This window comes from Streptomyces sp. Q2, from assembly GCF_056820935.1.
In genome coordinates this window covers 57,139-114,809 of the sequence record NZ_JBXEJE010000022.1, presented here as the reverse complement: position 1 = coordinate 114,809, position 57,671 = coordinate 57,139, and the positions used below count along the sequence as shown (strand labels likewise).

Here is a 57,671-nt window from a genome sequence, read left to right as displayed (position 1 = left end):
ACCCCGCTGCGGGGCGGGCGCCGGACGGAAGCATGACGTGAGCGACTCCAGGCAAGTCCAGGCACACCCCCGAGGCCGCGCGGCAGGCAGCTCTCCCCGAGAGCAGGCGCCGAGCGCGGCCCAGGCCGCCACCGCGGCGGGCGAGGAAACGTACCTGCACTTTCCGGCGCCGCTCAACCGTTGCCAAGAGGCATCGGCCGCGCGCATGTTCATCTTGTAAACCAGTGCCTCGTGCACAACACTCCGCGCCTTTCGACAAGCGCGGCATCCCCGCCGGTCAGGCGGCGAAGGAGATGGTTCACGTGTCCGCTACGCCCGTGCTGGCGTTGCGCGGAGTCTCCAAGCGATTCGGTGCGGTGCAGGCCCTCACCGACGTCGAGCTGGAGGTTCACGCCGGAGAAGTGGTCGCCCTGGTGGGCGACAACGGCGCAGGAAAGTCCACGCTGGTCAAGACGATCGCCGGCGTGCACCCCATCGATGAGGGCGTCATCGAGTGGGACGGCAAGCCGGTCAGCATCAACAAGCCGCACGACGCCCAGGGACTCGGCGTCGCGACCGTCTACCAGGACCTCGCGCTGTGCGACAACCTCGACGTCGTCGGCAACCTCTACCTCGGCCGTGAGCTGCTGCACCGCGGTGTCATCGACGAGGTCACGATGGAGAAGAACGCCCGCGAGCTGCTGAGCACCCTCTCCATCCGCATCCCGAGCGTGCGCATCCCGATCGCCAGCCTCTCCGGCGGCCAGCGTCAGGTCGTCGCCATCGCCCGTGCGCTGATCGGCGACCCCAAGATCGTCATTCTCGACGAGCCCACCGCCGCCCTCGGCGTCGAGCAGACCGCGCAGGTCCTCGACCTGGTCGAGCGGCTGCGCGAGCGCAACCTCGGCGTCATTCTCATCAGCCACAACATGGCCGACGTCAAGGCGGTCGCGGACACCGTCGCCGTGCTGCGCCTGGGCAAGAACAACGGTGCCTTCCCGGTGAAGGACACCACCCACGAAGAGATCATCGCCGCGATCACCGGTGCCACGGACAACGCCGTGACCCGTCGTGCCGGGCGACGCACCACGGAGGCGGCAAAGTGAGCGACACGTCCAAGACCGTGAAGAAGGATCCGGAGCCGATCCAGGACACCGTCGCTCCGGCCGACGACCCGACGGCCGCGGCGGTCACCGTCGTCGACCCGCGTCTGCTGATCCGTGAAGAGGGCCTCAAGGGCTACCTGACCGAGTTCAAGCGGAAGATGAAGGGCGGCGAGCTCGGCTCCCTGCCGGTCGTCATCGGTCTGATCGTCATCTGGACGATCTTCCAGCTGCAGAACGACCGGTTCCTCAGCGCCGACAACCTGTCCAACATCAGCTACTACCTCTCGGCCACCGGCATGCTCGCCATCGGTCTGGTGTTCGTGCTGCTGCTGGGTGAGATCGACCTGTCCGTCGGCTCCGTCAGCGGCCTCGCGTCCACGCTGTTCGCCGTCTTCGTGGTCGACCACGGGGTGAGCTCGTGGCTGGCCCTGGTGCTGACCGTGATCACCGGCGTCGGTATCGGCGCCCTGCACGGCTGGTTCTTCGCCAGAATCGGCGTGCCGGCCTTCGTGGTGACCCTGGCCGGCTTCCTCGGCTGGAACGGTCTGATGCTGTGGCTGCTCGGCGAGAGCGGCACCATCAACATCCCGGACGAGGGTCCGGTCCACCTCTTCGGCCAGAGCTCGTTCTTCATGGACCAGGCCGTCATCGGCGCCTACCTGCTGGCCGGCCTCGGTGTCGCCTCCATGCTCTACGGCTCGCTCATCGACCAGCGCCGCCGTCGTGCCGCCGGTGTGCCCTTCCGGCCCACCAGCGAGATCGCGCTGCGGGTCGGTGCCCTCGCGGTGGCCGCGTTCGTCTCCGCCTACGTCCTGAACCAGGCCGCCGGTGTGTCCAACGCGCTGGTGATCTTCCTCGTGTCGCTCGTGATCGTGGACTTCGTGCTGCGCCGTACGCCGTACGGCCGCAAGATCTTCGCGGTCGGCGGTGGCATCGAGGCCGCCCGCCGTGCCGGTATCAACGTGTCCATGATCCGGATCACCGTGTTCTCCATCGCCGGTGGCTTCGCGGCGATCGGCGGCATGTTCTTCGCCGGTCAGACGCAGAGCGCGACGCTGAACGCCGGTGGCGGCAACACGCTGATGCTGGCGATCGCGGCGGCGGTCATCGGTGGTACCAGCCTCTTCGGCGGTCGGGGCACCGTGTGGTCCGCGCTGCTGGGCATGCTGGTCATCCAGTCGATCCAGACCGGTCTGGACCTGCTGAACATGAACACCTCGATCCAGTACATGATCACCGGCGCGGTGCTGCTGGGTGCGGTGGTCATCGACTCCGTCTCGCGCAGGAGTCAGAAGGCCGCGGGTCGCGCGTAGCGCGGTCTCGCCGTGGGGGTGCGGCTCGGATTGCGGGTGCCGGTCCGTCGTGGCTGGTCGCGCAGTTCCCCGCGCCCCTTGGGGGCGTTGCAGTTCCGTGCCTTGGAAAGAAGCCTGTGCCCGGCACCGATGGCGGTGTCGGGCACAGTCCTGTCGTAGGAACGGCACAACCTGGGTACAGCCGATCGCGTGACGTATCACGCACCGCCCGGGCGCGGGCCCCAAAGGCGGAACATTAGACTCGACAAGCCCGGCAACAGCTCTACTGCAAGGAGGCACGGGTGCCGCTGCTGACCCGCATCAGGGGACCGCGCGATCTGGACCGGCTCAGCCTGGAGCAGCTGGACCAGCTGGCCGAGGAGATCCGGACCTTCCTCGTCGACGCCGTCTCCAAGACCGGCGGCCACCTCGGGCCCAACCTCGGTGTGGTCGAGCTCACCATCGCCATGCACCGGGTGTTCGACTCGCCCAGGGACAAGGTGCTCTGGGACACCGGCCACCAGTCCTACGTGCACAAGCTGCTCACCGGCCGTCAGGACTTCTCGAAGCTGAAGATGAAGGGCGGCCTGTCCGGCTACCCCTCGCAGGCCGAGTCCGAGCACGACGTCATCGAGAACAGCCACGCCTCCACGGTCCTCGGCTGGGCCGACGGCATCGCCAAGGCCAACCAGATCCTCAAACGCGACGACCACGTGGTCGCCGTGATCGGTGACGGCGCCCTGACCGGCGGTATGGCCTGGGAGGCGCTCAACAACATCGCCGACGCCAAGGACCGTCCGCTGGTCATCGTCGTCAACGACAACGAGCGGTCGTACGCCCCGACCATCGGGGGCCTCGCCAACCACCTCGCGACCCTGCGGACCACCGACGGCTACGAGCGGTTCCTCGCCCGCACCAAGGAGGTGCTGGAGCGGACGCCCGTCGTCGGCAGGCCGCTGTACGAGACCCTCCACGGGGCCAAGAAGGGCCTCAAGGACTTCATCGCGCCGCAGGGCATGTTCGAGGACCTCGGCCTGAAGTACGTCGGTCCGATCGACGGCCACGACATCGAGGCCCTGGAGTCCGCGCTGGCGCGCGCCAAGCGCTTCGGCGGGCCCGTCATCGTGCACTGCCTCACCGAGAAGGGCCGTGGCTACCAGCCCGCCCTCCAGGACGAGGCGGACCGCTTCCACGGCATCGGCCCCATCCACCCCGACACCGGCCTGCCGATCAAGGCGTCGGGTGCCGACTGGACCTCCGTCTTCGGCGACGAGATGGTGCAGCTCGGCAAGGAGCGCGAGGACATCGTGGCGATCACGGCCGCGATGCTCCAGCCGGTCGGCCTGAAGAAGTTCGCGGACGCCTTCCCCGACCGGATCTACGACGTCGGCATCGCCGAGCAGCACGGCGCCGTGTCCGCGGCCGGCCTCGCCACGGGCGGGGTGCACCCGGTCTTCGCGGTGTACGCCACCTTCCTCAACCGCGCCTTCGACCAGGTCCTCATGGACGTGGCCCTGCACAAGTGCGGGGTGACGTTCGTCCTGGACCGGGCCGGCGTCACCGGCACCGACGGCGCCTCCCACAACGGAATGTGGGACATGTCGATCCTCCAGGTCGTCCCCGGCCTCAGGCTCGCCGCCCCGCGCGACGCCGACCAGGTCCGCGCCCAGCTGCGCGAGGCCGTCACCGTCGACGACGCGCCGACCGTGGTCCGCTTCTCCAAGGGGGCCGTCGGCCCCGCCGTAGCCGCCGTGGGACGGGTCGGCGGCATGGACGTGCTGCGCGAACCCGGCACCGACACGCCGGACGTGCTCCTCGTCTCCGTGGGCGCCCTCGCGCCCATGTGCCTGGAGATCGCGAACCTTCTCGACAAGCAGGGCATCTCCACCACCGTCGTCGACCCGCGCTGGGTCAAGCCCGTCGACGAGGCCATGGCCCCGCTCGCCGAGCGGCACCGCGTGGTCGTCACCGTCGAGGACAACTCCCGCGTCGGCGGCGTCGGTTCCACGATCGCGCAGGCCCTGCGGGACGCGGGCGTCGACGTCCCGCTGCGCGACTTCGGCATCCCGCCGCGCTTCCTCGACCACGCCTCCCGCGCCGAGGTGATGGCGGAGATCGGACTCACCGCCCCCGACATCGCCCGCCAGGTCACCGGCCTGGTGTCCAAGCTGGACGGCCGGTACGGCAGCACGGCGGCCGACGTCGACGCGGTGGAACCCGCACGCGACTAGCCGCCGCAGGTAGGCCGGATGGGCCGGTTCCGCCACCGTGAAGGGTGCTGGAACCGGCCCATTGGCGTGAATCCGCCCGCGCCGGGGCATACGCAGTACGCCCCCTCTCGATCATGTCGAGGACGACAAGCGTGGGAGGTACCCCGTGAGCAGTACCCTCTTCCGGACGAAGAAGGTCGAGCAGTCCATCCTCGATACCGAGGAGCCAGAGCACGCGCTCAAGAAGTCCTTGTCCGCGCTGGACCTGACCGTGTTCGGTGTCGGTGTCATCATCGGCACCGGCATCTTCGTCCTGACCGGCACCGTCGCCAAGAACAACGCCGGTCCCGCCGTCGCCCTGGCCTTCGCGGTGGCCGGGGTCGTCTGCGCGCTCGCCGCGCTCTGCTACGCCGAGTTCGCCTCGACGGTCCCGGTGGCCGGCTCGGCGTACACCTTCTCCTACGCCTCACTCGGCGAACTGCCCGCCTGGATCATCGGCTGGGACCTGGTCCTGGAGTTCGCGCTCGGCACCGCGGTGGTCGCCGTCGGCTGGTCCGGCTACATCGCCTCGCTGCTGGACAACGCCGGCTGGCACCTGCCGGAGGCGCTCGGCGTCCGAGACGGCGCCGACGGCTTCGGCTTCGACATCCTCGCCGCCGCGCTCGTCCTGGTGCTCACCGCGATCCTCGTGCTCGGCACCAAGCTGTCCGCGCGCGTCACCTCGGTGGTCGTCGCCATCAAGGTGACGGTCGTCCTGACGGTGATCATCGCCGGTGCCTTCTTCATCAAGGGTGGCAACTACGACCCGTTCATCCCGAAGGCGCAGGAGGTGCCGGCGGGCGACAGTCTCCAGTCCCCGCTCATCCAGCTGATCTTCGGCTGGGCGCCGTCCAACTTCGGCGTGATGGGAATCTTCACCGCCGCCTCGGTCGTCTTCTTCGCCTTCATCGGCTTCGACGTCGTGGCCACGGCCGCCGAGGAGACCAGGAACCCGCAGCGGGACATGCCCCGCGGCATCATCGGCTCACTCGTCATCTGCACCACGCTGTACGTCCTGGTGTCGATCGTGGTGACCGGCATGCAGCACTACACCAGGCTGTCCGTGACCGCCCCGCTCGCCGACGCCTTCAAGGCCACCGGACACCCCTGGTTCGCGGGCTTCATCAGCTTCGGCGCCGCCGTCGGCCTCACGACCGTCTGCATGATCCTGCTGCTGGGCCAGACTCGCGTCTTCTTCGCCATGAGCCGCGACGGACTGCTGCCCCGCTTCTTCTCCCAGGTCCACCCGCGGTTCAAGACCCCGCACCGCCCGACCATCCTGCTGGGCGTGCTCATCGCGGTCCTCGCCGGCTTCACCCCCCTCAGCGAACTCGCCGAGCTGGTGAACATCGGCACCCTGTTCGCCTTCGTGGTCGTCGCCATCGGCGTGATCATCCTGCGCAAGTCCCGCCCCGACCTGCACCGGGCCTTCCGCACCCCGTGGGTGCCGTTCATCCCGATCCTGTCGGTGTGCGCCTCGCTGTGGCTGATGCTCAACCTGCCCGCCGAGACCTGGCTGCGGTTCGCCATCTGGATGGTGATCGGCTTCGCCGTGTACTTCCTCTACGGCCGCTCCCACAGCCGTCTCGGACAGCGCGAGGCGACCACCGCGGGCGGGGCCGTCAAGCCCCCGAACGGCACCGAGGGGTAGACCTTCCGGCCGGACCGTTTCCTACCGTGTCGGACCGTCGGGCACCTCGGCCGTCAGGCCGGCCTGACGGTCCGCGGTCCGGTCACCTCGGCCCCCAACTCGCCGACCCGGCGGCGCAGTTCACGATCCGCCGTGACGACCAGGACCGGACGCTGACCCGCCCGGTCCACCAGGTCCACGATGAGGTCGTCCCCGCTCCCCGGGGCGGCCTCGACCCGTACACCCGGCACCGGCTCCACGCCACGGGCGGCGCCCTCGACGACGAGGGCGATCTCCACCGGGCCGGAGCGCCCCGGCACCCCGTCGGCCGCCAGCCGGTCCCGCAGCCGCTCCGCCGCCCCCCGCCGGTCCCGCCACCAACCGTCGGGCACCGACCCGACGACGTTCGCGGCGTCCACGATCACGAGCAGCGGGGCGTTCTCGTCCATACCGGCCAGGGTCCCACGGCGAGGGGGGAGCAGGGCGCCGGTTCAGTCCTCCCGCTTCTCGTCGAAGCTCGCGAAGTACGCCGCCACCATGTCCTCGTCGGCGTGCCCCTGCGCGGCGGCCCGCTCCAGCCGCTCCGCGCTCGCGACCGCCACGTCCAGCCGTACGCCGCCCCGGTCGCCCGCCTCGACGATGAGACGGGCGTCCTTGGCGGCGGTGGCCACCGCGAACTGGGGCGGGGTCAGCCGGTCGTCGAGCACGAGCGCGGCCTTGGCGTGCAGGTAGCCCATGTCGAGCGGGCCGCCCGCGATGAGGTCGAAGAAGCTGTGCGGGTCGACGCCGAGGGCCTGGGAGAGGGCCAGAACCTCCCCGGTCGCCGCGGTGGCGGCGATGACCCAGCTGTTGGCGACCAGCTTCAGCCGCGTGGCGGACCCGGCCGCGCCGTCCTCGCCGGTCCACACCGTCCGCGCGCCGACCGCGTCGAAGACCGGCGCCACCGCTGCCCGGCCCTCGGCCGGTCCGGCGGCCAGCACGGTCAGTTGTCCGGCCTCCGCCGGCTGACGCGTGCCCAGCACCGGCGCGTCGAAGAAGAGGAGCCCGTGCTCGAGGGCGAAGCCGGCCAGCTCGCCGACCGCCTCGATGCCCGCGGTGGTCGACTGCACCCAGGCGACGCCGGAACGCAGCCCGGGCGTCGCCTCGCGCATCACGTCCAGGGCGGCGGGACCGTCGTACAGCATCGTCAGGACCACGTCGGCGCCCCGTACGGCCTCGGCGGGCGTGTGGGCCACGAACGCGCCGTCGGCGGCGAGGGGTTCGGCCTTGTCGCGGGTGCGGTTCCAGACCCGGACGGTGTGCCCGGCCCTGGCGAGGTTGCGGGCCATCGCGGCCCCCATGATCCCGGTGCCAAGGACGCATACGGTGCGGGTGTCGGTCATGACGTCAACTTCCTGTCCTCGTGCGTGCCTGCTGCTCTGGTCCAGCCTGCCTGATAGGTGAGGGACGACGAGACCTGCTCCAGGACGAGGACCGGCCCTCCCTGACGCGCTGCCGTCCCTCGCCGACGACCGGTCCTGCCTGACGTGCTGCCGTCCCTCGCCGACGGCCGCGGCCTCGCCGTCCACCGCACGGTCCCCTCGGGGGCGGCAGGGGTCCCCGCGCCCGCCGCACGGGTCCCCTCGGTGGCAGTAGGGGCCCGCCTCCGCCGCACGGGTCCAGCGTCCGCCGTACGCGTCCTGCGGCGAGGCAGCGGTCCTCGTTGTCCACCGCACCGCTTCCGGGCGGCTGACGGGGCCTGAGAGCCGCTGTGCGGCACGTCCCGCCCACTGCCCCTGCCGCCCGCGCGGCCGCGTGTCGGCGTCGGGCACGGCAGCGGACGCCGAGTATGTCCTGGTCGCTGCCTCGGCCTGGGTCCGTGCCACGGCAGGCGGCCTCTTCGTGGCCTTACGGCCCCCGGCGCAGCACCTGCCGCCGGACGGCTGCTCTTGCTGCGCTTTCCCGGCCGAGCCCTGCCCCGTCACCGACTTCCTCGTCCAGCCGCGCCCGCGACATGCTCCGGGCTCGGGCCCGGGCTTCGGCCTTGGCGGCCGCGTCGGCTGCGTCCCCAGCCGGGGGATCGCGCTGCGTCCTCGGGATCCGGCCTCGGCCTCGCGCTCCGGCCTCCGGACGGCTGCTCTTGCTGCGCTTTCCCGGCCGAGCCCTGCCCCGTCACCGACTTCCTCGTCCAGCCGCGCCCGCGACATGCTCCGGGCTCGGGCCCGGGCTTCGGCCTTGGCTTCCGCTTCGGCTTCGTCCCCAGCCTGGGGATCGCGCTTCGTCCTCGGGATCCGGCCTTGGCCTCGGGCTCCGGCCTCCGGACGGCTGCTCTTGTTGCGCTTTCCCGGCCGAGCCCTGCCCCGTCACCGACTTCCTCGTCCAGCCGCGCCCGCGACATGCTCCGGGCTCGGGCCCGGGCTTCGGCCTTGGCTTCCGCTTCGGCTTCGTCCCCAGCCTGGGGATCGCGCTTCGTCCTCGGGATCCGGCCTTGGCCTCGGGCTCCGGCCTCCGGACGGCTGCTCTTGTTGCGCTTTCCCGGCCGAGCCCTGCCCCGTCACCGACTTCCTCGTCCAGCCGCGCCCGCGACATGCTCCGGGCTTCGGCCCGGCCTCGGCCCCGGCTCCGGCTCAGGCCTCCGGACCGCTGCTACTGCTACTGCTGCGCTTTCCCGGCCGAGCCCCGCCCGTCACCGACTTTCTCCTCCAGCCGCGCCCGTGACATGTTGCGGTCTTCGGGCCCGGGCTTCGGCTTCGGCCTGAGGGATCGCGCTCCGGCCTCGGCCTCGAGGTCGGGCCCGGCTCCGGACCGCTGCTCCTGCTGCGTTCTCCCGGCCGAGCCCCGCCCGTTAGCGGCTTCCTCGTCCAGCCGCGCCCGCGACATGCTCCCGGCTTCGGGCCCGGCCTGCGGATCGGGCCCGTCCCCTGTCTTGGGCGCGGCCCCGGCGGGCTCGGGCTTGGCCTTGGCCCCGGTCGGGCTCCGGGCTCCCGCTGGGGGCCCCTACCTCGGCCCCCGGCCCCCAAGGCCGAGGCCGAGCCCCGGACGCGCCCCGTGATGCCCTCCGCTTAGAGTGAACCGGTGAACGGCGACTGGCTCATACGCGGCCGTGACGGCCGGCTCAGTGTGTATCTGTCCGTGGGTGACGTCGTCCGGTGTCGGGCGGAGCGCGGGTCCGGCGGGCCGTGGGAACCCGCCCGCAGGGTGGGCGGCGATCAGAAGCTGCACCCCGTGCTCGCGATCGGCCAGGGCGCCGACGGGTACGCCCATCTGGCCTCCTGGCGGCCCACCGCTTCCGGTGAGTCCGGCCTGGTGCACTCCACGCACTTCCGGCCCCGGCTCGCCGCCCTCGACTGGATGCCGATCGGGCACCCCGACAAGAAGGGTGAGCGCACCGGCACGCCCGCCGTCGCGGTCGACGCCGAGGGCCGCGCCCATGTCTTCGTACGGAACGAGGGCGGCGGCGTGAGTATGGCCGTCCAGAAGGAGAAGGGCGGCTGGGAACCCTGGCGCAACCTCAAGGGGAGTGACGTACAAGAGGAGTTGGCGGCCGTGACGGGGGAGTCCGGACGCGTCGAGCTGTACGCGGCGACCCCCGGCGGCATCCTGCACTGGCGTCAGGCGGAGCCCGGCGCCGAGCCGGTCCTGGGGGAGGCGATCGAGGTCCCGGTCCGGCCGGGCACCCTGAGGGCCCTCGCCACCTCCTCTGAGAGCACCACCCTCTTCTTCGCCGACACCTCCGGCGACCTGTGCGCCTGGCGTCCCGGCTCCAAACCGGCCACGCTCCTCGCCTCCGCCGGCCCCGGTCCGGTGTCCGCCGTCCGGTGTGAACTCGACGGCCACGACTGCACGTTGCTCGCCCAGCGCTCCGCGAGCGGCCGGGTGGCCTTCGCCGCGTACCCCACCGAACAGGAGTCGGCGGGCGCCTGGTGGACCGAGTCGGGACCCCAACTCCCCGCGGACGCCGAGGTGTCGCTGGCCGTCGACGAGGACGACCGGGTCGTCGCGGCGACGCTTTCCCCGGCGAACGGGCAACTGCTTCTGACCCGCCGCAAGGACGAGCCGGGGCTCGCGCTGGAGGCCTGGCGACAGGTCTGACCAGGTCTGACGGCCCTTGGTCCCGTGACGCTTGACGCGATCAGGGACCAGAGACACATGAAACGCACAGAGGGTTGTATGGATGCGCGCGTGATGAGGGGCACGTTAAGAAGCTGTGGTTAAGAAGTGAAAATGCTTGCTAGCCTCCCTGCGTTTGTTCGAATTTATCGGGAGACCGACGTAGCACCGGCACCCGGCCCGAGCGGCCGGTAAAACGGGGTTGGGAATGTTGTCGTGAGCAGATCCTCCACGGTGGATCTTGTCGTTGTCGGACTCGGTTACGTGGGGCTGCCGCTGGCCCGTTCCGCCGCCGGCGCGGGCTTGAAGGTGGTGGGTCTCGATCGCAGCCGACGGGTCGTCGACGGACTGAACGCCGGTCGTTCCCACGTGGACGACATCACCGACGAAGAGGTCGGCGCCATGCTCGGCCAGGGCTTCGAGGCGGTCGACCGGGCCGAGATCATCGCCGACGCCGCCGCGGTCGTCGTCTGTGTCCCGACCCCGCTCACCGACCACGGCGCCCCCGACCTCGGCGCGGTGCACGCCGCCGTGGACGACATCGCCGCGCACCTGCGCCCCGGCACGCTCGTGGTGCTGGAGTCGACGACGTACCCCGGCACCACCGACGAGGTCGTCCGCCCGCGCCTGGAGGCCGGCGGACTGCGCGTCGGCACGGACTTCCACCTCGCCTTCTCCCCGGAGCGCATCGACCCGGGCAACCCCGACTTCGGCCTGGAGAACACGCCCAAGGTCGTCGGCGGCATCACCGCGGACTGCACCAAGGCCGCCCGTGCCCTCTACGAGCGTTTCGTGAACCGCGTCGTCGAGGCCAAGGGCACCCGCGAGGCCGAGATGGCCAAGCTCCTGGAGAACACCTACCGGCACGTCAACATCGCCCTCGTCAACGAGATGTCGATGTTCTGCCGTGAGATCGGCGTCGACCTCTGGGACGCGATCCGCTGCGCCTCCACCAAGCCGTTCGGCTTCGCGCCGTTCTACCCGGGCCCGGGCGTCGGCGGTCACTGCATCCCGATCGACCCCAACTACCTGTCGTACAAGGTGCGTTCGCTCGGCATCCCGTTCCGTTTCGTGGAACTCGCGCAGGAGATCAACCAGCGCATGCCCGTGCACGTCGTCAACCGCGCGGCCGACATGCTCAACGACCAGGGCAAGGCGGTCCGCGGCTCGCGCGTCCTGCTGCTCGGCGTGACGTACAAGCCGGACATCTCCGACCAGCGCGAGAGCCCGGCGCTGGCCGTCGCGGAGAACCTCCTCACGCGCGGTGCCGAACTCGTCTACTTCGACCCGCGCGTCGACGACTGGAAGGTCGGCGGCGCGAGCGTGGAGCGGACGGACGACTACCTCGCCGCGGCCGAGACCGCCGACCTCACCATCCTGCTCCAGCCGCACCGCGAGATCGACCTCGGTGAACTCGCCGACCGCGCCCGCGCGCTCTTCGACACCCGGGGCAAGTCCGCCGACCACCCGCGGGTGGTCAAGCTGTGACTTCCGAAGATACGTACATACCCGGAGCCGTCGACTCCGATGGCCATCGCGGCCACCGCAAACGCCGGCACCTGAAGGTCTCGTACTTCGTCTTCCTGGCCCTCGCCGCGCTGATCGCGACGCGGCTCGACGCCGGCTCCCTGCACCTGTACTCCATGGGTGCCATGGGCCTGCTGGCCCTGAAGATGTTCGGCGCCCTCTTCTACCGTCCGGCCAAGGCCGGGCGGGAGGAGCTGGAGTACCTGGAGAACGCCTGGGTCACCGCGGTCATCCCGATCTACAACGAGGACCCGGTGATGTTCGAGCAGGGCATGCGCAGCCTCCTCGCGCAGAGCCGCCTGCCCAACGAGATCCACATCATCGACGACGCCAGTGCCAACGACTCCGGCATCAGGACGGCGAAGAAGATCCGCCGCGAGTTCGAGGCCCGGGGCGTCAAGTACACGGTCAGCGTGCAGCCCGAGAACAAGGGCAAGCGCGAGGCCCTCGCGCTCGGCTTCGAGGCCGCCCCGTACTCCGACATCTTCCTGTGCGTCGACTCGGACACCGTCCTGTCCCGGGACACCGTCCGCGAACTGCTGCTGCCGCTGGCCGACGAGAAGATCATGGCCTCCACCGGCATGGTCCTGGCGCTCAACCACGACAGCAACATCTTCACACGCCTGCAGGACCTGCGCTACGGCAACTCGTTCCTCTTCGAGCGGGCCGCCTACTCCCGTCTGAAGTCGGTCCTGTGCTGCTGCGGCGCGCTCTCCGCGTACCGCGGCACGCTGGTGCGCAAGTACCTGCCGGACTTCCTCAACCAGCAGTTCCTGGGCAAGCCGGCCGTCTTCGGCGACGACCGCCGCATGACCAACTACTGCCTGATGGAAGGCCAGGTGGTCTTCCAGGAGACCGCCGTCGGTTACACGGCCGTCCCCGAGAAGCTGCCGCACTTCCTGCGCCAGCAGGTCCGCTGGAACAAGTCGTTCTTCCGCGAGTCCCTGTGGGCCTTCCGGCACCAGAAGAAGTACCGGCCCGCCTTCTGGCTGACCTGTATGGAACTGGCGCTGTGGCTGGTCTTCGGCTCGGCGATGTTCTACTCGATGGTCATCCTGCCGATCATCCACCCGGACCGGTTCGTCAACCACATCGGCGACTACCTGACCTTCATGGTGCTGATGGGGTACCTCCGCAACGTGCGGTACCTCGACTTCCCGCGCCGCGGCATGGGCTTCATCAAGCGGTTCGGCATGTTCCTGCTCGCGCCGATCTACGGCGTGATCCAGCTGACCCTGCTGACCCCGCTCAGGTTCTACGCCCTGTTCACCCTGCACAAGGGCAGTTGGGGCACCCGCCAGGGCGGCGTCGAGGTGTCCGTGGCAGGCGACCACGAGGCCGACGTGACGGAGATCTTCGAGGAAGAGGATCCGTACTCCGACAAGAAGGTCACCGAGACGCTCCAGCTGATGCGTCTGGAGGGCGTGGCCCTGCGCACCCGGCCCCGCCCGTCCGGCCCCATCCCCACCCAGCCGCAGCCGCTGCCGGGCTACGACGAGCAGCACGCGCACGTGCCCCAGCAGGCCGTCACCTGGGGAACGCCGGCACCGGCCGGACAGCAGCAGTGGCAGGGCGGGCACCAGGACCCGTACCAGCAGCAGGGCTACGACCCCCACCAGCACCAGGGCGGCTATGTGGACCCCTCCTGGCAGCAGGGCAACGGCCAGGGGAACGGGCAGGGCTGGTAGGCCCCACGTACGCGAGCGGAAGGAGGGGCGGCCACGGGCCGCCCCTCCTTCTCGTTCACTCGTCGGCGTGCCTCACGTGTAGGAGGCCATCGCCTCCTCGACCGTGAGCACCGGTATGCCCCGGTCGTCGATCGCCTGCATCAGCGCGGTGAGGCCGGCCTTGCCGATCTCCGTGCTGGTCGCCGGAGCGCCCTCGACGACCTTGTGCAGGCACAGGATGAGCCAGTCACTGCTGTTGGCGCAGCGGTCGAGCCGGCCGCCCGCGCCGGTCACCTTGGTGAGCGCCGTACCGCCGATGCCCGTGCCGTCGTTGATGCCGGTCAGCGCCTTGAGGCGGTACGGCATCGCCGGGGCGAAGGACTCGATCGTCTCCGAGATGATCGACCGGGCCGTGGTGAAGTGCCGGCTGGCGATCTGGTCCACCGGGACGCCGTCCGTCGTCTTCTGGAACGCCCCGTGCGGGTAGGCGAAATGCTCGCTGGTGAAGCCGTTGCCCACCATCCACTCGCGCAGCTTGCGGAAGTCGTCGTCCGCCTGTTCCGCGGTCAGCTTGGGATAGCTGGCGGTGTGGGTGGCGTTGGCGTAGGAGTGCCCTGCCATCTCCCAGCCCGAGAAGTTCTGCATCGAGCGCATCTGGTCGATCGTCAGGAAGCTGCCCGTGCCGATGGCGTCGGCGATGTTGTAGACCGTGCCCGAGTAGCCGAACTGGTCCATCACCGGCCGGGCCAGGTCGTGGATCGACTTGTGGGAGTCGTCGAAGGTGATCGACACGACGCCCTTCGGGAAGACCGAGACGGTGTCCGGTATCAGCTCGACGGCCTGCAGCCGGTAGGTCACCGGCCCGCCCGCGTTGTCGTACACGGCGAACGACATGTCGGTGAAGCCGGTCTTGGTGGACGGCGTGCCGGAGGCGGAGATCGAGTACGTTCCGGCCGCGCTGGTGACGTCGGCCCACTGCAGGTGGACCGTCACCCACTCCCCGGACTGGACGTAGTTGGCCGCCGTCGTCGAATGGGCGTGCAGGGTCCAGGAGAAGTGGTTCGCCAGGGAGCCGCTGCCCAGGTAGAAGACCACCTTGGACAGGTTGGTCACGTCCTCGACCCGCAGGACGAGCCTGATCATCTTGCCGGTCAGGTTCTGCGCGGTCATCCCGGTCTTGCGGACGTAGGACTGCTTGCCGGTGCCGTTGGTGGTGACCCGCACCGACTGTGTCCCACGCACGAAGGCGGTGGTGTCGTTCGCCTCGGCCGACGCGGTGCCCGTGCCTCCCGGAGTCCAGCCGTGTGCGGCCTGGAACTGCTGGGACCAGGTGGCCCGGCGGTACTTGGGCCGGCGCCCCGACGGGGCGTAGGACGGGGGCGTGGTGAGGCCGCCGATGGCTGCCTCGACAGGGGCGGCCGCGGGCTGGGCCGCCACCCTGCCCACCCACGCACCGGTGCCTGCCATCGCGACGCCTCCCGTGCCGCCCATGAGCAGCGCGGAGCGCCGGCTCAGCGGACGGGACCAGACACGGGGTTGCTCTTTCCTCAACGAGTCTCCTGGACGGTGTCGAAGTAGTTCATGCCGTTGTCGCTGTATTCCTTGACGGCGGCATCGACGTCCTTGACGGACAGGACGTCCTTGGCGTTGTAGTACAGCCAGTCCACCTGCATGTCCCAGGCGCGGTCACCCTTGAACGGCAGGTCGACGAACCAGTGGTTGAAGTTGATGGACATGCCCGCGCGCGGCGCGTACTTGCCGCTGCTGCCGAAGAGCTTCTTGCCGTCCATGCGGTAGGTCACCACGTCGTCCTTGACCGTGATCATCATGGTGTGCCAGCCGGCCAGGCTCTTGTTCGTGGTGGTGTAGACGCGGTCGTTCTTCTCGTGGTCGTACCAGCTCACGGTGTCGAGCTTGGGGCCGAGCCGGCCCCAACCGCCGTTCGGCAGGTACTCGTTGTCGAGTTCGCTGTACGTCTTCCCGCTGCCGCCGATGGTGTAGAAGGTCTGGTTGACGTGGTCGCCGCCCTCGCCGTCGGTGGGATCGTCGGAGAAGTGGATCCGGGCGGCGTAGGTGCCCTCACGGAACTCGCGGCTCGCGGTGCCGAGGCTCGCCTGCTCGGTGCCGGACTTGGTGCCGTCGGTGGCGGCGCGCAGGTTGAGCACCTGGCCGTCGCCGAGGGCGTCCTTCTCGGCGGGGAAGGTGACCCCGTCGGCCGTCCAGGTGTCGTCGATGCCCGGGCCGCCCTTGCTGGAGCGCACCAGCCAGCCGTGCTTGAACAGCGCGGGGTCCTTGGCGCCGACGTAGTGGAAGTTGTCGAACAGCACGCCCGCGGGGGCCGCCGGCACCGGGTCGGGCGCGGCGGCCGCCTTCGCCGAGGCCTGCTTGTCGTCGCCGTCGTCCGGCTCGTCGCCCCAGGCGAGGACGCCCCGCTTGTAGGCGGTGACCGTCTTCGACTCCTTGTAGGTCCTCTTCTCGGCGTCGAAGGAGCGGTCGTTGGACTGCGTCAGTTTCTCGTGGTCGCTGCGGTACAGCTGGACGTCGATGCCCTTGCTGTTGGCGCCCGGCTCCAGCGTGCCCGCGTCCTCGGTGAACCGCAGTTCCAGGTAGTGGTCGGCCTTGTCGGCGGACTTGTCGAGCTTCGTCACCGTCCCGGCGATGTTCGAGCAGCCGACGGCGGCCTGGACGCAGTTGTAGGCGTACGAGGAGGTCGTGTCCGCGGTGAAGTAGTACCGGAGCGTCACGTCGCTCAACGGCAGTGGCTTCTTCGACTCGTTGAGGATCTCGAGGGACGGCTCGGCCGCCGCCGCGGTGGCCGGGGTCGCGGTCCGGTAGCGGACGACGAGTTCCGGCGGCTCGGGGTTGGCGGCCTTCCAGACGGGATACAGCGCCGTGGCACCGGCGCCGACCACACATACCAGGAGGAGCAATCTGATCTTGGGCCAAACCCGACGTCGGGGTGTACGGCGGCGGGTTGACGCCACGGGAGGCTCCTTCGCGCTACACCGATCGGCTCGTGGGTCAGAATCGTCGGTGCAATGTAAACAAGTGGTCGGATTGTGTGAGGATCCTATCCGCAGCCGCATGCGAAAAGGGGTGGAGCGCACGGATCGTTACCGTGCACCCCACCCCCCTCAGGGGTAACGCGTTACGCCGGGACGCTCGCCACGCCCGGAGCCAGGAACGGCTTGCCGTTCACTCGCTCGGAGACGCCCTCGCGGTCCAGGTACGGCGTGATGCCGCCCAGGTGGAAGGGCCAGCCGGCACCGGTGATCAGGCAGAGGTCGATGTCCTGGGCCTCGGCCACGACACCCTCGTCGAGCATGAGCCCGATCTCCTGCGCCACCGCGTCCAGGACGCGGTCACGGACCTGCTCCTCGGTCAGGACGGTGTCGCCCTGCTTGAGCAGCGCGGCGACCTCGGGGTCCAGCTCCGGCTTGAACCCGTTCTCTGCCGAGTAGACGTAGAAGCCGCGCTTGCCCGCCTTGACGACGGCCGCGAGGTTCGGGGAGACCGTGAAACGGTCCGGGAAGGCCCGGTTGAGGGTCTCGGACACGTGCAGACCGATCGCGGGACCGACCAGCTCCAGGAGCACCAGCGGGGACATCGGCAGACCGAGCGGCTCGACGGCCTTCTCGGCGACCTCGACCGAGGTGCCCTCGTCGATGACGTTCTGGATCTCGCCCATGAAGCGGGTGAGGATGCGGTTCACGACGAACGCCGGGGCGTCCTTCACCAGGACCGCAGTCTTCTTCAGCTTCTTGGCGACGCCGAACGCCGTGGCGAGGGAGGCGTCGTCGGTCTGCTCGCCGCGGACGATCTCCAGGAGCGGCAGGATCGCGACCGGGTTGAAGAAGTGGAAGCCGACGACCCGCTCGGGGTTCTTCAGCTTCGACGCCATCTCGGTGACCGACAGCGAGGAGGTGTTGGTGGCGAGGATCGCGTGCGCCGGGGCGACCGCCTCGACCTCCGCGAACACCTGCTGCTTGACACCGATCTCCTCGAACACGGCCTCGATGATGAAGTCCGCGTCGGAGAAGCCCTCAGCCTTGTCCAGTACCCCGGAGACCAGCGCCTTGAGGCGGTTGGCCTTGTCCTGGTTGATACGGCCCTTGCCGAGCAGCTTGTCGATCTCGGCATGGACGTAGCCCACACCCTTGTCGACGCGCTCCTGGTCGATGTCGGTCAGCACGACCGGCACCTCCAGGCGGCGCAGGAACAGCAGGGCGAGCTGCGAGGCCATCAGACCGGCGCCGACGACACCGACCTTGGTGACCGGGCGGGCCAGCGACTTGTCCGGCGCGCCGGCCGGGCGCTTGGCGCGCTTCTGCACCAGGTTGAAGGCGTAGATGCCGGAGCGCAGTTCGCCACCCATGATCAGGTCGGCGAGGGCCTCGTCCTCGGCGTCGTAGCCCTGCTGGAGGTCGCCGTTCTTGGCGGCGGCGATGATGTCGAGGGCGCGGTAGGCGGCCGGAGCGGCACCGTGCACCTTGCTGTCCGCGATGAAGCGGCCCTTGGCGACGGCCTGGTCCCAGGCCTCGCCGCGGTCGATCACCGGGCGGTCGATGACGATCTCGCCCTTGAGGACGGCGGCCGTCCACAGCAGCGACTGCTCCAGGAAGTCGGCGCCCTCGAAGATGGCGTCGGCGATCCCGAGCTCGTAGACCTGCTGCCCCTTGAGCTGCTTGTTCTGGTTGAGCGAGTTCTCGACGATCACCGAGACGGCCTTGTCGGCACCGATCAGGTTCGGCAGGATCGTGCAGCCGCCCCAGCCGGGTACCAGACCGAGGAAGACCTCGGGGAGCGAGAAGGCGGCGATCGCCTTCGACACCGTGCGGTACCTGCAGTGCAGGCCGACCTCGACGCCGCCGCCCATGGCCGCGCCGTTGTAGTACGCGAAGGTCGGGACCGCGACACCGGACAGCCGCTTGAAGACCTCGTGGCCGCCCTTGCCGATGGCGAGCGCGTCCTTGTGCTCCTTGAGGAGCTCGACGCCCTTGAGGTCGGCGCCGACCGCGAAGATGAACGGCTTGCCGGTGATGCCGACACCGACGATCTCGCCGGCCGCGGCCTCCTTCTCGACCTGGTCGATCGCGGTGTTCAGGTTCGCGAGGGACTGCGGGCCGAAGGTGGTCGGCTTGGTGTGGTCGAAGCCGTTGTCGAGGGTGATCAGGGCGAATCGGCCCGCACCGAACGGCAGGTCGAGGTGGCGTACGTGCGCGGACGTCACGACCTCGTCGGGGAACAGCTCGGCCGCTTCCTTGAGGAGTTCAGTGGTGCTCACTTGTCGCCTCCGGCGTCCTTGTGGTGCGGGTTCTCCCAGATCACCGTGGCGCCCATGCCGAAGCCGACGCACATGGTGGTGAGGCCGTAACGGACCTCCGGCTGCTCCTCGAACTGGCGGGCCAGCTGCGTCATCAGACGGACGCCGGAGGAGGCCAGCGGGTGACCGTAGGCGATCGCGCCGCCGTACTGGTTGACGCGCGCGTCGTCGTCGGCGATGCCGTAGTGCTCCAGGAAGGCGAGCACCTGGACCGCGAAGGCCTCGTTGATCTCGAAGAGGTTGATGTCCTCGATCGACAGGCCCGCCTTGGCGAGGGCCTTCTCGGTCGCCGGGATCGGGCCGTAGCCCATGACCTCCGGCTCGACGCCCGCGAAGGCGTACGAGACCAGGCGCATCTTGACCGGCAGGTCGTGCTCGCGGGCGAAGTCCTCGCTCGCGATGATCGACGCGGTGGCGCCGTCGTTCAGACCGGCCGCGTTGCCGGCGGTGACCCGGCCGTGCACACGGAAGGGGGTCTTGAGACCGGAGAGGTTCTCCAGGGTGGTGCCCGGGCGCATCGGCTCGTCGGCGGTGACCAGGCCCCAGCCCGTCTCACCGGCCTCGGCGTTGGTGCGGCGCACCGAGATCGGCACCAGGTCCTGCTGGATCTTGCCGTTGGCGTACGCCTTGGCGGCCTTCTCCTGCGAGCGCACCGCGTACTCGTCGGCGCGCTGCTTGGTGATGGTGGGGTAGCGGTCGTGCAGGTTCTCGGCGGTCATGCCCATGAACAGGGCGGACTCGTCGACCAGCTTCTCGCTGACGAACCGCGGGTTCGGGTCCACGCCCTCGCCCATGGGGTGGCGGCCCATGTGCTCGACGCCACCGGCGATGACGGCGTCGTACGCACCGAAGGCGATGGAGCCCGCGGTGGCCGTGACGGCCGTGAGGGCACCGGCGCACATGCGGTCGATCGAGTAGCCCGGGACGGACTGCGGCAGCCCGGCCAGGATTCCGGCCGTGCGGCCCAGCGTCAGACCCTGGTCGCCGATCTGCGTGGTCGCCGCGATGGCGACCTCGTCGATCTTCTTCGGGTCGAGACCGGGGTTGCGGCGCAGCAGCTCCCGGATCGCCTTCACGACGAGGTCGTCGGCACGGGTCTCGTGGTAGATGCCCTTCGGGCCCGCCTTGCCGAACGGGGTACGGACGCCGTCTACGAAGACGACGTCCCTGACGGTACGAGGCACGATGGCTCTCCTCCAGGGTGCGGGACGGCTCTACTGCTGCGATGCGCTGAGCGCGCGCTCAGAACCCATGCTACTTGTGGGTAACCAGGCTGCCCAGTCCCCCCGCCCCAAGCGGTGAAGGTCACACCTTCGGCGGAGCCGTCGAGCCCCGCGGAGTCAGCACCGGAGTCGGCACCGGATGCGACCCCGGACCCTCACCCGTGATCACCCCGAACAGCGTCCGCGCCGCCTCCGCCCCGAAACCGTGCACGTCATGGCTCATGGCCGACAGGGGCGGATGCGTGATCCGGCACAGCTGGGAGTCGTCCCAGGCGAGCAGGGAGACGTCGTCCGGCACGCTCAGGCCCATCTCCGCCGCCACCGACAACCCCGCCACCGCCATGATGTCGTTGTCGTACACGATCGCCGTCGGCCGGTCCGGCGCCGCCGCCGTCAGCAGCGAGCGCGTCGCCCGGGCCCCCGCCTCCCCGGAGTAGTCCGTGGCCACCTGCCAGGCCCCGGCCAGCTCCAGGGCCCGGGCCGCCTCGTCGAAGGCGGCGGTCCGCATGGAGGTGTGTCCGAGGGCCGCCGCGCCCCCCACCCGGGCGATCCGCCGGTGCCCGAGCGCGGCGAGGTACCGCACCGCCTCCGTCACGGCGGTAGCGTCCTCGGTCCACACCGAGGTGAGACTGCCGGTCAGCGACGGATGCCCGACCGCGACCACCGGCATCCCCAGCCGCTCGACCGCCGCCACCCGGGGGTCGTCCGCGCGGAAGTCCACGAGGATCGACCCGCCGATCTGCCGCCCCCGCCACCACGACTCCTGCAGCCCGACCTCCTCCTCCAGACTCCGTACGAGGCGCAGCAGCAGCGAGCAGGAATGCTCGGTCAGGACGCTCTCCACCCCCGACACGAACTCCATGTAGAAGGGTTCGATCCCGAGCAGCCGGGCCGGCCGGCAGATCGCCAGCCCCACCACGTCCACCCGTGAGCCGGCCAGCGTCCGCGCGGTCGGACTCGGCGCCCACCCCAGCTCCCGCGCGGCCCGGAAGATCCGGTCCCGCGTCGCCTCCGCCAGCCCCGGCTTGTGGTTGAAGGCCAGGGACACGGCACCCTTGGACACGCCGGCGCGCGCGGCGACGTCCTTGATGGTGACGCGGGGGGTCGGTGTTGCCGTCATCGGCCGGGCTCCATGCAGTACAGGGCTGAACGCGCCTTCTCGGCATCCGGAGTCTGCCAGCCGCGCACCCCGATGGTGACCCGTTCGCCGGGCAGCAGCGTGACCAGCCCCCGGTCGGCCCGCGCCGCCGGGTCCAGCCGGTCGGCCTGGAGCAGCAGATCCCGTACGAGGGTGTGGGCCGTCACCTCGATCCCGTCCGGCACGAGCGCGACCTCGAACCCGGGCTGCGGGTACGGCACTTCGCGATCCGGCACCGGGAAGTACACGGCGCGCAGCCCGTCCGCGTCCGCGACCAGGAACTCCTTGGGCCCGACGGGTTGCAGCTCACGCGGAACCCCGATGTCGGCCACGGACCGCCTGCCGGCGACGAACTCCACCCGGGCCGAACCGATCACGCCACCCTCGACGGACATCCGGCGCAGCACCAGCGTGGCCGTCCACTCCTCGGCCGACTGGTTCACAGCGGCCGACGCCAGCTCCTGATCGCGGGCCTGAAGGGTGAGCAGCCGGTCCGCGTACACCCGCCGCAGCTCGTGGTACAGCGGCTTCTCGCGCCCGTCCCCGTCGATCACCGCCCACGAGGTGACCGGCCAGCAGTCGTTGAGCTGCCAGAGAACCGTGCCCGCGCACACCGGCCAGTGCGACCGCCAGTGCTCGATCCCGGCGGTGACCGCACGCGCCTGGTTGACCTGCGTGAGGTAGTGCCAGCGGTCGAAGTCCCCCTCCGGCACGGCGAAATGACGTGCCAGGCCCCGTTCCAGCTTGCCGTTGCCGTCGTCCGCCTTCTGGTGGTGCAGCATGCCGGGGGAGTCGGACGCGAGTTCCTCACCCGGCAGCGCCCGCCGCAGCGTGGCGTGGGCGGGCGGCGCCTGCCAGCCGAACTCCGCGACGAAGCGCGGCACCTGGAGCCGGTAGTCGGCGTAGTCCTCCCGGTTCCACACCTCCCACGAGTGGTGGGTGCCGTGCGCCGGGTCGTTCGGATGGTGCTCCCACGACCCGGACCACGGACTGCCCGCCGTGTACGGCCGCGTTGGGTCCAACTCGGCCACCACCCGCGGCAGTACGCCCAGGTAGTAGCCCTCGCCCCAGGAGTCCCCGGCCAGCCGTTCCTCCCAGCCCCAGTCCCGGAACCCCCACAGGTTCTCGTTGTTGCCGTTCCACAGCACCAGCGAGGGATGCGGCATCAGCCGTACGACGTTCTCTCGCGCCTCCGCCTCGACCTCGCCCCGCAGCGGCTGCTCCTCCGGGTAGGCCGCGCACGCGAACGGGAAGTCCTGCCAGACCAGCAGCCCGAACTCGTCGCAGGCGTCGTAGAAGTCCTCGCTCTCATAGATCCCGCCGCCCCACACCCGCACGAGGTCCACCCCGGCGTCGGCCGCCTGCCGCAGCCGCTCCCGGTACCGGTCCCGGCCGATCCGGGACGGGAACACGTCGTCCGGGATCCAGTTCACGCCCCGCGCGAAGAGCCGCTCGCCGTTGACGACGAAGGTGAACCCGGTGCCGTGCGCGTCGGGCCGACGGTCCAGCTCGACGGTCCGGAAACCGATCCGCCGCCGCCACACGTCCAGCGTGCGGTCCTCGTGCACGAGCGTCAACTCGACGTCGTACAAGGGCTGTTCGCCGTATCCGTGCGGCCACCACAACCGCACGTCGGGCACCTGAAGCCGTACGACTCCCGTCGTCCCGTCGATCCGGGCGCGCGCCTGGACCCCGCCGACCGTCGCCTCCACCCAGAGCTCGGCCTCGACCCGGGACCGCTCGACGTCCACCCGCAACTCGACCCGTCCCAGGCCGTCCTCGACGGTCACCAGGGGCCGCACCCGCGCGACTCTGGCCGTCGACCACCGCTCCAGCCGGACCGGCCGCCAGATCCCGGCCGTCACCAGCGTCGGACCCCAGTCCCAGCCGAAGGAGCAGGCCATCTTGCGGAGGTACTGGTAGGGCTCGGCGTAGGCGGCGGGCCGCTCGCCCAGCTTCCCGCGCACGGCCTCCGCCTCGGCGTACGCGGAGACGAACCGCACCGACAGCCGCCCGCCGAGCCCGGTCACGTCGAAGCGGTACGAGCGGTGCATGTTCCTCGTCCGGCCGAGGAGCCTGCCGTCGAGCAGGATCTCGGCCGCGGTGTCCAGTCCGTCGAAGACGAGGTCGGTCTGCTCGTGCCCGTTCGCCGCCGCGAGTTCCCTCTCGTACGTCCACTCCCGCCGCCCCACCCACGCGACCTCGGTCTCGCCCAGCCCGACCAGGGGATCCGGGATCACCCCGGCGGCCAGCAGATCGGTGTGCACGCAGCCCGGCACCGAGGCCGGGAGGGCGTCCCCCTCGTGCTTCAGGGTCCAGCCCTCGGTGAGCGGTGTGGCCTCCAGCATCCGCACTCCCTAAACCGTTTCAGTTCCGTAGGCGGTCACATCTTTGCAGCCTTGGCGAAATAGAGACTTTACCGGTTCAGAAAGCGCTGACAGAGTGCCGAATCAGCCAACCCACCAACCTGCACGTGCTCTTCCGTCCCTGGAACGTCCCTAGAACGGAGCTGATGCACATGAACCGCCGTCACATCCTCGCCATGGTCGTGGGAGCCGCCCTGCTGGTCCCCGGCTGCACGGGTACCGGAGGCACCTCGAAGGGCGCCGACGCCAAGGCGCCCGACGACCCGTCGAAGGTCACCGGAACCATCAAGGTCCTCACCCAGCGCACCGATCTGGTCACCGACGGCACGATGAAGAAGTACGCCGCCGAGTTCAACAAGACATATCCGAAGGTCAAGGTCGAGTTCGAGGCCCTCACGAACTACGAGACCGAAGTCAAGATCCGTATGAACACGGAGAACTACGGCGATGTGCTGATGATCCCCGCGGTCATCAAGAAGGACGACTACCCGAGGTTCTTCGCCTCCCTCGGCACCGAGGCGGAGCGCGGCAAGAAGTACCTGTTCACCGACTACACCACCGTCGACGGCAAGGTCTACGGCCAGAGCCCGATCGGCGTGATCCCCGGCTTCCTCTACAACAAGAAGGTCTGGCGGGAGGCCGGCGTCACCGAATGGCCCGCCACCCCGGCCGAGTTCCTCACCGACCTCAAGGCGATCAAGTCCAAGACGGACGCGGTGCCCTACTACACCAACTTCGCCGCCCAGTGGCCGCTGTCGCAGTGGACGTCCGTCAACGGCTCGGTCAGCTGCGACCCCCAGGCGTCGACGAAGCTCGCCGAGGGCGACCCGTGGGCCGAGGGCGCCGACCTGCGCGTCGGCGACAAGCTCCTGTACGACACCGTGCACCAGGGCCTGATCGAGAAGGACCCGACGACCACCAACTGGGAGGAGTCCAAGCCCCGGCTGGCGAAGGGCGAGCTCGCCACGCAGTGGCTCGGCACCTGGGCGATCATCCAGTTCCAGGACGCCGCCCGGCAGGCCGGAGCCAGCCCCGACGACATCGGGTTCATGCCCTTCCCGTCCCAGGTGGACGGCAAGTTCTGCGCGGTGATCGCGCCCGACTACAACCAGGCCGTCAACGTCCACTCCAAGAACAAGCCCGCCGCCCGCGCCTGGATCGACTGGTTCACCGACAAGTCCGGCTACGACAAGGACAACCTGGCCATCTCGCCCCTCAAGAACGCACCGCTGCCCGAGGTGCTCAAGCCGTACGAGGACGAGGGCGTGAAGCTCATCGAGCTGGACGACAGCGTGGGCGCCAAGGTCAAGCAGATCGACAACCAGTCCGAAGTCGGCATCTACGCCCCCGAGTACCGCCAGAACCTCGTGGACCTCGCCCGCGGCGCCAAGAAGGGCAGCCTGGACGGCTTCTTCGCCGATCTGAGCAAGCGCTGGACCGAGACGCAGCAGACGCTGGGGTCCTGATGACGGACACCACCCAGAAGGCGATCGTGAAGGCCGCCACGGGGGCGGCACCCCCCACCCCCACCCCGGCCCCCGCACCACGCGGGACGCGCGTGTGGCGCGGGGTGACGCCCTGGCTCTTCCTGATCGCCCCGATCGCCTTGCTGGTCACCTTCACCTACGCGCCGATCGCCAACATGGTCGCGTACAGCTTCACCGACTGGGACGGCGTGAGCCCCGAACTGCACTACACGGACGTCGAGAACTACAAGGAGATCTTCACCAGGGAGGACCTCTTCAGGGTCTTCTTCGTCAGCGGCTACTACCTCGCCGCCTCCGCCGTCCAGATCGTCGCCGCGCTCTACTTCGCGACGGTCCTCAGTTTCAACGTCCGCTTCCGGAACTTCTTCAAGGGCGTGCTCTTCTTCCCGTACCTGATCAACGGAGTCGCGATCGGCTTCGTCTTCCTCTACTTCTTCCAGGACGGCGGCACCCTCGACTCGGTCCTGTCCCTCTTCGGGTACCACACGGACCACGCCTGGCTCGGCACGCCGGTCTCCGCCAACACCTCCTTGGCCGGCGTCTCCATCTGGCGCTACCTGGGCCTGAACTTCGTGCTGTTCCTGGGCGCGATCCAGTCCATCCCCGGGGAGCTCTACGAGGCGGCCGAACTGGACGGCGCGAACCGCTGGCACCAGTTCCGCTACATCATCGCGCCCGGCATCAAGCCGGTCCTCACCCTGATGGTGATCCTGTCCATCTCCGGCTCGCTGTCGGCCTTCGAGATCCCGTACATCATGACCGGCGGGGCGACCGGCACCGAGACCTTCGTGATCCAGACGCTGAACCTGGCCTTCCGCTTCAACAAGACGGGGCTCGCCTCGGCCGCCGCGGTCGTGCTGCTGCTGATCATCCTGCTGGTGACCTGGGTGCAGCGCCGCCTCGTCCCCGACGACAAGGTGGACCTCGCATGACGCGCCGCAGTGTGGCCCGCACACTCGTGTACCTCTCGCTGATCGCCGCGACGGTCCTCGTCCTGCTCCCGCTCGGCGTGGTCCTGCTGACCTCCCTCAAGTCCTCGAAGGAGATGGCGAACGGCAGCGGCGCGCTCTCGCTGCCCGACAGCCTGTTCAACTTCCACAACTACGTGACCGCCTTCCAGGACGGTCACATGCTCACGGCGTTCACCAACACGGCGATCATCCTGGTCGTCGCCATCGGGGGAACGGTCCTCATCGGCTCGATGACCGCCTACGCCATCGACCGCTTCACCTTCCGCTTCAAGAAGCTGGTGGTCGCGCTCTTCCTGATCGCCGCGCTGGTCCCCGGGGTGACCACCCAGGTGGCGACCTTCCAGATCGTCAACAGCTTCGGCATGTTCGACTCCCTGTGGGCGCCGATCGCGCTCTACATGGGCACGGACATCGTCTCGATCTACATCTTCCTGCAGTTCGTACGGTCCATCCCGATCTCCCTGGACGAATCGGCCCGCCTGGAGGGCGCCAACGCCTTCACGATCTACCGGAAGATCATCTTTCCGCTGCTCAGGCCCGCGATCGCGACGGTCGTCATCGTGAAGGGGATCACCGTCTACAACGACTTCTACATCCCCTTCCTCTACCTGCCCTCCGAAGATCTTGGCGTGATCTCGACGTCGCTGTTCCGCTTCCGCGGCCCCTACGGCGCCCACTGGGAGGTGATATCGGCGGGAGCGGTGCTGGTCATCCTGCCGACCCTGATCGTCTTCCTGAGCCTGCAGAGGTTCATCTACAACGGCTTCATGAGAGGCGCGACGAGGTGAGACGTCTTTAGGGGCGCGGGGAACTGCGCGAGCAACCACAGAGGGCCGCCCGCCGCCGTACGAGAGAAGCCCTACGGCGGCCAGGCGGACCAGGCTAGGCGGACAACGCGGCCACAAGAACCGGCGTGACCTGCTCGACCTGCCAGGCCCGCGCCCCGAACCCGGCGAGGGCAGCCGCCACGGACTCGACGCTGACCACCGCCGGCGGCTCCCAGCAGACCCGCCGGACCGTGTCCGGCGTGATCAGGTTCTCCTGCGGCATGTTGAGCGCCTCGGCCAGCGCGGACACCGCGGCGCGCGCCGCCGACAGCCGCGCGGCGGCCTCCGGATCCTTGTCGGCCCAGGCCCGCGGCGGCGGCGGCCCGGTCACGGCCTGCCCCGGCTGCGGCAGCTGCGCGTCCGGAAGGGCCTTGGCCCGGTCCACCGCGGCCTGCCACTGCTCCAGCTGCCGCCGTCCCATGCGATGCCCGAACCCGTTCAGGGCGGAGAGCGCCTGCGCGTCGGCCGGAAGGGAGAGCGCGGCCTCCACGATGGCCGCGTCGCCGAGCACCTTGCCCGGCGACACGTCCCGCCGCTGGGCGATCCGGTCCCGGGCCTGCCACAGCTCCCGCACGACGGCCAGCTGCCGCCGCCGGCGCACCTTGTGCATGCCGGACGTGCGCCGCCACGGGTCCTTGCGGGGCTCCGGCGGCGGGGCCGAGGCGATCGCGTCGAACTCCTGGCGGGCCCACTCCAGCTTGCCCTGCCGGTCGAGGTCCTTCTCCAGCGCGTCCCGCAGGTCGACGAGCAGCTCCACGTCCAGGGCGGCGTACCGCAGCCACGGCTCGGGCAGCGGGCGGGTGGACCAGTCGACGGCCGAGTGACCCTTTTCCAGGACGAAGCCCAGGACGCCCTCGACCATCGCGCCGAGGCCCACGCGGGGGAACCCGGCGATGCGGCCGGCCAGCTCGGTGTCGAACAGCTGCGTGGGGACCATGCCTATTTCGCGGAGACACGGCAGGTCCTGGGTGGCCGCGTGCAGGACCCACTCGACGCCGGACAGGGCCTCGCCGAGGCCGGAGAGGTCGGGACAGGCCACGGGGTCGATCAGGGCCGTCCCCGCGCCCTCGCGGCGCAGCTGCACGAGGTAGGCGCGCTGGCCGTAGCGGTAGCCGGACGCCCGCTCGGCGTCCACGGCGACGGGGCCGGAGCCGGCCGCGAAGGCGGCGATCACCTCGGCGAGCGCGGCGGCGTCGGCGACGACGGGCGGGATGCCTTCGCGCGGCTCGAGCAAGGGGATCGGCTCGGGGCCCGGGTCAGGGCCCGGGTCGGGGTTCGGCGCCTCCGTAGCAGAAGATCCGCCGTCGTCCGGAGGGGCGCCTCCGGTGGTTCGCAGTGTGCTGTCTGCTGCGGTGTCTTGGGCGTCGGTCACATGTCAAGGGTATCTGTGTATGGACAGCGCCCGCCGACGGAACGTTCCGTCGGCGGGCGCCTGAGGGTCGTAAACCAGTCAGCTCGGTGAAAGATCCGGTTCAGGGCGGGTGGGGGGCGGATCAGCGGTCGATCCGGTTCACGTCCGTGAAGGGGTGGGGGTCAGTGGATGATGCCGGTCCGCAGGGCGACGGCGACCATGCCGGCGCGGTCTCCGGTGCCGAGCTTGCGGGCGATGCGGGCGAGGTGGCTCTTGACGGTCAGGGCGGACAGGCCCATCGAGACGCCGATCGCCTTGTTGGACTGGCCCTCCGCGACCAGTCTCAGCACCTCGACCTCACGGCCGGACAGTTCGCGGTAGCCACCCGGGTGACTCGGGGCACCCGGGGGGCGGCGGTGCATACGGGCGGCGGCGGATCCGATGGGAGCGACACCCGGCCGGGTGGGGAGCCCGACATTGGTGCGGGTGCCGGTGACGACGTAGCCCTTGACGCCGCCGGCCAGGGCGTTGCGTACGGCGCCGATGTCGTCGGCGGCGGAGAGGGCGAGGCCGTTGGGCCAGCCCGCGGCGCGGGTCTCCGACAGGAGGGTGAGGCCGGAGCCGTCGGGCAGGTGGACGTCGGCGACGCAGATGTCGCGGGGGTTGCCGATGCGGGGACGAGCCTCCGCGATGGACGAGGCCTCGATGACGTCGCGCACACCGAGCGCCCACAGGTGGCGGGTGACGGTGGAGCGGACGCGCGGGTCGGCCACGACCACCATGGCGGTCGGCTTGTTCGGGCGGTAGGCGACCAGGCTTGCGGGCTGCTCGAGGAGAACGGACACCAGGCCTCCTGGGTGGGGGACGGGGCAGGTCACAGTCGTCTTCGGCACTAAACCCGTTTGCCTTTAGAGAATGATCACGATCTAGTGAGTAACAATCCGTGCAATTCGGACACGCGATCGATCATTCGAAGATCGAACGGCTTCGGTCTATGTCGATACGCGGCCGAAAGTGGCCGTATCGACAAAGTGATTGCCAAAAATGCGCCAGTGAGCCCACAACTAATACGGGCACAGGTACGGGCACGGCCCGGTACGGGTCGGGTACGAGTACGGGTCGGGCGGGAGAGGTCAGCGCGACTGCGGGCCGCGTCGCTGCGGCAGTGTGACCACCGACGCGTCGCCCGGGCCGGCCGGCGGCAGGCCCGCGATCTGGGCGAGCAGGTCGCACCAGGAGGCCAGGTGTCCCCCCGTGTCCGGAACGCCGCCCAGGCCCTCGCGGGGCGTCCAGGAGGCGCGGATCTCGATCTGGGAGGCGGGCGGCCGTTCGGACAGGCCGCCGAAGTAGTGGGAGCTCGCGCGGGTGACGGTGCCGCTCGGCTCGCCGAACGCCAGTCCGCGCGCCGTGAGCGCCCCGGTGAGCCACGACCAGCACACGTCGGGCAGCAGCGGATCGGACGCCATCTCCGGCTCCAGCTCCGCGCGCACCAGCGTCACCAGCCGGAAGGTGCCCCGCCAGGCGTCGTGCCCGGCCGGGTCGTGCAGCAGCACCAGCCGGCCGTCGGCCAGGTCCTCCTCGCCGTCGACGACCGCGGCCTCCAGCGCGTACGCGTAGGGCGCGAGCCGCTGCGGCGCGCGCGTCGGCTCGACCTCGACCTGTGGCCGCAGCCGCGCGGCCCTGAGCGCGTCGACGGCCGCTCGGAAGGGCAGCGGATCCGTCCCGCTCGTATGCAGGTCCTCCTCCTTCGCGTCGTCCATTCCGTCAGCGCCGTCCGACAGTCGTCCCTGAGCCGCAGCCATGCCGGGAAGGTTAAGGGGAACGGGGGCTTCGTGCAGGGAGGACACCCTGTTGTCCGGTGTCGGGGTTGCCGTCCGGGCGCCCCGCGGTGCCGTGCGAGACTTGCCCCGTGAGTGCCAACGAGAGCCCCGTGACGCCGCAGCAGCCGACCGCCACGTACGAGTCCGCCTTCCTCAAGGCCTGCCGGCGCGAGCCCGTGCCGCACACCCCCGTGTGGTTCATGCGGCAGGCCGGGCGCTCACTGCCGGAGTACCGCAAGGTGCGCGAGGGCGTCGGGATGCTCGAGTCCTGCATGCGGCCCGAGCTGGTCACCGAGATCACCCTCCAGCCGGTGCGGCGGCACAACGTGGACGCGGCGATCTACTTCAGCGACATCGTCGTCCCGCTCAAGGCCATCGGCATCGACCTCGACATCAAGCCCGGCGTCGGCCCGGTCGTCGAGCGGCCGATCCGCACCCGCGAGGACCTCGCCCAGCTGCGTGACCTGACTCCCGAGGACGTCTCGTACGTCACCGAGGCGATCGGCCTGCTGACCCGCGAGCTCGGCGCCACCCCGCTCATCGGCTTCGCCGGCGCGCCTTTCACCCTCGCGAGCTACCTCGTCGAGGGCGGCCCGTCGCGCACGTACGAGAACGCCAAGGCGATGATGTACGGCGACCCCGAGCTGTGGGCCGACCTGCTCGACCGCCTCGCCGACATCACGGCCGCCTTCCTCAAGGTGCAGATCGAGGCCGGTGCCTCGGCCGTCCAGCTGTTCGACTCCTGGGCCGGCGCACTGGCCCCCGCGGACTACCGCCACTCCGTGCTGCCGGCCTCCGCGAAGGTGTTCCGGGCGGTCGAGGGCTACGGCGTCCCGCGCATCCACTTCGGTGTCGGCACGGGTGAGCTGCTGAGGCTCATGGGCGAGGCCGGCGCGGACGTCGTCGGCGTCGACTGGCGCGTCCCGCTCGACGAGGCCGTCCGCCGGATCGGCCCCGGCAAGGCGCTCCAGGGCAACCTCGACCCGACCGTCCTGTTCGCCGGCACCGAGGCCGTCGAGACCAAGACCCGCGAGATCCTGGACGCGGCGGCCGGCCTTGAGGGCCATGTCTTCAACCTCGGTCACGGCGTCATGCCGTCCACCGACCCGGACGCGCTGACCCGCCTCGTCGAGTACGTCCACACGCGAACCGCGCGCTGAGCCTGTCCGGTCTCACCAGCGGTCCGGTCTCACCAGGTGTGCCGGGGCCGCGCCCGCCTGCCGAAGAGCAGGCCGCGCGGTTCCGGCGGCGGGGGCGTGCCCGGCTTGAGCGGCCAGGCGAGCAGCATGCCCGCGAGGAAGCCGACGATGTGCGCCGCGTACGCCACCGTCCCGGCGGCGGACACCCCCTCGCCGGAGGAGTACACGGCCTGCAGCACGAACCAGAAGCCCAGCACCAGCCAGGCCGGCAGCCGGAGCGGCAGGAAGACCAGGAACGGGACGAGGACCCACACCCTGGCCTTCGGATACAGCACGAGATAGGCGCCCAGCACCCCGGCGATCGCTCCCGAGGCGCCGATCAGCGGGTCGGCCGAGTCGGCGTTGAGGAGCGCGAAGCCGTACGACGCCGCGTAGCCGCACACGAGGTAGAAGAGCGCGAACCGCACGTGCCCCATGCGGTCCTCGATGTTGTTGCCGAAGATCAGCAGGAACAGCATGTTGCCCAGCAGGTGCAGCCAGCCGCCGTGCAGGAACATCGCCGTCAGGACGGACAGTTCGGGGGACTTGTCGTAACCCGGCGGGCCCACCACGCAGCCCGCGCCCTGCGGGCCCACGCCGACGTCGCCCGTCGGCACCACCCGCGGCAGCTGATGGTGGATCAACTCCTGTGGTACCGCCGCGTAATGATCCAGGAACGCCTGGAGATGACACAGCTGGGCCAGGTTGCCGTCCCCGGCCACGGAACCGGCGAGGCCCGGCATGAACAGGAACACGAGGACGTTCGCGGCGATGAGCGCGTACGTCACCACGGGGGTGCGACGCGCCGGGTTCACGTCATGGACGGGGATGACCACAAGGAAGTAGTGCCCCCGATGCGGACGGCGAATCGGTGAACGCCGCCCACCGCGTGTGCGTATGTCTCCTCAACCGCCCGCGGCACGGGGAAGGCGCTCGCGGGGACGACGTGAGGAACAGGCGATGAACGACCGAGTTACTCCTCCGATGCACGCCCTGCCGGACGGCGAGGCCGAACTCTCCTTGGTGGTGCGCCTGCCGTGGGAGGACGTGGCCCGGCTCGGCCAGGAGGCCGGGCGGCTGGCCTCCCAGATGCAGCGGCCGGTGACCCTGGACGAGGCGGTGAGCAACCGGCTGCGGTCCACGCGGGCCGCCGCCGCGCACGCGAGGCCGGCGGGGGAGCAGCCCGCGGCCGTGACGAGCACGAGCGCGTCCGTCTCGTCGTTGCCGCCGCGGCCGCCGGCCGATCAGGCCCGGCAGGCCATCGAGCGGATCAACGGCTCGGCGTAGAGGTCCCGCCGCCGGCGCTGCTTCAGGCGGCCCGCACTTTCGCCACGGCCTTGCGGGCCGCGACCAGCACCGGGTCCCACACCGGCGAGAACGGCGGCGCATAGCCCAGGTCCAGGGCCGTCATCTGTTCCACCGTCATACCGGCCGTCAGGGCCACCGCGGCGATGTCGACCCGCTTGCCCGCCCCCTCCCTGCCCACGATCTGCACGCCGAGGAGCCGCCCCGTGCGGCGTTCGGCGAGCATTTTCACCGTCATGGAGGAGGTACCCGGGTAGTAGCCCGCGCGGCTGGTCGACTCGACGGTGACGGACTCGAACCGCAGGCCCACCCTGTGCGCGTCCTTCTCGCGCAGTCCGGTGCGGGCGATCTCCAGGTCGCAGACCTTGCTGACCGCCGTGCCGACGACGCCGGGGAACGTGGCGTAGCCGCCGCCGGCGTTGGTGCCGATGATCTGGCCGTGCTTGTTGGCGTGGGTGCCCAGGGCGATGTGCCGTTCCTGGCCGGAGACCAGGTCGAGGACCTCGACGCAGTCGCCGCCGGCCCAGATGTCCTCGTGCCCCCGCACCCGCATCGCCAGGTCGGTCAGCAGCCCGCCGTGCGCGCCGAGCGGCAGCCCGGCGGCCCTCGCGAGCTCCGTCTCGGGGCGTACGCCGATGCCGAGCACGACCACGTCCGCCGGGTACTCGCCGTCGTCCGTGACCACCGCCCGCACCCGGCCGTCGTCACCCGTCAGCAGCTTGGTCACCGCCGCGTCGTTGACCATGGTGATGCCCAGGCCCTCCATCGCCTCGTGCACCAGACGGCCCATGTCGGGGTCGAGCGTGGACATCGGCTCCTTGCCGCGGTTGACGACCGTCACCTCGTAGCCGCGGTTGATGAGCGCCTCGGCCATCTCGACGCCGATGTAGCCCGCGCCGACGACCACCGCGCGCCGGCCACGCGTGCGTGCCAGCGTGTCCAGGAGCGCCTGCCCGTCGTCGAGGGTCTGGACGCCGTGGACGCCGGGCGCGTCGGCCCCCGGCATGTCCGGGCGGATCGGGCGCGCCCCGGTCGCGATCACGAGTTTGTCGTACGACGTCCAGGACTCGGCCCCGGAATCGACGTCACGCGCGCGGACCCGCCGCCGCTCGACGTCGATCTCCGTGACCTCGGTGCGCATCCGCAGGTCGATGTCGCGCGCCCGGTGCTCCTCGGGTGTGCGGGCGATCAGCCGGTCCCGGTCGGTCACGTCGCCGCCGACCCAGTACGGAATGCCGCACGCCGAGTAGGACGTGAAGTGACCTCGCTCGAAGGCCACGATCTCCAGCTCGTCGGGGCCCTTCATGCGACGGGCCTGCGACGCCGCGGACATCCCCGCGGCGTCGCCGCCGATCACCACCAGACGCTCGGCCGCACGGCCCGTCGCACCGCTCACTGCGCTCATGCTCATGCGAACACGCTACGTGCGCAGGGCATTTNCGGCGCACCCCCCGGGGGCGCCGCCGCCGATCACCACCAGACGCTCGGCCGCACGGCCCGTCGCACCGCTCACTGCGCTCATGCTCATGCGAACACGCTACGTGCGCAGGGCATTTCGGTCCCGCTCGGTTCTCTTCACGCCGACTCAGTTCTCCTCGCCGCCCTCCTGCGGACGGACGGGCTCCGGTGCGGTCCTCGCCGTCGGCAGCGGGCCCGGCGCGGTCGTCGCGGGTGCCGAGGCGGACCGGCGGGGCATCCGGGGCCGGATCAGGCGCACCCACACCAGCACGACGAGGGCGACCACCGCCGCGAACGGCAGCACCGCCGCCAGTGCCACCAGGATCCAGCGCAGCATCGTCACGAAGGCGTCCCAGCCGCCGGTCAGCGCGTCGAGGACGCCCGGGTCGTCGTCCTCGGTGGCCTCCTCCACCGGCGTCTTCGACAGCGACAGGGTGATCGTGGCCAGGCTGGTGCGGTCCTTCAGCGAGGCCTGCTGGGCCAGCAGCGACTCCAGGTCGGCCTCCCGCCGGCTCAGTTCGCCCTCAAGGGTCACCACGTCGGTCAGCCCGGTCGCCCGGTCCATCAGTTCACGCACCCGCACCACGCTGGCCCGCTGCGACTTGATGCGGCTGTCCACGTCGACCACCTGGTCGGTGACGTCCTGCGCCTTCGCCGTGCGCTCCAGCAGCTTGCCCGCGCCCTCCAGGTCGGCGAGCACCTCGTCGTACCGGTCGACGGGCACCCGCAGTACCACGCGGGTCTCCTCGTAGCCCTCCTCACCCCGGGTGGTGGTCTCGTTGCCGACGTAGCCGCCCGCGTTCTCGGTGGTGGTGCGGGCCTCGTCGAGGGACTTGGACACGTTCTTGACCTGCACGGTCAGGGACGCGGTGCGGATGATGTGGCTCGCGGAGATCTTGGGCGGCGCGGTCGCCTTGGCGCCGCCCGCCTCGCTGCCGCCGCGCGCGCTGTCCGCGGCGGCGCCCGGGGCGTCCGCCTTCGAGTCCGACAGGGAGGCGCCGTCGGAATCGCTGGAGTCGGCGCCGCCGCAGCCGGTCAGCACCAGGCCCGCGGCCAGCAGGATCCCGGCCAGGGCCTGGGCGGGTCGTACGGAACGTCGTGTGCGCATCTGGGCTACCCCCGGTGTGGTGACGACTGACGTTCCTTCGACGCCGGACCCGGCCCGAACGTTGGCGGGAAACGGTCCCGATGCGGTCACGGTCGGGACTCGTGAAGGACACCGGGCCGCCGCGGGTGTGTCAGTGGGGTCTGAGAAAGTGGGCCCATGAGCGCAACGGGTACGGGCACCGGGCATGTCGTCGTCATCGGAGCCGGGATCGCGGGGCTGGCCGCCGCCCACCGGCTGCTGCAACGCGGTGCGCGCGTGACCGTGCTGGAGGCGTCCGACCGCGTCGGCGGCAAGCTGCTGCCCGGCGAGATCGCGGGCGCGCGCGTCGACCTCGGCGCCGAGTCGATGCTCGCCCGCCGCCCCGAGGCCGTGGCTCTCGCCCGCGAGACCGGCCTCACCGACCGCCTCCAGGCGCCCGCCACCGCGACCGCCTCCCTGTGGACCCGCGGCGCCCTGCGCCCCATGCCCAAGGGACACGTCATGGGCGTCCCCGGCACGGCCGCCGCCCTGACCGGCGTGCTGTCCGACGAGGGCCTCGCGCGCATCGAGCGCGACGCCGACCTGCCCCGCACGGAGGTCGGCGACGACGTGGCGGTCGGGGAGTACGTGGCGGCGCGGCTGGGCCGCGAGGTCGTCGACCGCCTCGTGGAGCCGCTGCTCGGCGGGGTCTACGCGGGCGACGCGTACCGCATCTCGATGCGCTCGGCGGTTCCGCAGCTCTTCCAGGCCGCGCAGACGCACGACTCCCTCACCCAGGCCGTCCGCGAGATCCAGGCCAAGGCCGCCGCCAACCAGCAGACCGGGCCGGTGTTCATGGGCATCGCGGGCGGCGTGGGGAGCCTGCCGCTCGCGGTGGCGGAGTCGGTGCGCGAGCGAAGGGCGGAGATCCTGACCGGGATGCCGGTGAAGGAGCTGCGCCGGGTGGGGCCGCCGGGGCCGGAAAGCGCGGGCGGGCCGCGAGCCTTCGGCCGCGACCGGTCGGCGGACGGCGGGGCCGGTGCCGCGCGCGCGGGAGACGAGTCGACGGGTCACGCGGCCGGACCGCACCCTGCCGACGGCCCGCTCTCACCAACCGCCGCGACCTGGCGTGTCCTCGCCGGTGATCGCGCGCTGTACGCGGACGCGGTCGTCATCGCCGTGCCCGCCCCGGCCGCCGGCACGCTGCTGCGCACCGAGTCCCCCGCCGCGGCGGCCGAACTGCGCGCCGTCGAGTACGCCTCCATGGCCCTGGTCACCCTCGCCTACCGCCGCGCCGACGTCACCCTCCCGCAGGGCAGCGGCTTCCTCGTGCCGCCCGTCGACGGACGCACCATCAAGGCGTCGACCTTCGCCTCCCGGAAGTGGGGCTGGATCGCCGACGAGAACCCGGACCTGCTCGTCCTGCGCACCTCCGTCGGGCGCCATGGCGAGACGGAGATCCTCCAGCGCGAGGACACCGGCCTGGTGGACGTCTCCCGGCACGACCTGCGCGAGGCCACCGGCCTGGACGCCACCCCCATCGAGACCCGCGTCACCCGATGGAACGACGGCCTGCCGCAGTACCCCGTCGGCCACCACGCGCGCGTGGCCCGCATCCGCGAGCACGTCGGCAAGCTGCCGGGCCTCGCCGTGTGCGGCGCGGTGTACGACGGTGTCGGCATCCCGGCGTGCATCGCGAGCGCCTACGCCGCCGTCGACCAGATCCAGGGTGACCTGCGAGGTGTGCAGGAGCTCACCGCCAACCCGGTGCAGAGTCTGCACGGCGGAGCGGGAGAATAAGGACCATGAGTGACGACGCCCCCACCACCGAGTCCGCCAGGATCCCGAACAAGGGCAAGCTGGCCAAGGACCTGAACGAGGTCATCCGCTACACCCTCTGGTCCGTCTTCAAGCTGAAGGACGTGCTCCCCGAGGACCGCGCGGGCTACGCCGACGAGGTCCAGGAGCTGTTCGACCAGCTCGCCGCCAAGGACGTGACGGTCCGCGGCACCTACGACGTCTCGGGCCTGCGCGCCGACGCCGACCTCATGATCTGGTGGCACGCGGAGACCGCCGACCAGCTCCAGGAGGCGTACAACCTCTTCCGCCGCACCCGGCTGGGCCGTGCGCTGGAGCCGGTGTGGTCGAACATGGCGCTGCACCGCCCCGCCGAGTTCAACCGCTCGCACATCCCGGCGTTCCTCGCCGACGAGACGCCCCGCAACTACATCAGCGTCTACCCGTTCGTGCGCTCGTACGACTGGTACCTGCTGCCCGACGAGGACCGCCGCCGCATGCTCGCCGACCACGGCAAGATGGCCCGCGGCTACCCGGACGTGCGCGCCAACACGGTCGCCTCGTTCTCGCTGGGCGACTACGAGTGGCTCCTCGCCTTCGAGGCCGACGAGCTCTACCGCATCGTCGACCTCATGCGCCACCTGCGCGCTTCCGAGGCGCGGATGCACGTCCGCGAGGAGGTGCCGTTCTACACGGGCCGTCGCAAGGACATCGGAGAGCTGGTCGCGGGCCTCGCCTGACCGGTGCGAGGGCTCGGCGCTCAGCGTGCGGCGGCTTCGGCGGCCGGTGTCTTCCGGGAGCCGGCCGCCGGCCTCGCCTTCGGTTCCGGACGCGGTGCGCAGGCCGCGCGCCGCACGGGGAGCCGGCCCTCCAGCAGATACGCGTCCACGTGGCCGTTGACGCAGGGGTTCGGCCCGCCCGCGATGCCGTGCGTACCGGAGTCCCGCTCGGTCACCAGGACCGAGCCCGACAGCCGCCGGTGCATCTCCAGCGCGCCCTGGTACGGCGTGGCCGCGTCCCGCTCGGCGGCAAGGATCAGCGTCGGCGGCAGCTCACCCGGCCCCGTGCGCACGTCGAGGGGCCGCTGCCGGGGAGCCGGCCAGTAGGCGCACGGCAGGTTCGTCCACACGTTGTCCCAGGTCTCGAACGGCGCCACGCGCGCGAGCCGCGTGTTGTCCCGGTCCCACACCCGCCACTCGGTCGGCCAGCTGGCGTCGTTGCACTCGACGGCCGTGTAGACCGCCCTCGCGTTCTCCGCCTCGGCCGCCGCCGCCGGATGCGGACCGGCCTGCTGGATCAGCGGCTGCGGGTCGCCCTTCAGATAGGCCGACAGCGCCCGCGCGCGATGCGGCCAGTAGTCGTCGTAGTACCCGGCAGACAGGAACGCCCCCTGCAACTGCCCCGGCCCGACCTTGCCGCCGGCCGGCTCCGCGGCCAGCCACGCCCGCGCCTTCTCGTAACTGCGCAGCACCTCCTCGGCGGTGTCGCCGAGCCCGTACACGTCGTCGTGCCTGGCGATCCACTCCCGCAGGTCCTCCCAGCGCCCCTCGAAGGCGGCCGACTGGTCGAGGTTGTTGCGGTACCAGATCTGCTCGGGGTCCGGGTTCACCGCCGAGTCGAACACCATCCGCCGTACGTGCGAGGGGAACAGCGTCGCGTACAGCGCCCCGAAGTAGGTGCCGTACGACGCGCCCATGAACGTCAGCTTCTCCTCGCCCAGCGCGGCCCGCAGCACGTCCAGGTCACGGGCGTTGTTGAGGGAGGTGTAGTGCCGGAGCGCGTCGCCCGCCCGCTCGGCGCAGCCGCGCGCGTACGCCTTCGCCTGCGCGACGCGCTCCCGCTTGTACGACTCCGAGGGGTACGTCGGCGCCTGCGAGGGCGCCTTGAAGAACTGCTTCGGGTCCTTGCAGGACAGCGGTGCGGAACGGCCCACCCCGCGCGGGGCGTAGCCGACGAGGTCGTACGCCGCCGCGAGCCGCTTCCACTCGGGGAGCACGCCGATCAGCGGGAAGGCCATGCCGGAGGCGCCCGGCCCGCCCGGGTTGTAGACGAGGGCGCCCTGCCGGGGCACCCGGCGCTTGCTGTTGTGCGGATCCTTCTGGGTCGCCGGGGCCCGGCTGACGGTCAGTGTGATCCGCTTGCCGTCGGGACGCGCGTAGTCGAGCGGGACGGACACCGTGCCGCACAGCATGCCGTCGGGCAGGCCCTCCGCCTCGGGGCAGGTACCGAAGTCGATGCCCGCGGCCCGGGCCCGCGCGGCGGCCACCGCGGTTCCCCGCACCTCGGCCGCGCCCGGCACGGCCGGGGCGCTGTCGGCCGGCGCGGCGGCGAGCGCGGTCAGGAGCAAGGACCCGGCGGCCGAGTAGAGGGCGGGGGTTCTCATCGCGTATCCCTTCGGTGCATGGCAGCAACAAAAGGGATGTTTCGTCCGGTTGTCGGCGAAGGCAAGCACCGCCCGGCCGGTGTCGGGCCCAATGCCTCAGTGCGCCCCCCGGGGACGGGCTATGCGCGCCAGTGCTGCTGCTCGCCGTGGGCGAAGGCGGCGCGCAGGTCCGGTTCGCCGATCGCGCGGACGCCGTGGACGGCGACGGAGGTGAGATCCGTACGGTCGCCCCCGCGGGAGCGCCTCGTCAGGGTGCCGAGGAGCCGCTGGCCGGCCGGGGAGGCCCAGCGCGAGTAGGGGTGGACCTCGATCCGCGCGATGGCGAGACAGCTCAGGGTGAGGGCGAGAGGGAGCCCGAACCAGAGGGCGACCAGGTGCCTCGGCATGTCCGACTGAGCCGGCGTCAGCAGTGCGGTCGCGCCCAGCGCGAGGACGGCCACCGCGGCGAGCCGCACCTGACGGACCCCCGCCGCGACGCCCGCCCGGGCGCCGTCGGGCACGGCGAGCCCCGCGCTGACCAGCCGGTCGGCGACGCCGCGTACCGCGTCCGTGGCGGCGGCGGTGGCCCGTACCGGCGCGAGGGGTGACTGCCCCTCCGGCCCGATCGCCCCTATCACCGACCGCTCGATGTCGTCCCGGCCGCGCGGGTCGACGACGGTCGCCCAGCCGGTGTGGGCGAGCAGCAGCCGCCGCTGGCGTGCCATGGAGACGAGGGTCAGGTCGGCCACCCGTCCGGGGCCGCCGGACAGGAACGCGGCCTCGTACAGCGTCAGATCGTGTACCCGGCCCGGGTCCGTGTCGACGGCCGCCGCGTGTACGGCGGCAAGGCACAGCCGCGTACACGCCGTGCCGGCGGCGGCCCAGGCCAGCAGCAGAAGGAGGACCCAGAACATGTGGATTTTCTATGCGACCGGGTGCGGCCGGCGCCATGCCTTATTCACCATGTGGACCGAGCGTTGTCGGTATGTGACGTTCCGGGGGTTGTCCGGTCACTGATCCACGGAAGGCGGGGGGCTGGTGGCGGGCGGGGGGAGCGGATAGCTCGGGGAGGCCGGTGGGGTCACCGGGATCGCCGGGCTCGGATCGGCGGTCGGGCCGGGCGGGGCCGGTGAGTGGGTGAGCGGGGGCGTGGAGCCGGCGGCCATGTCCTGGGCGAGGGCGTCGAAGTCGACGTAGCCGGTGGCCTCCAGGACCTTGATGTGGTCCAGCACGGTCGTGTTCGCGTCGTCGGCGAGGGCCCGGACGAGGGAGTTGCGGGTACTGGCGCGGACCTGGGCGACGACCGAGAACACCTTGCCGTGCGCCAGGCGCAGGATGTTGGCGAAGTCCCGGTCGTAGGTCACGCCCTGCGCCGCGGTCAGGGTCGTGAGCCACTGCCGCTGCTGCTCGTTGGGCTCGTTGGGCAGTGCGAGGCCGAGCCGGCCCGCGACGTCACGGACGCGTTCGTCCAGGAACATGTGCCCCTCGATGAGATGCTGCCCCGCCGTCTTCACGGCCGGGGTGGAGCCCTTCTGCTGAGCCTGCTGTCCCGCGGGCAGCTCCCAGAGGCCGGCCAGCCGTACCTTCGTGACGAACTCGCGGTCGAGAGCGGACAAAGGCCCGTACTTCGTCGACACGGTCTGGGCGTTCAACACGTCCAGCCCCGTCCCGGAACGGTCGGCGTACGACCAGATCGGGAAGATCAGCGCCACGAGGGTCGCGGTCAGGCCGGTGATGATGAGCCCGGTGCCGGTGAAGATGCCTCTGCCGTTGACGGGGGGTCGGGATCGCATGGTGCCTCCTGCTTGCGGCACCGCACGCTAGTGGGTTTCAGGTGCGGGGTTGACATGTTACTTCGGGGTCTACGTCAACCGCCGTACGGGGGCGAATGGTTGTTTCGGGGGCGATGCGGGGTTAATGGGGGAGAGGGATTGGTGGGCATACACGGGTAAAGGGTGCGGAACTGGGCGCGCTTGCCGGGCTGGGTGGGCGGGGTGTTAGCCCCGGCACAGTCGGGGGTGGGGGGTGCGCTTAGTCGGGGCGCGGGGTGTGGCGTAGACCGGCCGAGCGGTTGGCCGGTGCTGCGGCTGGGGCGGTGGGATGCGCGGCCCGGCGAGAACGGGGTGCCGCCCGTGCCCACCTGTGTCGCCCTGGCGGCACGATTGCCCGCGGGTGGACGGTTGGCTGGGTGGGGCTTTTGGTCGGCGGAGGGAGACGGGTCCGCTGGGGCGTGGGTGCGCGGCTCGGCGAGAGGGGGGTGCTGCCCGCGCCCACCTGTGTCGCCCTGGCGGCACGATTGCCCGCGGGTTGACGGTGGGCTGGGCGTGCGTTCAGCGGCGGAGCAGGACCCGGCGGGTGGCTCGGGCCAGCCGTACCGTCGGGCGGTGCGCTCGTGGTGCCGGACCCGACCGTTCGAGCCACCACTCCCGCAGGGTCCGCCGTGCCGCCGGGTCCTGCGGGTGTCCGGCGAGCAGCAGGTGTTCGGCGAAGTCCAGGGCGTCACGGCGGTAGCCGCCGGTCATCGGGTGGCCGGGGGCGTAGGCGAGGAAGGCGGGACGGTAGGCGGTGCCGAGGATCCGCGGGAGTTCGGGGGCGACCTTGGCCACGACGTCCGCCCGCTTTCCGGCGAGGGCCCGGGCCTGTACGTCCAGCCGAACCCGGTCGAAGCCTTCCGGTACGGGAGTTCCCGCGACCAGCGCGGACAGCAGTGCCGTCTGGGCGAGGGCGAGGCGCTGGCGGGTGAGGTCGTCGGCGGCCGGAGCATGCGCGGAACGGGTGTGGGCGGAGGGCGTCAGGGCGGGCGCGGCCTTCGCGCCGCCCTTCTCCAGGGCCTCCCGTACAGCCACCAACTCCCCCTCCAGCTCGGCCGGTTCGGGGAAGTTCTCGTCCCGCTCCAGCAGAACGCCCGGCGGGGACACACGGGACGCGAGGTCGGTCAGGATGTCCAGGACCGGGCGCGGGACGGGGTGGGCGTGGCTGTCGTGCCAGACGCCGTCGCGTTCGAAGCCGCCGGCGACATGGACGTACGCGATGGCCTCCAACGGCAGTTCGGCGAGCGCCTCGGCCGGGTCCTCGCCGCGGTTGACGTGATTGGTGTGCAGGTTCGCCACGTCGATCAGCAGGCGTACGCCGGTGCGGTCGGCCAGCTCGTACAGGAACTGTCCCTCGGTCATCTCCTCGCCGGGCCACGAGATGAGCGCGGCGATGTTCTCGACGGCGAGCGGCACCGGCAGCGCGTCCTGGGCGATACGGACGTTCTCGCACAGGACGTCGAGGGCGTCGCGGGTGCGCGGCACGGGCAGCAGGTGGCCCGCCTCCAGGCGCGGGGACGCCGTCAGCGGCCCGCCCGCCCGGACGAACGCGATGTGCTCGGTGATCAGAGGCGAACCCAGCGCCTGGGCGCGCTCGGCGAGGGCCGTCAGCCGGCCCTCGTCGGGACGGTCCGCGCCGCCGAGGCCGAGCGAGACGCCGTGCGGGATCACCGTGACCCCGCGCTCGCGCAGCCGCAGCAGTGAGCCGGGGAGGTGGCCGGGGCACACGTTCTCGGCCACGACCTCGACCCAGTCGATGCCGGGCATGCGCTCCACGGCGTCCGCGATCTCGGGCCGCCAACCGATGCCCGTTCCCAGTCGCTTCATGGTCCCCTCCTCGGCTTCCTCCGGCTCCGCGGTGACGCCCCTCGGGCGTGAGGGGGGTATGGCCCCGCCACACGGACCCGAACCCCTTCGCACCTTCCTTCAGAGCAACATTTGAGGTTCGGGGCCGGTCTCGGCCATGCTGCGAGGGCGGTCTCCGCGATCGGTCGTCGACATGGTCGAGAACGACGAGGCCGAACTGGCCGTGGACGATCTCGTGCGAGTGATCGCCTCTCTCCGCATCCGCATCCGCATCCTGCGGACGGAATCCGAGCACATCGTCGCGGCGGCCTCGCAGCTCGACGCGTTGGACTCACTCGCCGAAGTCGAAGTCGGAGTCGGAGTCGACCGATTCATCGCTGACTGGGACGCCTTACCGCGCGACGCCGCGCGTGACGTCGGCGAGGTCAGTACCGCAAGGCGCCGACGCGGTCGTGTCCCTCGACCGCGACCGTCAGCCCGGGCGCGATCTCGGTGAACCCCGCGTCCCGCACCAACGGCAGCCCGCTCGTGATCAGTTCGGCCCAGCGGCCGGGGTCCGCGGTGCGCACGGCCAGCGGGAAACCCGCGTCGCGCCACCCGGCCCGCTCCTCATCCGACAGTTCCCACCAGGCGAGTTGGGCACCGTGCCCGGCCTGGGCCATCGCCTTGCCCGCGGACATGTCCAGGTCCGGGTTCATCCACAGCACGGGCGCCCCCGCGCCCGCCGCCACCGGCGGTTCCGGGTCGTCGAGATCGGTGCCGGAGACCTGGAGCCGGGCGAGGTCCTTGGGCCAGCCGTCCAACGGCACGGGCGGAAAGACCCGCACCTGCGCGGACCTGCCGGTGACGGTGATGCCGGGCAGTGCCTCGGCCCGCCGCCACTCGGCGCCGCGGGCCCGCCGCACGACCTTGCGGATCCGGGCGTCCTGCCATGCGTGGATCGCCTGCGCCCACTCCCCGTCCCCGAGGGACCGCTCGTCGCTGAGCATCACGAGCACGGCGCGGGCGGCGGTCTCCAGAGCGTCGGTACGGGCCGGAGGGGCGCCGCGCTCGATACGGACGACGAGCGGCAGCACGTACTGCGGCGCGCTGTCGCGGGTGCCGGGCTCGGAGCGGAAGGGGTTCTCGTTTTCGGGCGTCGACTCATTGCTCACCCGTACAGTCTGCCAACCCGCACGGGGGACCTACGCTGGACGTATGAGCGAGGACTACTGCACGATCCGCGAGGCGACGCCGCCGCCGAAGGCGGACGGGCCGCCGTACGCGGAGTGCGTGCTGTGCCAGAAGCCCACGGAGCACCCGGAGTCGTACAAGGGGATCACCTTGTGCCCGGTGTGCGAGTGGCAGGAGGCGCAGCGGACGGCCTGCTCGGGCTGAGCGCCGCGGCCCCGATCAGCTCGGACACCTTCACGAACCGGTACCCCCGCTCGCGCAGCTCGGGCACGACCGCGCGCACGGCCCGCTCGGTCGCCGGGGCCGCGCTGCGCGTGCAGTGCATGACGACGACCGAGCCCGGTCGCACCCCCTCGAGCACCTGCCGGGCCACAGCGTCCGCGTCCGTGGCGAAGGCGTCCCCGCTGACCACGTCCCACTGCACGGCGGTGATCCCGGCCGGCGTCAGCGCCTTCAGGGCCCGCCGGTCGTAGCACCCGCCGGGAAAGCGGAAGTACGGCATCGGGTCCGGCACCCCGGCCCTGCGGAACGCGGTGTACGCGCGCTCAACGTCCGCGCGCATCCGGTCCTCGGAGACGGTCGGCAGGCCGTAGCAGTCGTCGGTGAAGGCGTAGTGGCTGTAGGAGTGGTTGGCGATCTCGAAGAGCGGGTCCCGGCCGAGGGAGCGGGCCTGGGCCGGGTACTCCTCGGCCCACCGGCCCGTCATGAACACCGTGGCCGGCACGTCCAGCGCGCGCAGCGTCGAGATCAGCCGCGGATTGTCGAACCGCTCGCCCGCCGCCGCCCGGGGCCCCTGGTCGGCCGTTATGTCGGCGTCGAAGGTGAGTGCGACGGTCTTGTCCGAGGCACGGCGGGGCCCGTTCTCGAACACGGGGGTCAGACCGGCCGGGCCGGGGGCCAGCGTCGGGGGTCGGGAGGGGGCGGCCGAGGGTGCGGAGGGGGCGGGGCGGGGAGCCTGGGTCACCTGGGGAGCGCCGCAGGCGGAGAGGGCGGCCCCGAGGGCACAGGCGGCGGTGACGCGTCGTACAAGAGTGATCACCGTACGAAAGTATGGTGATCACTCTCATCCGGGCGGCCACCATCGCCGGAGTGTCACCCGCACAGCGTCTGGCTCACGGCCCGCTCACTCAGATGTCCCGCTGCTCCAACGGCCGCGTCGCCGGTCCCTGGACCACCTTGCCGTCGGTGTCGAAGCGGGAGCCGTGGCAGGGGCACTCCCAGGCGCGCTCGGCGGCGTTGAACGCGACGAGGCATCCCATGTGGGTGCAGCGCGGGGAGACGGCGTGCAGATGGCCGCCCTCGTCCCGGTACACCGCGAGCCGGCCGCCCTCGGTGCGGACGACCGCGCCCTCGCCGGGCGGCAGCGCCTCGACCGGCGGCGGGGGCCGCAGCCGGTCGCCGACGAAGTGGCGGGCGACCTGGGCCTGGTGCTTGATGAACGACGGGGCCTCACGGACGGTCGAGCGCAGCCGGCGCGGATCGTACAGCTCGCCCCACGCGCACTCCTGGCCGGTGATCAGTGCCGTGAGGAGGCGGCCCGCCATGATCCCGCCGCTCATGCCCCAGCCGCCGAAGCCGGTGGCGACGTAGGTGTGGTGCGCGCCGGGGTGCATCGGGCCGACGAGCGGGACCGTGTCCGTGGGGTCGTTGTCCTGGGTGGCCCAGGCATGCGTGAGGGTGACGTCGGGGAAGTGGTCGGCGGCCCAGTCGGCCAGGTGCTGGAAGCGGGCGCGGGTGTCACCCGTGCCGGGCTTGAAGTGCTCCCCGGTGACGATGAGCAGCCGGTCCTCGCCGTGCGGCGCCGTACGCACGGACCGCGTGCCCTCGTCTGGCGTGATGTACATGCCGTCCGGGTCCCGGTCGGCGCCCATGGTCCCGGCGACGACCAGCTCGCGGCGCGGGGAGAGCCGAGTGAACAGCAGGGCACGGTCGAAGACCGGATAGTGCGTGGCGACCACGACGTCCCGGGCCCTCACCCGTACCCCCGCGTCGGTGGTCAGCCGGCACGGCTCGCCCTCCTCCAGGCCCACGACCGTCGTGTGCTCGTACACCTGTCCGCCCCGGGCGACCAGGTCGTCGGCGAGCGCCAGCAGGTACTTGCGGGGATGGAACTGCGCCTGTCCGGTGACCTTCACCGCGCCCGTCACGGGGAACGGCAGCCCGGTCTCCGTCACGAACGACGCCGGCAAGCCCGCCTCCCGCGCGGCCTCGGCCTCGGCGCGCAGTTCGTCGACGCGGCCCGCCTCGCAGGCGTAGGTGTACGCGCTCCGGCGCTCCCAGTCGCAGTCGACGCCCAGCTCGTCCGCGATCTCCGCGGCCCGCTCGATCGCCTCGGCCTGCGAGCGGGCGTACAGTCGTGCCCCCTCGGGGCCGCGGGTGCGGCGCAGCTTGTCGTAGATCAGGGTGTGCAGGGCGGTGATCTTGGCGGTGGTGTGCCCGGTGACGCCGGCCGCCACCCGGTCGGCCTCCAGCAGCGCCACGTGCCGCCCGGCCCGTGCCAGCTCCCACGCCGTGCTCAGCCCGGCGATTCCGGCGCCGATCACGGCCACGTCCACGTCCAGGTCCGCCGCGAGTGCGGCGCGGTCCGGGCCCGGCGCGGTCTCCAGCCAGTACGAGCCGCTGACATGCGGGTTCTCGGTCATGCGGGCCGGGTACCCCGTCCGCCACGGTTCACTGCGCGAGCAGCCGCCCGCGGGAGCGCGCCACGTCGAAGTCGGCCTTCGGATAGCGCGGGTCCAGCTCCCGCAGATGCTCCAGGAGCAGCCGGCTCACCGCCCAGTTCCGGTACCACTTGTGGCCCGACGGGACCACGTACCAGGGGGCGTACGGCGTCGAGCAGAGCTCCAGGGCGATCCCGTACGCCTCCTGGTACGCGGGCCACAGCGCGCGGTCGTCGATGTCCGACGGGTCGAACTTCCAGCGCTTGTCCGGCCGGTCCAGGCGTTTGAGCAGACGCCGCCGCTGCTCGTCGTAGGAGATGTGCAGGAAGCACTTGATCACCGTCACGCCGTCGTCGGCGAGGGACTTCTCGAACTGGTTGATCTCGTCGTAGCGGCGGTTGATCTCGTCACGCGGGACGAGTTCGCGGACGCGGGCGATCAGGACGTCCTCGTAGTGGGAGCGGTCGAAGATGCCCAGCTCGCCGGGGCGCGGGAGGGCCTTCCTGATCCGCCACAGGAAGGGGTGGGCCCGCTCCTCGGTGGGCGCCTGGAACGCCCGGACGCGGCAGCCGGAGGGGTTGCAGAAGCCGATGACGTGCTTGATCGTGCCGCCCTTGCCGCTGGTGTCCATGCCCTGCAGGACCAGCAGCACCCGTCGCCGGTCGCCCGCGGTGCTCGCCGCCCACAGGCGTTCCTGCAGGTCGGCGAGGTCCTCACCGATACGGGTGGTGGCCGCGTGGCTCGCGGCCCTGTCCCCGGGGCCGAGAGGGACGGAGCCGGTGTCGTAGGAGGACAGATCGATCCGCTCGCCGCCCGGTACGCGCAGCAGCTCACGGAGATCGGCCTGCTTTCCCTTACGGGACTTGTGCCGGGAGTCCTTCTCGGCCACGGGGCACCCCTTCCGCTCCGGCTACCTACGCCACGGGCCCGTCACCGCGAACGTGGTCCCGGGTGTGTAGCAGTTGACGTACATCGTCTCGCCGTCCGGGGAGAAGGTCACTCCGGCGAACTCGCCCCACTCCGGTTCCTCGGGCGTGCCGATGTTCTGGCGGCCGCGGGCCATCGGGTAGACCTCGCCGCGCCGCGTGACGCCGTAGACGTGCTGGGCGCCGTTGCCGTCCTCGCAGACCATCAGGCCGCCGCTGGGCGCGAGACAGATGTTGTCCGGGGACTCGCCGGGGAGCTGGACGTCCGTGTCGGGACCGAAGACGATCACGAGGGTCAGGCGGCGCTCGGACGGGTCGTAGCGCCAGATCTGCCCGAAGTGGTCGGCCGCCGAACCGTCCGCGCTGCGCGCGAACGACGACACGAAGTACACCGACCGACCGCCCCAGTAGCAGCCCTCCAGCTTCTGCGCGTGCGTGATGCCCTTCGGGCCGAAGTCCTGGAGCCGGATGGGGGTTTGGGTGGCGAGCGGGTCCGGTACGTCCACCCACTCGACGCCGTCGAAGCAGGCTCCCGTCTCCTGGATGGAGGACAGGTCGGGTACGCCGGGCACGCGCATCGCCTGGAGCCGGCCGCCCGCGCGCAGCGAACCGAGGCCGCCGAGCGGCTTCTCGGGCAGGAAGCGGTAGAAGAGACCGAAGGGCTTGAGGAAGGCGTCCTCGGTCTCGTAGACGATGCCCCGCTTCGGGTCGACGGCGATCGCCTCGTGCTGGAAGCGGCCCATCGCGGTCAGGGGTACGGCGCCGGAGCGGAGTGGATCGGCCGGATGGACCTCGAAGATGAAGCCGTGGTCCTTGGTGTAGCCGTTGGTGCCGGCCTTGTCCTCGGTCTCCTCGCAGGTCAGCCAGGTGCCCCAAGGGGTCGGCCCGCCCGCGCAGTTGACGGCCGTACCGGCGATCGCGACCCGCTCCGACAGCACCCTGTTGCGGGAGTCCAGGGTCAGGGCCGTACAGCCGCCCTTGCCGGTCGGGTCGTACGTCAGGCCCCGGACCGTCGGGACGGCGAGCGCGGCGGTGTTGCGGTTCTCGTGGTTGCGGACCAGGTGGACCTGCTGGTGTCTGCCCGCGAAGGCCGACATTCCGTCGTGGTTGGAGGGGACCTTGCCCTCTCCGGAGCGCAGCGGGTCGCCCTCGCGGGACAGGACCCGGTAGCGGAAACCTTCCGGCAGGTCGAGCAGGCCCTTCGGGTCGGGGACGAGCGGGCCGTAGCCGGTGTGGCCCAGGGACTGCGCGGCGGCGGTGCCCGTGAAGAGTTCGGAGAGGTTTCCGGCGAAGGCGATCGAGACACCCAGGACGCCCGTGCGGGCGAGCATCTGACGGCGTGTCGTGGAGGTGGCAGCGGTCTCGGACATGGGGGGACGACCTTCCTGCTGGCGGACAGGAACCTGTGACCCCGCCGTGTCTATCACCAACCGACGGCCGCGGGAACCACGCGCGTAGAACGTGTCACGTCTCCAGGGGCCTCTGGACCGACTGCTCGGGAGGCGCCTGCTGGGCCCGCTCCAGGAAGCGCAGCAGCTCCACCGGGAACGGCAGCACCAGCGTCGAGTTCTTCTCGGCGGCGACCGCCACCACCGTCTGCAGCAGCCGCAGTTGCAGCGCGGCGGGCTGCTCCGACATCACCCCGGCGGCCTCGGCCAGCTTCTTCGACGCCTGGAGTTCCGCGTCCGCGTTGATGATCCGGGCCCGCCGCTCACGGTCGGCCTCGGCCTGGCGGGCCATGGACCGCTTCATGGTCTCGGGCAGCGAGACGTCCTTGATCTCGACCCGGTCGATGGTGACGCCCCACTCCACGGCCGGGCTGTCGATCATCAACTCCAGGCCCTGGTTGAGCTTTTCGCGGTTGGACAGCAGATCGTCCAGGTCGCTCTTGCCGATGATGGACCGCAGCGAGGTCTGCGCCATCTGTGAGACCGCGAACTTGTAGTCCTCGACCCTCACGAGCGCGTACGCCGCGTCGACCACCTTGAAGTAGACGACGGCGTCCACGCGCACGGTCACGTTGTCCCGGGTGATGCCCTCCTGGGCCGGCACCGGCATCGTGACGATCTGCATGTTCACCTTGTGCAGCCGGTCCACGAGCGGGATCACCAGGGTGAAGCCCGGCGGCCGCACGCCTCCGGCGAGCCGCCCGAGCCGGAAGACCACCCCGCGCTCGTACTGCTTGACGATCCGCGCCGCCGAGGCGACGTAGACGGCCCCCGCCGCACCGGCCGCGACGGCCGCCGTCAACAGTTCCTGGAGCATCCCGACCTCCTCGTCGAGAGGTCCTTCCTGTCTGCTCCTGCAACGATATGCCCGGTGCCTGGTCCCGGGCCATGGGCGGCCCCGGACCAGGCACCGGGTGTGCTTACGGCGCGGTGGCCTTCACCGGTTCCGGCGTCGTCATCCGCACCGGTTCCGTGCCGACCGCGCTGTGCCGCTCGGCCCAGTTCTCCAGCGCCGTACGGCAGGCGTGGTCGAGGTGGTGCAGCCCGGACAGGTCCAGCTCGACCGGACGGTCCTGGGGCAGCGCCTCCAGACTGTCGAGAATCTTCGGCAGCCTGAGGAAGGTCGCGTTGCCCGACAGGTACGCCTGGACGGGCCCGGCGCCCTTGTCGATGACTTCCAGCTTGATGTGCGAGGCCTCCCAGGCGGTCTTGACGACCGCCAGCGCGAGACCGATGAGCACACCCTCGAACATGCTGACCGCGACGATCGACACGGCGGTGACGACCAGGATCAGCGCCTCGCCGCGGTGCTCGCGCCACAGCGACACGATCTGGCGGACGGGGATGAGCTTGGCACCGGCGTGCACCAGGATGCCCGCCAGGGCCGGGATGGGTATGTAGGCGAGCACCGAGGGCAGCAGTGCCGCGAACAGCAGCAGCCAGACGCCGTGCATGACCCGGGACGCCTTGGTCTTCGCGCCCGCCTGCACGTTCGCCGCGCTGCGCACGATCACCGCGGTCATCGGCAGCGCGCCGAGCACCCCGCAGATCGCGTTGCCGGTGCCCTGCGCCAGCAGTTCCTTGTCGTACTCGGTGCGTGGACCGTCGTGCAGCCGGTCCACGGCCGCCGCGCTGAACAGCGACTCGGCGGACGCGATCAGGGTGAACGCGACGATCGTGGCGAGCAGACCGACGCTCGCGAGGTCGCCGAAGGCGCTCATCGGCGGCGGCTGGATGGAGCCCAGCAGCCCCTGCACCTCGACGGTGGCGACCGGCAGGGAGAACACCAGGGCGGCGAGGGTCGCCAGGCCGACGGCGGCGAGCGGTCCGGGGATCGTGCGCAGCTGCTTCGGCATCCGCTTCCACAGCACGAGTACGGCGATGGTGCCCGCGCCGAGGCCGAGCGAGGCCAGCGCCGCGGTGTTCTGGACGGCGTCGGCGAGGGCGCCGGGCAGTCCGGCTATCTTGCCGAGGCCGGAGGCCGGGGCCTTGGCGTTCGCGACGGAGTACAGCTGCCCGGCGATCAGGACGAGCCCGATGCCGGCCAGCATGCCCTCGACCACGGAGACCGAGATGGCCCGGAAGTAGCGCCCCAGCTTCAGGGCGCCCATGAGGATCTGGAGCAGACCGCTCACGAGGACGATGACCCCGAGCGCGGGAAGGCCGTACTCCTGGACGGCCTCGAAGACCAGCACCGTCAGACCGGCGGCCGGTCCGGAGACCTGGAGGCTGCTGCCTCGCATCAGGCCGGTGACAATGCCGCCGACGATGCCGGTGACGAGCCCCAGCTCGGCCGGGACGCCGGAGGCGACGGCCACGCCGACGCACAGCGGGAGGGCGACGAGGAAGACGACGAGGGAGGCGGCGAAGTCCTGCCGCAGATGAGGGAACCTGCTTCGCTGTTCCACGGCCGGCCTCACAGCGCCTGGAAGGCGTCGGAGGACGCGTCGTGGGTCAGGACGCACCCCGTGTGCACTTCGTAGTACCAGGCGTGCAGCGACAGTTGGCCGTCCGTCAGCTTCTTGTCGATGAACGGGTACGAGCGCAGCCGCAGTACCTGCGTCAGGACGTGACTCTGCACGCCCTCGGCCACGGTCGGATCCTCGGCCGCGCCCATCGGGCGCGGGGCGGCGTGCGTGAGCCAGTCGCGCACGGCCGGTACGGCGGTCAGGTCGTCGCCGCGGACGAGGGCGCCGACGGCACCGCAGTGCGAGTGCCCGCAGACCACGATGTCGTTGACGCCGAGTACCTCCACCGCGTACTCGATGGTGGCAGCCTCGCTGGTGGGGTGCTCGGAGGCGTACGGCGGGACGATGTTGCCCGCGGTGCGCAGCTCGAAGAGCTCTCCGGGGCGGGCGCCCGTGATCAGTGCCGGGACGACCCGGGAATCGGAGCAGGTGATGAACAGGACCTGCGGAGACTGGCCTTCGGCCAGCCTGGCGAACTCCTCAGGGCGCTGTCCGAACGTGCGGGCGTTGTCGATGAGGGGCTGCATGTGTGGTGACTCCTCCTGGCGCACCAAAGGCGCGTCGGGCTTACATGACAGAGGTGGGGGGAGAACAGCTGCTCTGCTGTCAGCAGCGGAAGACCTGAAGTGCGGCCGGAGCAGGGGCTGTCGGGGGTCTCGACAGCCGGAAGACACCGGGTACGAGGGATGTGCGTACGGCCGCCGCGTCCTGGGCCGGCAGTGGGCGCTCGGGCCCTGCGGGGGCGAGGTCGACGGCGCGGTGCCGGTCACGGTTGCGCAGGGGACCGGTCGGGGCCCCGGCGGGGTCACAACTCCGGTGCGTCGCGGACTCGTCGCGCAGCGCCTTGCCGGAGGGCTTGGTTCCGGGCTGAGCTTTGGCCTCTGCGTGACGGATTGTGTGCGCGGATGCGAAGGATGCGGTGGGTGCGAAGAACTGGAGGGCGAGCAGGACGGTCGCGAGGGCCGTGATCACGGTCCGTACCGTCGTACCTCGGAACATGCGCCCCCCTCCGGTAGTTCACACCTCTAGTCCGTACCAACGATTGGTCAATGACTGGTCAAGAAACACATTAACCCTGCAAAGTTGTTTGCAGGGTTAACTTAACGTTTCGACCTGAAGAGAGGCTGAAGCGTGCCGGGTGCTTGGCGTGAACCGACTCTTGATCTTGCTGAGTCGGTGAGCTAGAGCAGGCTCTAGGCGGGCTCGACCAGGGCCTTGGCGTCCCGGGCCAGTGCGGTGAGGCGGGAGATCGCCCGGAAGTACTTCTTCCGGTAGCCCCCGTTGAGCATCTCCTCGCTGAACAGCTGATCGAACGGCAGCCCCGAGGCCAGGACCGGGACCTCGCGGTCGTAGAGCCGGTCCGCGAGCACGACGAGCCTCAGGGCCGTCGACTGGTCGGGAATCGGCCGGACGTCGGTGAGGCAGACCGCCTTCAGATCGTCGGTCAGGGCGCCGTAGCGGCTGGGGTGGACGCGGGCGAGATGGTCCAGGAGTTGCGGGAAGCCGTCGAGCGAGGCGCCCGGCGTGCGGTGCGCGGCCTGGGTGACCTGCTCGTCGGTGAAGGGCGCCGGTGCCTCGGGCAGACCGCGGTGACGGTAGTCCTCGCCGTCGATGCGCAGCGACCGGAAGTGCGCTGACAGCCCCTGGATCTCGCGAAAGAAGTCGGCCGACGCGAACCGGCCCTCGCCGAGCTTGCCCGGCAGGGTGTTGGAGGTGGCGGCGAGGGCGACGCCCGCGTCCACGAGCTTGCCGAGCAGGGTGGAGACGAGGACGGTGTCGCCGGGGTCGTCCAGCTCGAACTCGTCGATGCACAGCAGGCGGTGACCGGACAGGGTCTGAACCGTCTTCTGGAAGCCGAGGGCGCCGACCAGGTTCGTCAGCTCCACGAAGGTGCCGAACGCCTTGAGCTCGGGCTCGGCCGGGGTGGCGTGCCAGAGGGAGGCGAGCAGGTGGGTCTTGCCGACGCCGTAGCCGCCGTCGAGATAGACGCCGCGAGGGCCGGACGGAGTCTGAGGGGTCTTGCTCCTCCCGAAGCCCAGGAAGCCGCGCCTGACCTTGCCGGCACCGGAGGCGTGCGCCCCGCCGAGCCCGGCGGCGAAACCCTCGAGAACCCGCACGGCCTCGGTCTGGCTGGGCTGGTTCGGGTCCGGGATGTACGTCCCGAACCGCACCGAGTCGAACCGCGGCGGCGGCACCATCTCGGCGACCAGCCGGTCCGCGGGGACATGCGGCTCACGGTCGCACAGGGACAGCGGGGCGGCGTCGGCTATCGGGCCGAATCCGGACGCGGCGGGAGAGGTAGGCACGGTCACCCATGCTAGGGCCTGCCCGGGGGGCCGGGCGGGCCGGGTGGATGGGGTGGGGGTGGCTGTGCCGGGTCGGGGAGTCGGGGCGGGGTGCCGGACCCCCGCGGCCTGGGCGGGAGCGGCTGGGTGGGACTGGACCAGGTCGGGTGGGTCGGTGCTGTGGTGGCGATGGTGGCGAGGCGGGGGCGTGCCGGGATCCCCGCGATCTCGGCGGGAGCCGGCTGGTAGGTCCGGGTGGGCGGGTTGGGGTGGCTGTGGTGGGGCGGGTGGTGTGCGGCCCCGGGGCACGGGCGGGAGTGGCTGGGTGGGCGTGGGCGGTCGGGTGGGTGGTGCTCGGGGCGGTCGTGGTGAGGCCCGGGGCGGCTGTGGTGAGGCTGTGGTGGGGCGGGTGGTGTGCGGCCCCGGGGCACGGGCGGGAGTGGCTGGGTGGGCGTGGGCGGTCGGGTGGGTGGTGCTCGGGGCGGTCGTGGTGAGGCCCGGGGCGGCTGTGGTGAGGCTGTGGTGGGGCGGGTGGTGTGCGGCCCCGGGGCACGGGCGGGAGTGGCTGGGTGGGCGTGGGCGGTCGGGTGGGTGGTGCTCGGGGCGGTCGTGGTGAGGCCCGGGGCGGCTGTGGTGAGGCTGTGGTGGGGCGGGCTGGGTGCCGGGCCTCGCGGCCCGGGCTGGAGTGGCTGGGTGGGTGTGGGCGGTCGGGTGGGTGGTGCTCGGGGCGGTTGTGGTGGGGCGGGAGGGGGTGCCGGACCTCGCGACTCTGGTGGAGGGTGCTCGGTAGGGCTGGGCAGGCTCTGTGGCGAGGCCGGGGGTGGCGTACCGCGGCCCCGTGGCCCCGGTGGGCAGACCCTGCGGCGAGGTGGGGAAAGCCGTGCAGCCCCCGCGGCCCCGGGGAGGCCGCTGTGTCCGTGCCACACTGCAAGGCATGCGACGCCTGTTCCCTGTGACCGACGAAACAGTGGCCCGGAACCCGGGTGAGGCTCCTGCTGGGGAGGGGGTGGGGGGTGTTCCTGAAGGCGCCGGTGGCGTCGGACGCGCTCATCTCGTGGACCGGGAATGGAGCCTGGCCGAGCTGGCCGCCGCCTATGCGTATCCCGAGCTCGGGGCCCAGGGCGCGACCGGAGCCGGTTCCGGTGGGCCGGGGGCCTGGCTGCGGGCCAACATGGTCTCCACGCTCGACGGGGCCGCCCAGCACGACGGCCGGTCGCAGCCCATTTCCAGCGCCGCGGACATGCGGATCTTCGGCACCCTGCGGGCCCTCGCGGACGTGGTGATCGCCGGCGCGGAAACGGTACGCCAGGAGGGGTACCGGCCAGCACGCGCGCGTGAGGAGTTCGCGGAGATGCGGGAGGCGGCCGGGCAGGGGCCCGTCCCCGCGATCGCGGTGGTCAGTGCCAGCCTGAACCTGGACTTCAGTCTTCCGCTGTTCACCTCGCCCCTGGTGCCCACCCTGATCCTCACGGGCGCCGCCGCGGCCCCGGACCGGATCGCGGCGGCCGAGAAGGCGGGCGCCCGGGTGGTCGTCGCCGGTGACGGCGTCGGAGTCGAGCCCGCCCGCGCCGTACGGGCCCTCGCTGAGCTCGGTCACACCCGCCTGCTCACGGAGGGCGGCCCGCGGCTGCTCGGCCAGCTGGTGGCAGCCGGGGTGCTCGACGAGCTCTGTCTGACCGTGGCCCCGATGCTCACCGCGGGGGACGCGCAGCGCATCGCCGGCGGACCCGCGGTGGCGGTACCGCATCGGTTCGCGCTGGCGTCCCTGCTGGAGGAGGAGGGCTTCCTCTTCAGCCGCTACCGGCGGCCGTGAGGCCGGCCGCTCCGGAAACGCGTTCGATCGCAACCGCTGGTTCCGACATCGGCGGAATATGTCGTTCCGTTTAGCTTTCGACGGGCACACTGAAACCGGCAGTACCCGTGCGATCTCGGGGCAGGATGGTTTCCGCAGGGCCTCCACGGCCCACGGAGGAGAGAGGGCGCTCGGCCCTCGAAGGAGAAGGGGCGCCTGGTGTTCACAAGCGTTTTGATGATCGAGAAGGCCCTTACGTCCGCCGACGTGGAGTTCGTCACCACCTTGCACGGGGACGAGCCGGTCGCCTTCCACGTACTGCTGCAGCCGCGCGGCGACCAGGCGGACCGGCTGCTGAGGGCCATCGACGACGTCGCACTCGGCGAGATCGACGAGGCCGCCCGGGAGCGGGAGGTGCCGGAGGGCGACGAGGCGAGGGGGCCCGGCGAGCAGGCCCTCGACGTGTCGCTGCGGGCCCTGCGGGCGGCCGGCAGCGAGGCGGAGGGGCGGCTGATCGAGAACCATCCGCTGGACGCGCTCAAGTCCCTGGTCGGCGAGATCGACGCGGACGAGGTGATCGTGCTGACCGATCCCCACTACGTGGAGGAGTTCTTCCACCGGGACTGGGCCTCGCGGGCGCGGCACAAGGTGGGGGTACCGGTGCTCAAGCTCTTCTCGCACAGCAAGGCCTGACGTTCCAGCCGAGGCCCGTCGCGGGTGCCATAGGGTTTGCGGTACCTGAAACGTTCGCCGTACCACCCCAGGAGACACGCATGGCACCCGGCCTTCCCACCGCCATGGACCGACCGCACTTCATCGGCATCGGCGGCGCCGGAATGTCGGGGATCGCCAAGATCCTCGCGCAGCGCGGGGCGAAGGTGGCGGGCAGTGATGCCAAGGAGTCCGCGACCGCCGAGGCGCTGCGCGCGCTGGGCGCGAGCGTGCACATCGGGCACGCGGCGGAGTATCTGGCCGACGACGCGACCTGCGTCGTCGTCTCGTCGGCGATCCGGGCCGACAACCCGGAGCTGGCCCGGGCGGCCGAGCTGGGGATTGAGGTCGTCCACCGTTCGGACGCCCTGGCCCGGCTGATGGACGGCCTGCGTCCGATCGCGGTCGCGGGCACCCACGGCAAGACCACGACCACGTCGATGCTGGCCGTGTCGCTGAGGGAGCTGGGCCTGCGGCCGTCGTACGCGATCGGCGGCGACCTGGACGAGCCCGGCTCCAACGCCCTGCACGGCGAGGGCGAGATCTTCGTCGCCGAGGCGGACGAGTCGGACCGCAGCTTCCACAAGTACGCGCCCGAGGTCGCCATCGTCCTGAACGTCGAGCTCGACCACCACGCCAACTACGCCTCCATGGACGAGATCTACGAGTCCTTCGAGACGTTCGTGGGCAAGATCGTGCCCGGTGGCACGCTGGTGATCACGGCGGATCAGGAGGGCGCGCGGGAGCTGACGCGGCGGCTGGCCGGGTCGGTGCGGACTGTGACGTACGGGGAGTCCGAGGGCGCCGACGTGCGCGTCCTGTCCGTGACGGCGCAGGGGCTGAAGAGCGAGGTCACCGTCCTCCTGGACGGCGAGGAGCTCACCTTCACGGTCTCCGTGCCCGGCCGTCACTACGCGCACAACGCGGTGGCCGCGCTCGTGGCGGGCGTGGCGCTGGGCGTCCCGGCCGCCGAGCTGGCCCCGGCGCTGGCCGCGTATACCGGTGTGAAGCGGCGCCTGCAGCTGAAGGGCGAGGCCGCGGGTGTCCAGGTCATCGACTCCTACGCCCACCACCCGACGGAGATGACGGCGGACCTGGAGGCGATGCGCGCGGCGGCCGGTGACGCCCGCATCCTGGTCGTCTTCCAGCCCCACCTCTTCTCCCGGACGCAGGAGCTCGGCAAGGAGATGGGCCGGTCGCTGTCGCTCGCGGACGCGTCGGTGGTCCTGGACATCTACCCGGCCCGTGAGGACCCGATCCCGGGCATCACGAGCGAGCTGATCATCGAGGCGGCGCGGGCCGCGGGCGCGGACGTGACGCCGGTCCACGACAAGGGCGCGGTGCCGGAGGTGGTCGCGGGAATGGCGAAGCCCGGTGATC

At 71.1% G+C, this 57,671-nt stretch carries 46 protein-coding genes (1 of these 46 running past the window's edge); 18 read left to right on the top strand and 28 right to left on the bottom strand.

Features of this window, described 5'->3' with window-relative positions; genetic code table 11:
• Positions 1–293 precede the first annotated feature (293 nt).
• The 4 genes from ACWBNA_RS25045 to ACWBNA_RS25030 all read left to right on the top strand — a co-directional run bounded on the left by ACWBNA_RS25045 (position 294) and on the right by ACWBNA_RS25030 (position 6,277).
• Positions 294–1,085 carry an ATP-binding cassette domain-containing protein gene (locus ACWBNA_RS25045; RefSeq protein WP_063785996.1) on the top strand — a complete coding sequence of 264 codons (792 nt, stop codon included), beginning with the start codon at positions 294–296 and terminating at the stop codon, positions 1,083–1,085.
• The gene (locus tag ACWBNA_RS25040; protein ID WP_482706754.1) at positions 1,082–2,398 is read left to right on the top strand and encodes a sugar ABC transporter permease; all 1,317 of its coding nucleotides are present in this window, start codon (positions 1,082–1,084) and stop codon (positions 2,396–2,398) included. Before ACWBNA_RS25045 ends, ACWBNA_RS25040 begins: the two co-directional genes overlap by 4 nt.
• Positions 2,399–2,679: 281 nt before the next feature.
• Complete coding sequence (dxs, locus tag ACWBNA_RS25035) at positions 2,680–4,608, top strand: 1-deoxy-D-xylulose-5-phosphate synthase (protein WP_482706753.1); 1,929 nt, start codon at positions 2,680–2,682, stop codon at positions 4,606–4,608.
• Between the two features lie 145 nt (positions 4,609–4,753).
• Complete coding sequence (locus ACWBNA_RS25030; protein ID WP_482706752.1) at positions 4,754–6,277, top strand: amino acid permease; 1,524 nt, start codon at positions 4,754–4,756, stop codon at positions 6,275–6,277.
• A 53-nt stretch (positions 6,278–6,330) separates the two neighbouring features.
• Here the strand turns inward: ACWBNA_RS25030 and ACWBNA_RS25025 are convergent, their stop codons facing one another.
• Positions 6,331–6,705, bottom strand: coding sequence for a PIN domain-containing protein (locus ACWBNA_RS25025; protein WP_482706751.1), 375 nt, complete (start codon positions 6,703–6,705; stop codon positions 6,331–6,333).
• Between the two features lie 42 nt (positions 6,706–6,747).
• The gene (locus ACWBNA_RS25020) at positions 6,748–7,638 is read right to left on the bottom strand and encodes an NAD(P)-dependent oxidoreductase (protein WP_482706750.1); all 891 of its coding nucleotides are present in this window, start codon (positions 7,636–7,638) and stop codon (positions 6,748–6,750) included.
• A 1,672-nt stretch (positions 7,639–9,310) separates the two neighbouring features.
• Between ACWBNA_RS25020 and ACWBNA_RS25015 the strand changes: the two genes are divergently transcribed.
• The 3 genes from ACWBNA_RS25015 (at position 9,311) to ACWBNA_RS25005 (ending at position 13,560) form a co-directional block, all read left to right on the top strand.
• Complete coding sequence (locus ACWBNA_RS25015) at positions 9,311–10,327, top strand: PLL family lectin (protein WP_482706749.1); 1,017 nt, start codon at positions 9,311–9,313, stop codon at positions 10,325–10,327.
• A 234-nt stretch (positions 10,328–10,561) separates the two neighbouring features.
• Complete coding sequence (locus ACWBNA_RS25010; protein WP_482706748.1) at positions 10,562–11,833, top strand: nucleotide sugar dehydrogenase; 1,272 nt, start codon at positions 10,562–10,564, stop codon at positions 11,831–11,833.
• Positions 11,830–13,560 carry a glycosyltransferase gene (locus ACWBNA_RS25005; RefSeq protein WP_482706747.1) on the top strand — a complete coding sequence of 577 codons (1,731 nt, stop codon included), beginning with the start codon at positions 11,830–11,832 and terminating at the stop codon, positions 13,558–13,560. The genes ACWBNA_RS25010 and ACWBNA_RS25005 overlap by 4 nt, the downstream gene beginning before the upstream one ends.
• A 72-nt stretch (positions 13,561–13,632) precedes the next feature.
• Here ACWBNA_RS25005 and ACWBNA_RS25000 read toward each other — a convergent pair whose 3' ends face one another.
• The 6 genes from ACWBNA_RS25000 to ACWBNA_RS24975 all read right to left on the bottom strand — a co-directional run bounded on the left by ACWBNA_RS25000 (position 13,633) and on the right by ACWBNA_RS24975 (position 23,571).
• The gene (locus ACWBNA_RS25000; protein WP_482706746.1) at positions 13,633–15,006 is read right to left on the bottom strand and encodes a polysaccharide deacetylase family protein; all 1,374 of its coding nucleotides are present in this window, start codon (positions 15,004–15,006) and stop codon (positions 13,633–13,635) included.
• Between the two features lie 80 nt (positions 15,007–15,086).
• Positions 15,087–16,451 (bottom strand): cellulose binding domain-containing protein, encoded by a 1,365-nt coding sequence (locus ACWBNA_RS24995; protein WP_482706745.1) that lies wholly within the window; start codon positions 16,449–16,451, stop codon positions 15,087–15,089.
• A 236-nt stretch (positions 16,452–16,687) separates the two neighbouring features.
• Positions 16,688–18,823 carry a 3-hydroxyacyl-CoA dehydrogenase NAD-binding domain-containing protein gene (locus tag ACWBNA_RS24990; protein WP_482706744.1) on the bottom strand — a complete coding sequence of 712 codons (2,136 nt, stop codon included), beginning with the start codon at positions 18,821–18,823 and terminating at the stop codon, positions 16,688–16,690.
• Positions 18,820–20,046, bottom strand: a complete 1,227-nt coding sequence (locus ACWBNA_RS24985) for a thiolase family protein (RefSeq protein WP_482706743.1) — start codon at positions 20,044–20,046, stop codon at positions 18,820–18,822. The genes ACWBNA_RS24990 and ACWBNA_RS24985 overlap by 4 nt, the downstream gene beginning before the upstream one ends.
• A gap of 121 nt (positions 20,047–20,167) precedes the next feature.
• The gene (locus tag ACWBNA_RS24980; RefSeq protein WP_482706742.1) at positions 20,168–21,205 is read right to left on the bottom strand and encodes a LacI family DNA-binding transcriptional regulator; all 1,038 of its coding nucleotides are present in this window, start codon (positions 21,203–21,205) and stop codon (positions 20,168–20,170) included.
• On the bottom strand, positions 21,202–23,571 hold the full coding sequence (locus tag ACWBNA_RS24975) for a glycoside hydrolase family 2 protein (RefSeq protein ID WP_482706741.1): 2,370 nt from the start codon (positions 23,569–23,571) through the stop codon (positions 21,202–21,204). The genes ACWBNA_RS24980 and ACWBNA_RS24975 overlap by 4 nt, the downstream gene beginning before the upstream one ends.
• Before the next feature lie 164 nt (positions 23,572–23,735).
• Between ACWBNA_RS24975 and ACWBNA_RS24970 the strand changes: the two genes are divergently transcribed.
• The 3 genes from ACWBNA_RS24970 to ACWBNA_RS24960 are packed head-to-tail and all read left to right on the top strand — an operon-like array spanning position 23,736 to position 26,835.
• A complete protein-coding gene (locus ACWBNA_RS24970) occupies positions 23,736–25,055 on the top strand; it encodes an ABC transporter substrate-binding protein (RefSeq protein WP_482706740.1) in 1,320 nt (439 codons plus the stop codon).
• The gene (locus tag ACWBNA_RS24965; protein WP_482706739.1) at positions 25,055–26,008 is read left to right on the top strand and encodes a carbohydrate ABC transporter permease; all 954 of its coding nucleotides are present in this window, start codon (positions 25,055–25,057) and stop codon (positions 26,006–26,008) included. Before ACWBNA_RS24970 ends, ACWBNA_RS24965 begins: the two co-directional genes overlap by 1 nt.
• Positions 26,005–26,835 (top strand): carbohydrate ABC transporter permease, encoded by an 831-nt coding sequence (locus ACWBNA_RS24960; protein ID WP_482706738.1) that lies wholly within the window; start codon positions 26,005–26,007, stop codon positions 26,833–26,835. Before ACWBNA_RS24965 ends, ACWBNA_RS24960 begins: the two co-directional genes overlap by 4 nt.
• 94 nt (positions 26,836–26,929) lie before the next feature.
• Here ACWBNA_RS24960 and ACWBNA_RS24955 read toward each other — a convergent pair whose 3' ends face one another.
• The 3 genes from ACWBNA_RS24955 to ACWBNA_RS24945 form a co-directional block, all read right to left on the bottom strand.
• Positions 26,930–28,246: an HRDC domain-containing protein gene (locus ACWBNA_RS24955; protein ID WP_482706737.1), complete on the bottom strand. Its 1,317-nt coding sequence runs from the start codon at positions 28,244–28,246 to the stop codon at positions 26,930–26,932.
• 161 nt (positions 28,247–28,407) lie between these two features.
• Positions 28,408–29,070, bottom strand: a complete 663-nt coding sequence (locus tag ACWBNA_RS24950; protein WP_383857525.1) for a LuxR C-terminal-related transcriptional regulator — start codon at positions 29,068–29,070, stop codon at positions 28,408–28,410.
• Between the two features lie 288 nt (positions 29,071–29,358).
• On the bottom strand, positions 29,359–30,027 hold the full coding sequence (locus ACWBNA_RS24945; RefSeq protein ID WP_482706736.1) for a DUF3000 domain-containing protein: 669 nt from the start codon (positions 30,025–30,027) through the stop codon (positions 29,359–29,361).
• A 107-nt stretch (positions 30,028–30,134) separates the two neighbouring features.
• On the opposite strand from ACWBNA_RS24945, the gene hemE reads away from it, so the two are divergent.
• Positions 30,135–31,205 (top strand): uroporphyrinogen decarboxylase, encoded by a 1,071-nt coding sequence (hemE, locus tag ACWBNA_RS24940; RefSeq protein WP_482706735.1) that lies wholly within the window; start codon positions 30,135–30,137, stop codon positions 31,203–31,205.
• Positions 31,206–31,234: 29 nt separating this feature from the next.
• Here the strand turns inward: hemE and ACWBNA_RS24935 are convergent, their stop codons facing one another.
• Positions 31,235–32,059, bottom strand: a complete 825-nt coding sequence (locus ACWBNA_RS24935) for a rhomboid family intramembrane serine protease (protein ID WP_482706734.1) — start codon at positions 32,057–32,059, stop codon at positions 31,235–31,237.
• 124 nt (positions 32,060–32,183) lie between these two features.
• Between ACWBNA_RS24935 and ACWBNA_RS24930 the strand changes: the two genes are divergently transcribed.
• Positions 32,184–32,510 carry a hypothetical protein gene (locus ACWBNA_RS24930; protein ID WP_482706733.1) on the top strand — a complete coding sequence of 109 codons (327 nt, stop codon included), beginning with the start codon at positions 32,184–32,186 and terminating at the stop codon, positions 32,508–32,510.
• Positions 32,511–32,532: 22 nt separating this feature from the next.
• Here ACWBNA_RS24930 and ACWBNA_RS24925 read toward each other — a convergent pair whose 3' ends face one another.
• Together ACWBNA_RS24925 and ACWBNA_RS24920 are read right to left on the bottom strand one after the other, a co-directional pair.
• On the bottom strand, positions 32,533–33,939 hold the full coding sequence (locus tag ACWBNA_RS24925; protein ID WP_482706732.1) for an FAD-dependent oxidoreductase: 1,407 nt from the start codon (positions 33,937–33,939) through the stop codon (positions 32,533–32,535).
• Between the two features lie 174 nt (positions 33,940–34,113).
• Positions 34,114–35,094: a DUF4349 domain-containing protein gene (locus tag ACWBNA_RS24920; RefSeq protein WP_482706731.1), complete on the bottom strand. Its 981-nt coding sequence runs from the start codon at positions 35,092–35,094 to the stop codon at positions 34,114–34,116.
• A 156-nt stretch (positions 35,095–35,250) separates the two neighbouring features.
• On the opposite strand from ACWBNA_RS24920, the gene hemG reads away from it, so the two are divergent.
• Both hemG and hemQ read left to right on the top strand, forming a co-directional pair.
• Positions 35,251–36,852: a protoporphyrinogen oxidase gene (hemG, locus tag ACWBNA_RS24915; RefSeq protein WP_482706730.1), complete on the top strand. Its 1,602-nt coding sequence runs from the start codon at positions 35,251–35,253 to the stop codon at positions 36,850–36,852.
• A gap of 5 nt (positions 36,853–36,857) precedes the next feature.
• Complete coding sequence (gene hemQ, locus ACWBNA_RS24910; RefSeq protein ID WP_217236176.1) at positions 36,858–37,589, top strand: hydrogen peroxide-dependent heme synthase; 732 nt, start codon at positions 36,858–36,860, stop codon at positions 37,587–37,589.
• 20 nt (positions 37,590–37,609) lie between these two features.
• On the opposite strand, the gene ACWBNA_RS24905 is transcribed toward hemQ, so the two are convergent.
• The 5 genes from ACWBNA_RS24905 to ACWBNA_RS24885 all read right to left on the bottom strand — a co-directional run bounded on the left by ACWBNA_RS24905 (position 37,610) and on the right by ACWBNA_RS24885 (position 43,982).
• Complete coding sequence (locus tag ACWBNA_RS24905) at positions 37,610–39,232, bottom strand: alpha/beta hydrolase (protein ID WP_482706729.1); 1,623 nt, start codon at positions 39,230–39,232, stop codon at positions 37,610–37,612.
• Positions 39,233–39,351: 119 nt separating this feature from the next.
• Entirely contained in the window at positions 39,352–40,125 is a 774-nt protein-coding gene (locus ACWBNA_RS24900) for a TIGR04222 domain-containing membrane protein (RefSeq protein ID WP_482706728.1), read from the bottom strand.
• Positions 40,126–40,221: 96 nt separating this feature from the next.
• On the bottom strand, positions 40,222–41,004 hold the full coding sequence (locus ACWBNA_RS24895) for a DUF4142 domain-containing protein (protein WP_482706727.1): 783 nt from the start codon (positions 41,002–41,004) through the stop codon (positions 40,222–40,224).
• 537 nt (positions 41,005–41,541) lie between these two features.
• Positions 41,542–42,849, bottom strand: a complete 1,308-nt coding sequence (locus ACWBNA_RS24890) for an MbnB/TglH/ChrH family RiPP precursor modification enzyme (RefSeq protein WP_482706726.1) — start codon at positions 42,847–42,849, stop codon at positions 41,542–41,544.
• A gap of 404 nt (positions 42,850–43,253) precedes the next feature.
• Complete coding sequence (locus ACWBNA_RS24885; protein ID WP_482706725.1) at positions 43,254–43,982, bottom strand: peptidyl-tRNA hydrolase; 729 nt, start codon at positions 43,980–43,982, stop codon at positions 43,254–43,256.
• A gap of 43 nt (positions 43,983–44,025) precedes the next feature.
• On the opposite strand from ACWBNA_RS24885, the gene ACWBNA_RS24880 reads away from it, so the two are divergent.
• A complete protein-coding gene (locus tag ACWBNA_RS24880; protein WP_482706724.1) occupies positions 44,026–44,205 on the top strand; it encodes a hypothetical protein in 180 nt (59 codons plus the stop codon).
• Here ACWBNA_RS24880 and ACWBNA_RS24875 read toward each other — a convergent pair.
• From ACWBNA_RS24875 to zapE, 9 genes are all read right to left on the bottom strand, one after another.
• Positions 44,147–45,040 carry a polysaccharide deacetylase family protein gene (locus tag ACWBNA_RS24875; protein WP_482706723.1) on the bottom strand — a complete coding sequence of 298 codons (894 nt, stop codon included), beginning with the start codon at positions 45,038–45,040 and terminating at the stop codon, positions 44,147–44,149. The two genes, ACWBNA_RS24880 and ACWBNA_RS24875, sit on opposite strands and share 59 nt — an antisense overlap.
• Positions 45,041–45,128: 88 nt before the next feature.
• Complete coding sequence (locus ACWBNA_RS24870; protein WP_482706722.1) at positions 45,129–46,643, bottom strand: FAD-dependent oxidoreductase; 1,515 nt, start codon at positions 46,641–46,643, stop codon at positions 45,129–45,131.
• A 28-nt stretch (positions 46,644–46,671) separates the two neighbouring features.
• Positions 46,672–47,550 (bottom strand): PPK2 family polyphosphate kinase, encoded by an 879-nt coding sequence (locus ACWBNA_RS24865; protein ID WP_482706721.1) that lies wholly within the window; start codon positions 47,548–47,550, stop codon positions 46,672–46,674.
• A 21-nt stretch (positions 47,551–47,571) separates the two neighbouring features.
• Positions 47,572–48,957, bottom strand: coding sequence for a PhoX family protein (locus ACWBNA_RS24860; protein WP_482706720.1), 1,386 nt, complete (start codon positions 48,955–48,957; stop codon positions 47,572–47,574).
• A gap of 94 nt (positions 48,958–49,051) precedes the next feature.
• Entirely contained in the window at positions 49,052–49,852 is an 801-nt protein-coding gene (locus ACWBNA_RS24855; RefSeq protein ID WP_482706719.1) for a slipin family protein, read from the bottom strand.
• A gap of 103 nt (positions 49,853–49,955) precedes the next feature.
• Positions 49,956–51,443 carry a SulP family inorganic anion transporter gene (locus tag ACWBNA_RS24850; RefSeq protein ID WP_482706718.1) on the bottom strand — a complete coding sequence of 496 codons (1,488 nt, stop codon included), beginning with the start codon at positions 51,441–51,443 and terminating at the stop codon, positions 49,956–49,958.
• A gap of 8 nt (positions 51,444–51,451) precedes the next feature.
• Positions 51,452–52,030 carry a carbonic anhydrase gene (locus tag ACWBNA_RS24845; protein ID WP_482706717.1) on the bottom strand — a complete coding sequence of 193 codons (579 nt, stop codon included), beginning with the start codon at positions 52,028–52,030 and terminating at the stop codon, positions 51,452–51,454.
• A gap of 79 nt (positions 52,031–52,109) precedes the next feature.
• A complete protein-coding gene (locus ACWBNA_RS24840) occupies positions 52,110–52,502 on the bottom strand; it encodes a hypothetical protein (RefSeq protein WP_482706716.1) in 393 nt (130 codons plus the stop codon).
• A 194-nt stretch (positions 52,503–52,696) separates the two neighbouring features.
• Positions 52,697–53,809, bottom strand: coding sequence for a cell division protein ZapE (zapE, locus tag ACWBNA_RS24835; protein ID WP_482706715.1), 1,113 nt, complete (start codon positions 53,807–53,809; stop codon positions 52,697–52,699).
• Positions 53,810–54,722: 913 nt separating this feature from the next.
• On the opposite strand from zapE, the gene ACWBNA_RS24830 reads away from it, so the two are divergent.
• From ACWBNA_RS24830 to murC, 3 genes are all read left to right on the top strand, one after another.
• Complete coding sequence (locus tag ACWBNA_RS24830; protein WP_482706714.1) at positions 54,723–55,601, top strand: pyrimidine reductase family protein; 879 nt, start codon at positions 54,723–54,725, stop codon at positions 55,599–55,601.
• A gap of 198 nt (positions 55,602–55,799) precedes the next feature.
• Complete coding sequence (locus ACWBNA_RS24825) at positions 55,800–56,273, top strand: indole-3-glycerol phosphate synthase (protein ID WP_482706713.1); 474 nt, start codon at positions 55,800–55,802, stop codon at positions 56,271–56,273.
• 80 nt (positions 56,274–56,353) lie between these two features.
• Positions 56,354–57,671 carry the 5' portion of a UDP-N-acetylmuramate--L-alanine ligase gene (gene murC, locus ACWBNA_RS24820; RefSeq protein WP_482706712.1) on the top strand. Its footprint extends 74 nt past the window's final position, so only the first 1,318 of its 1,392 coding nucleotides appear in the window; the start codon lies at positions 56,354–56,356; its stop codon lies beyond the right edge, outside the window.

What these genes read in the sequence shown, in the direction of transcription:
- ACWBNA_RS24855 (WP_482706719.1), bottom strand. Translation starts at nt 49,852, where the DNA reads ATGCTCCAGGAACTGTTGACGGCGGCCGTCGCGGCCGGTGCGGCGGGG.
- ACWBNA_RS24860 (WP_482706720.1), bottom strand. Translation starts at nt 48,957, where the DNA reads ATGTCCGAGACCGCTGCCACCTCCACGACACGCCGTCAGATGCTCGCC.
- ACWBNA_RS25020 (WP_482706750.1), bottom strand. Translation starts at nt 7,638, where the DNA reads ATGACCGACACCCGCACCGTATGCGTCCTTGGCACCGGGATCATGGGG.
- ACWBNA_RS24920 (WP_482706731.1), bottom strand. Translation starts at nt 35,094, where the DNA reads ATGCGCACACGACGTTCCGTACGACCCGCCCAGGCCCTGGCCGGGATC.
- ACWBNA_RS24965 (WP_482706739.1), top strand. Translation starts at nt 25,055, where the DNA reads ATGACGGACACCACCCAGAAGGCGATCGTGAAGGCCGCCACGGGGGCG.
- ACWBNA_RS24840 (WP_482706716.1), bottom strand. Translation starts at nt 52,502, where the DNA reads ATGTTCCGAGGTACGACGGTACGGACCGTGATCACGGCCCTCGCGACC.
- ACWBNA_RS24970 (WP_482706740.1), top strand. Translation starts at nt 23,736, where the DNA reads ATGCACATGAACCGCCGTCACATCCTCGCCATGGTCGTGGGAGCCGCC.
- ACWBNA_RS24980 (WP_482706742.1), bottom strand. Translation starts at nt 21,205, where the DNA reads ATGACGGCAACACCGACCCCCCGCGTCACCATCAAGGACGTCGCCGCG.
- ACWBNA_RS24905 (WP_482706729.1), bottom strand. Translation starts at nt 39,232, where the DNA reads ATGAGAACCCCCGCCCTCTACTCGGCCGCCGGGTCCTTGCTCCTGACC.
- hemG (WP_482706730.1), top strand. Translation starts at nt 35,251, where the DNA reads ATGAGCGCAACGGGTACGGGCACCGGGCATGTCGTCGTCATCGGAGCC.
- ACWBNA_RS24975 (WP_482706741.1), bottom strand. Translation starts at nt 23,571, where the DNA reads ATGCTGGAGGCCACACCGCTCACCGAGGGCTGGACCCTGAAGCACGAG.
- ACWBNA_RS25000 (WP_482706746.1), bottom strand. Translation starts at nt 15,006, where the DNA reads ATGGCAGGCACCGGTGCGTGGGTGGGCAGGGTGGCGGCCCAGCCCGCG.
- ACWBNA_RS24930 (WP_482706733.1), top strand. Translation starts at nt 32,184, where the DNA reads ATGAACGACCGAGTTACTCCTCCGATGCACGCCCTGCCGGACGGCGAG.
- ACWBNA_RS25025 (WP_482706751.1), bottom strand. Translation starts at nt 6,705, where the DNA reads ATGGACGAGAACGCCCCGCTGCTCGTGATCGTGGACGCCGCGAACGTC.
- hemQ (WP_217236176.1), top strand. Translation starts at nt 36,858, where the DNA reads ATGAGTGACGACGCCCCCACCACCGAGTCCGCCAGGATCCCGAACAAG.
- ACWBNA_RS24895 (WP_482706727.1), bottom strand. Translation starts at nt 41,004, where the DNA reads ATGCGATCCCGACCCCCCGTCAACGGCAGAGGCATCTTCACCGGCACC.
- ACWBNA_RS24945 (WP_482706736.1), bottom strand. Translation starts at nt 30,027, where the DNA reads ATGGCTGCGGCTCAGGGACGACTGTCGGACGGCGCTGACGGAATGGAC.
- ACWBNA_RS24960 (WP_482706738.1), top strand. Translation starts at nt 26,005, where the DNA reads ATGACGCGCCGCAGTGTGGCCCGCACACTCGTGTACCTCTCGCTGATC.
- ACWBNA_RS24925 (WP_482706732.1), bottom strand. Translation starts at nt 33,939, where the DNA reads ATGAGCATGAGCGCAGTGAGCGGTGCGACGGGCCGTGCGGCCGAGCGT.
- ACWBNA_RS24845 (WP_482706717.1), bottom strand. Translation starts at nt 52,030, where the DNA reads ATGCAGCCCCTCATCGACAACGCCCGCACGTTCGGACAGCGCCCTGAG.
- ACWBNA_RS24900 (WP_482706728.1), bottom strand. Translation starts at nt 40,125, where the DNA reads ATGTTCTGGGTCCTCCTTCTGCTGCTGGCCTGGGCCGCCGCCGGCACG.
- ACWBNA_RS24890 (WP_482706726.1), bottom strand. Translation starts at nt 42,849, where the DNA reads ATGAAGCGACTGGGAACGGGCATCGGTTGGCGGCCCGAGATCGCGGAC.
- ACWBNA_RS24880 (WP_482706724.1), top strand. Translation starts at nt 44,026, where the DNA reads ATGAGCGAGGACTACTGCACGATCCGCGAGGCGACGCCGCCGCCGAAG.
- ACWBNA_RS25045 (WP_063785996.1), top strand. Translation starts at nt 294, where the DNA reads ATGGTTCACGTGTCCGCTACGCCCGTGCTGGCGTTGCGCGGAGTCTCC.
- ACWBNA_RS24830 (WP_482706714.1), top strand. Translation starts at nt 54,723, where the DNA reads ATGCGACGCCTGTTCCCTGTGACCGACGAAACAGTGGCCCGGAACCCG.
- ACWBNA_RS24870 (WP_482706722.1), bottom strand. Translation starts at nt 46,643, where the DNA reads ATGACCGAGAACCCGCATGTCAGCGGCTCGTACTGGCTGGAGACCGCG.